This window comes from Pararhizobium qamdonense (assembly GCF_029277445.1).
GTDB lineage: Bacteria > Pseudomonadota > Alphaproteobacteria > Rhizobiales > Rhizobiaceae > Pararhizobium > Pararhizobium qamdonense.
In genome coordinates this window covers 4,202,815-4,259,306 of the sequence record NZ_CP119566.1, presented here as the reverse complement: position 1 = coordinate 4,259,306, position 56,492 = coordinate 4,202,815, and the positions used below count along the sequence as shown (strand labels likewise).

Genomic DNA, 56,492 nt, shown 5'->3' with positions numbered 1-56,492 from the left:
CGGTTTCTGGCGGCTTGTGTCCATCGCCCTCGTGCTTTGCGCAGGCATTGCCGCTTATTTTTATTCCGGAGCGGGCGGGAAGGGTGGCCTCAGCCAGCCGCATATTGCCCGCGTCGATATTTCCGGCATCATCCAGGATGATCGCGAACTGCTGGACCGGCTGAACACCATCGCCGAAACCGATGCGGTCAAGGCGCTGGTCGTTACCATCTCCTCGCCGGGTGGCACCACATATGGCGGCGAAGTGCTGTTCAAGGCCATCCGCAAGGTCGCGGCAAAGAAGCCGGTCGTCTCCGATGTTCGCACATTAGCGGCCTCCGCCGGCTATATGATTGCCCTTGCCGGCGACCGCATCGTGGCGGGCGACAGCTCGATCACCGGCTCCATCGGGGTGATCTTCCAATATCCGCAGTTCAAGAACCTGATGGACAAGATCGGCGTCTCGCTGGAGGAAATCAAATCCGCGCCGCTGAAGGCCGAGCCGTCGCCGTTCCATCCGCCCAGCGACGATGCCAAGGCCGTGATCCAGGCCATGATCGACGACAGCTTCAACTGGTTCGTCGATCTCGTCGCCGATCGCCGCCAGATGCCGCGTGAAGAGGCACTCAAGCTTGCCGATGGGCGCATCTTTACCGGCCGCCAGGCGCTGAAACTCAAGCTGATTGACGAACTCGGCGGCGATGACGAGATCCGCGCCTTCCTCGACAGCCGCAAGGTTGGCAAGGAACTCGACGTCATCAACTGGAAAGCCCCCAGTTCGTCCCTGCCGTTCGGGCTCGGATCGGCGGCCGCCGCCGTGGCCAAATCATTGGGATATGACGCTTTTCCGTCTTTCGGCGCGCTCGAAAAATTGGGTCGCGAGAAGTTGTTTCTTGACGGTCTTGTTTCCGTTTGGCAGGTTGGCGGCGACTGAAAAGACGCGATGGCCTTTTGTATGCCGTTTTTGGAGGATTGAAAACGGCATGCACCTTTGCACAAGAGGTGGACAAGGCCGTCTTATGGGCTTAACGCTTTAAGATCACATGCAAATTCACAACAGGGGGCGACAGTGATCAAGTCAGAACTGGTGCAGATTGTTGCGGCACGCAACCCGCATCTCTATCACCGTGACGTCGAAAATATCGTCAATGCGGTTCTCGATGAGATCACAGATGCGCTGGCGGGAGGAAATCGGGTCGAATTGCGCGGTTTCGGCGCGTTTTCGGTGAAAAACCGGCCGTCGCGGTCCGGCCGCAACCCGCGCACCGGCGACAGCGTGTTCGTCGAGGAAAAATGGGTCCCTTTCTTCAAAACCGGCAAGGAATTGCGCGAGCGCCTTAATCCTGGCGCCGACGACGAAGATGATGAGTGAGACGTCCGCCCGGTGAAAACGCCGGGCAGACTGCTTGACGGAGACAGGCAATGATGATGAAGAAGCTGTTGAATATCGTGGTGCTGGTTCCGGTCGCCATCATTCTGATCGTGCTGTCGGTCGCCAACCGGCAGACGGTGACGCTGGCGCTCAATCCGTTCAACCCCACCGACAGCGTGCTGTCAGCCTCCGCTCCCTTCTTCGTCTTCCTGTTTCTCGCCGTCATCTTCGGCATGATCGTCGGTTCGCTGACCACATGGTTCACGCAGGGGAAATATCGCAAGCGGGCGCGCAACGAGGCGCATGAAGCCGTCAAATGGCATGCGGAGGCCGAAAAGCACCGCACCCGCGCCGAAACCATCGCCTCGCAGACGCTGCTTCCGGCCTCGTCCAAGTAAGTCCAACAGGGCAAGTAAGGTTTGAGCGGGATTGCCGGTCAGGCGTCCCGCATCGCCTTGGCGCGCGCCGCATCGCCAAAATCCGCAAAGAACTTTGCCGCATGCTTGCTGGCGCTCGAGCCGACAAGGCGCGATCCGAGTTTTGCGAGCTTGCCGCCGATTTCCGCACTGGCCTCGTAGGCAAGGATTGTGTCTTCGCCGTCGGGCGTAAGCGTCACATCCGCGCGGCCTTTCGCCAGCCCGGCAATGCCGCCGGTACTTTCCCCACTCAGGGTGTAGCTATGCGGCGCATCCACATTCGAGAGCGTCATAGAACCGGAAAAGGTCATCGGGATCGGCCCGATCCGCACCTTGAGCGTGGCCGTGAAATCCGTTGCCGAGTGGCGTTCGATGGCCGTGCAGCCGGGGATGCATCCTTTGAGCACGTCGGGATCGTTGAGCGCTGCCCAGACGAGGTCGCGGGGTGCGGCGATGCGTTCTTCCCCCTTCATTTCCATTGGCATTGTCTCCCTGCGGCCGTGTCACGATTGTATCTCAGATAGGAAACAGCTTTGCCAACAGAAAGAGCGGTGCTATTTGCAGCCTTTGAACCATGACAGCTGACGGACGAAACGGCGTGAAAGATAAAGATAGACGGCCAAAAGGCAAAGCCGCACCGGCAACGTCGTCGCGCGGCGTGCAGGGCCGCGCCGTGCAGGCGCCGGTGAGCCGGACGCAGCAACCGAAATATCAGCAGACACCAAGGCCCGCTGATGCCCGCCCGGCGTCCAAGGCTGCGCCGGAAAAGGTGCCGTCAAAGCCGGCGGTATCCGAGCCCGCGCCCCGAGCCGAGGTGAGGGTCCGCACCGGCGCCAAGCCGGACGAGCGCATTCCGATCATCCTGGAAACCAAGGGCGCGCGCGATTATCACCTGATTGATAGCGGCGACGGCCTGAAGCTGGAGCAATATGGGCCTTACCGGATCGTGCGCCCCGAAGCGCAGGCGCTCTGGCCAAGGACGCTGCCCGCGCATGTCTGGGACAATGCCGATTCGATCTTTACCGGCGATACCGATGAGGACGGCATGGGGCGCTGGCGCTTTCCGCGCCAGGCGCTTGGCGAGACATGGCCGATGCAGATCCTCGATGCCGAATTCTACGGCCGCTTCACCGCCTTTCGCCATGTCGGCGTCTTCCCCGAACAGCTGGCGCACTGGAGCTGGATGAAGGAGCAGACCGAGAAAGCGGGCCGTCCGCTGAAGGTGCTGAACCTGTTCGGCTATACCGGTGTCGCCTCGCTGATCGCTGCAAAGGCCGGTGCCGAAGTCACCCATGTCGATGCCTCCAAGAAGGCGATCGGCTGGGCGCGCGAAAACCAGGCGCTGGGCCGGGCCGACCATTTGCCAATCCGCTGGATCTGCGAGGATGCGATGAAATTCATCCAGCGCGAGGAGCGCCGTGGCAGCCGCTACGACATCATCCTCACCGACCCGCCGAAATTTGGCCGCGGACCCAATGGCGAGGTTTGGCAGCTCTTCGATCACCTCGCGTTGATGCTGGACATTTGCCGCGAAATCCTGTCGCCGGATGCCAAGGGTCTGGTGCTGACGGCCTATTCGATCCGCGCCAGCTTCTATTCCATCCACGAGCTGATGCGTGAGACAATGCGCGGGCGTGGCGGTGCGGTGGAATCCGGCGAGCTGATCCTGCGCGAAGGCGGCCTTGACGGCAACGAGCCGGGCCGCGCGCTGTCCACCTCTCTCTTTAGCCGCTGGGTGCCGAAATGAACGACTATAATCAGGGACCCCGCCGCGTCGGCCAGGTGAAGGAAGTCACCAGCCTTGCCAATCCGATCATCAAGGATATCAAGGCGCTGGCCAACAAGAAGGAGCGCGATGAAACCCGCTCATTCATCGCCGAGGGCCTGAAACTGGTCATCGATGCGCTGGATCTCGGCTGGACCATCAAGACGCTGGTCTATGCAAAAGCGGCCAAGGGCAAGACGCAGGTCGAACAGGTGGCGCTGAAGACGGTCGCAACCGGCGGGCTCGTGCTTGAGGTCAGCGAGAAGGTGCTATCCGCGATCACCCGCCGCGACAATCCGCAGATGGTCGTCGGCGTCTTCGAGCAGCGTTACGCCAATCTGCGTGACGTCAAACCGATCCTCGGCGAAACCTATGTGGCGCTCGACCGTGTCCGCGATCCCGGCAATCTCGGAACCATCATCCGCACGGCCGATGCCGCAGGCGCGTCCGGCGTCATCCTTGTGGGCGAGACCACGGATCCGTTTTCGCTGGAAACCGTACGCGCCACCATGGGCTCGGTCTTCGCCATGCCGCTGATGCGCGCCACCGTCGCCGAATTCGTCAAATGGCAGAAGGCGGCAAACGTTCAGCTTGCCGCCACGCATCTGGCCGGTGCCGTCGATTACCGCACCATCGACTACCGCAAGAAGCCGGTCGTGCTTCTGATGGGCAATGAACAGGCCGGCCTGCCGGAAGAGCTTGCCCGCGAAGCCACGGCACTTGCCCGCATTCCACAGCAGGGCCGGGCCGATTCCCTCAACCTGGCGATCGCCACCGGCATCATGCTGTTTGAGGCACGCCGCCATCTGCTGACGCTGGACGATAGAACCTGATGCAAAAATCCGCTCTTTTCTCGCGCCCGGTTCCGGTCGCAATCCTGATCGTTGTCGCCGTCCTGCTTGATCAGGCGATCAAGGCGGCCGTCGAGCTCTGGTTGCCCTATGGCGAAAGCGTTCCGGTTCTGCCGTTCCTGGCGCTGCACCGTGTCTATAATTACGGCGTCGCGTTCTCGCTTTTTTCAGGCGTGGAACGATGGGCGATCATCGGCCTGCGCATCGTCGTCGTGGCTTTTGTCATCTGGCTGTGGCGCAAGACACCGGCGGATCGTTTCCTGACGCATCTCGGCTATGCGCTGATCATCGCCGGCGCCATCGGCAATGTGATCGACGGGCTGGTGTTTGGCTATGTCATCGACTACGTGCTGTTTCACCTGCCGACATGGTCCTTTGCCGTCTTCAATCTCGCCGACAGCTTCATCACGATCGGGGCCGGCGCGATCATTTTGGATGAAATCCTGCATATGAAAAAGCAGGATCGCTAAAATCTTAGAGACCGGCTGAAGCCTATCAAAACGCTTGTCATGCTAGGCCAAGCGTCATGAGCGACCTGCCAAACCTGAGAAAACGGATTGCCACCGAGTTCAGCGCGCCGAAGCGGACGCTGGCAAGCCGGCGTGCGTCCGAAATGCCCCTGGCCGATGATCCGCATTCGCTGGAGCCGGAAGAGGGGTTCAGCGCGCCAAAAGAGCGTCATGCGGCTTTGAAACCGGCTTTGGCCGGTGCCGGGCTTCTGGGGTCCGCCGCCATTCTGGGCACCGGCATCGATGCCGGGTTCTATCTGCTTTCGGCGGGGCTCGCCGTGGCCGGTGTCAGCGGTGCTGCCCTGCTTCTCAAGGACTGGTACCGGGCGAGCACGCTACCTGCGGCGAGGGGACGGCTGCGGGAAGAAAAGGCCAGCGATAGCCGCTGGGAGCGCAGCGAGACGTCGCAGCTTCTTTCCACCATTCATGACGCGCTGGGCGATATCGCCATCATCCGCGAGCCGGGCGGCAAGATCGTCCAGGCCAATTCGGTGTTTTGCCGGATGACCGGGTGGCTGAAGCCGGAGGGACGTACGTGCGAAGCGCTGGGGATCGAGTTCGAGCCGGCATCGGCCCCCCATCGCTACCGCGTCCGCATCGCGACCGATGCAGGAACGAAAATATTCGACTGGCATGACGTGATCGCCCGCGAGCCGGCAAGCGGTACCTTCATGCTGCACAGCATTGCCCGCGATGTCACCGAGGAAAGCCGGATTGCCCGCGAAAGCGAGGAAGCCCGCCGCCGCGCCGAACATGCCAGCCAGGCGAAATCGCGGCTGCTGGCCACCGTCAGCCACGAAATCCGCACGCCGCTCTCCGGCATTCTCGGCATGAGCCATCTGATCAGCCAGACGCGGCTGACGAGCGAGCAAAAGAACTATCTGGCCGGCATGCGCCAGTCGGGCCATGCGCTGGTGCAACTGGTCGATGACCTCCTGGATTTCTCCTCGATCGAGGCCGGCCGGTTCCAGCTGCGCCCGGCGCCGGAACCGTTGCGCGAAACCATCGAAAGCGTCGTCGAGATGCTGTCGCACCGGGCGCATGAAAAGGGCATCGAGATCGGCGCCACGATCGCTGCCGATGTGCCGGGCCTGATGGATTTTGACGCCGCCCGCCTGCGCCAGGTGCTGTTCAACGTCGTCGGCAACGCGGTCAAGTTCACCCATACCGGCGGCGTTCTCGTCGGCGCCGCGCGGGAGGGCGAGACGATCGTCATCAGCGTCGATGATAGCGGCCCCGGCATGAACGCGCGCGAGCAGGCGCGGGTGTTCGATGAATTCGAGCAAGCGGGCACCCATGCCCAGCGCGCCGGTGGCGCAGGCCTCGGCCTTGCCATTTCCAGGCGGATCATGGAGGAGCACGGCGGCTCCCTGACCCTGTCCAGCATTCCCGGCACCGGCAGTACGTTCCAGATCCGCTTTCCGGCCCTCGGTTGCGATCTGTCCACCGCTTCGCTGGCCAGAAAAGACGTTTTGGGCATGTCGCGCGTGCTGGTCATGGCACCGGCCGGTCCGGCGTCCGCTGCGCTGTCTGCGACGATCCGGACGCTCGGGGGCTCCTGCGAGCGCGCCGAGACATTGGAGGGCGCACAGGCGGCGGCCGTAAAGGCGCTGTCGATGGGCTTGCCGCTGACCGACATTATCGTCGATCACCGCCATGCCGCGCAGTTCCGCCGGCTGCTGGCGCATATTCCGAGCCTGGAGCAGCAACAGCTCCGCAAGACCTATCTGATCAATCCTGAAGCCCGAAACGGCCGGCAGATCAACCAGATGGACGGTTACGATGCCTGGCTGATCAGGCCGCTGCGGGAAAAGTCTTTGGTCGAGGTTCTGCGCGGCCGCATGAAAGGAATGGAAGTGCGAGACGCCTTCAACGACAACCGCCCGATGCTGCGCGAGGTTCCGGCGCTGCGCGACAGGCCGGCCGAAGGCGGTGTGCTTCTGGCTGAGGATGATCCGGTCAATGCCTTCATGGTGCGCTCGGTTCTGGAGCGGGCCGGCCACACTGTCCGGGTTGTCGATGATTTCGGCGCACTTGCCGTCACCTTGTTCGACGCGCCGGCTGGCGCCCGCATCACCCCAGAATTGATCATCAGCGATCTGAACATGCCGGGTGGCGACGGTCTGTCGATGCTGGAGCGCCTGCGCCAGCATGAGCGCCAGGAAGGCGTAAAGCCCGTTCCGGTGATCATTTTGACATCCGATACGCAGCCCGATATGCGCCGGAAACTCCTGAGTGCTGGAGCAAGCGCCGTCCTGTCCAAACCCGCCGATCCGAAGGCGCTGACCGCCGAGATTGACCGGCTGCTTTCCCCGTGATTTTGACGGTTTTCTTGGGTGCCCGATGTCACTATCCTGTCGCAGAAACATGGTTTAAGCCGGACAGGATCAAAGCGACTAGGATGACGTACGATGACAATCGAAACTCTGGATCTGGTTGTGGTGGCTGAGCAGCCGCAAACCCGTGTCCGGGGCGTCAATGCTCCGGCGCATGACATACTTGGCCGTATCGGCAACCTGGAGACACGGCTTGCCCGCAACGCATCCGAGATCGATGCCGCGCAGGCTGTTCGCTACCGGGTGTTTGTCGAGGAAATGAAGGCGCAGATTCCGCAAGAGGCCGACCGCCGCAAGCGCGATGCCGATGCCTGGGATCTGGTCTGCGATCACCTTCTCGTGCTCGACACCGCGATCGAGGGTGACCCGGAAGACCAGATTGTTGGAACCTACCGACTTCTGCGCCAGGATGTAGCGGCCCGCACCGGCGGCTTTTATTCGGCTTCGGAGTTTTCGGTCGGCGCGCTGTTGGAGCGTCATCCAGACAAGAAGTTTATGGAGCTTGGCCGTTCCTGCGTTCTGCCGGAATATCGCACCAAGCGCACCGTCGAGCTTCTATGGCAGGGAAACTGGGCCTATGCGTTGAAATATGGCGTCGATGCCATGTTCGGCTGCGGCTCGTTTCCGGGCGTCATTCCTGAAGAGCACGCATTGGCTTTGTCCTTCCTGCATCACAACATGGTCGTGCGCGGCGAGTGGGACGTGTCCGCCCGTCCGGAACTGTTCCGCACCATGGACCTGATGCCGGTCGAAGCGATCAACATGCGCAAGGCGCTGGCCGCCCTGCCGCCGCTGATCAAGGGCTATATGCGGCTCGGCGCCATGGTTGGAAACGGTGCCGTGGTCGATCACGCGTTCCGCACCACCGACGTGCTGATCGTTTTGCCGATCACCAATATTTCCGGCCGCTACCTGAATTATTACGGCGCCGATGCCGGCCGTTTCGCGAGCTGACGGCTCGGGATCCAAAGATTACAGTAAGTTAACTTGACATAATTTAGCAAATATTAATACACGTTGCATGTTGATGGTGGCTTGTTGATGCGGTGTCAAATGCAGCGTGCCGGGTATTGAACTTGGGTATTTTTCATCAAGTCTGATATTGCGAGAAAAAAAGAACCCGCCTTGGATTTTGTCCAGGCGGGTTCTTTCATGTCAGAGACTTGGCTTAGCTATTGGCGTTATGCGCAGCAAGGGCAGCCATGTTGACGATGTCGGAATCCTTGGCCGACATCGAGACGATCTGGACCGACTTGTCGAGGCCGACGAGCAACGGGCCGATCACGGTCGATCCACCCAGCTCCTGCAGCATCTTGGTCGAGATCGATGCCGAATGGAAAGCCGGCATGACCAGAACATTGGCCGGGCCCGACAGGCGGCAGAACGGATATTGCTCCATCACCTTGGCATTCAGCGCCACATCGGCTGCCATTTCACCGTCATATTCGAAATCGACCCGGCGCTTGTCGAGCAGCTTGACCGCTTCACGCACCCGCTCGGAGCGTTCGCCGGACGGGTGGCCGAAGGTCGAATAGGCGAGGAGCGCCACGCGCGGCACGTAGCCGAGACGTTGTGCAAGACCCGCAGCCTCCTCGGCAATATCGGCCAGTTCGTCCGCAGACGGCATATCATGAACGGCGGTATCGGCAACCAGCACCGTGCGGCCTCGGCAGAGCGCCAGCGATACGCCGATGACCCGGTGACCGGGCTTCGGATCGATACAGCGGCGCACGTCCTCAAGGGCCGTGGAATAGTTGCGGGTAATGCCCGTCACCATGCCATCGGCGTCACCCAGCGCCACCATGCAGGCGGCGAAATGGTTGCGGTCGTTGTTGATCAGGCGCTGGGCGTCGCGAAACAGGTAGCCCTGCCGCTGCAGCCGCGCGTAGAGATAGTCCGTGTAGGCGCCGGTACGCTTGGAAATGCGGGCATTGACGAGCTGGATGCCCGGCCGGTCGAGATCGATGCCTTCGCGCTCCGCCGTTTCGCGCATCCGGTCTTCGCGGCCAAGCAGCATAGCGGTGCCGAGTTCCTGGTTGGCATAGGCGAGAGCCGAGCGCATCATCTGCACCTCTTCGCCTTCGGCAAAGACGATTCGCTTGGGCTGGCGGCGAACGCGCTCGTATATCCGCTGCAGCGTCGAGGCGATCGGGTCACGGCGGGCAGACAGCTGCCGTCCATAGGCGGCAAGATCGGGGATCTGCTTGCGGGCAACGCCACTTTCCATCGCTGCCTTGGCAACCGCAACCGGAATGGCCGAGATCAGGCGCGGATCGAACGGCACCGGAATGATATATTGCGGCCCGAAGCGCGGCCGGTTTCCCTGGTAGGCGGCGGCGACGTCATCCGGCACGTCTTCCTTGGCAAGGCTTGCCAGCGCCTGCGCGGCGGCGATCTTCATCGCCTCGTTGATTGTCGAGGCATGCACGTCGAGCGCGCCACGGAAGATATAGGGGAAGCCGAGGACATTGTTGACCTGGTTGGGATAGTCAGAGCGTCCGGTCGCCATGATCGCATCGTCGCGGATGCGCGCGACCTCTTCAGGGGTGATTTCCGGATCCGGATTGGCCATCGCAAAGATGATCGGCCGGTCCGCCATCGAGCGGATCATTTCTTCCGACAATGCGCCCTTCTGCGAAAGACCGAACACCACATCGGCGCCGTCCATGGCTTCCGTCAGTGTGCGGCGGTCGGTTTTCACCGCATGCGCCGATTTCCACTGGTTCATGCCCTCGGTGCGGCCCTGGTAGATCACGCCCTTGGTGTCGCACAAAATGATGTTGGCGGGATTGAACCCCATCGACTTGATCAGCTCGATACAGGCAATCGCTGCCGCACCCGCGCCATTGCAGACAAGCTTGGTCGTCTTGAAGTCGCGGCCGGTCAGCGTCAGCGCGTTGATCAGGCCGGCAGCGGCGATGATCGCGGTACCATGCTGGTCGTCGTGAAAGACCGGGATATCCATCACTTCGCGCAGCTTCTGCTCGATGATGAAACATTCCGGCGCCTTGATGTCCTCCAGGTTGATGCCGCCGAAGGAGGGGCCGAGGAAGCGCACGCAATTGATGAACTCGTCGACATTTTCCGTATCGACTTCAAGGTCGATCGAATCGACATCGGCAAACCGCTTGAAGAGCACCGCCTTGCCCTCCATTACCGGCTTGGAGGCAAGCGCGCCGAGATTGCCAAGGCCGAGAATGGCCGTGCCGTTGGAAATGACGGCGACCATGTTGCCGCGGGTCGTATAGTCATAGGCCTTGGAGGGGTCGGCGGCGATGGCCTTGACCGGCACGGCCACGCCCGGCGAATAGGCAAGCGACAGGTCGCGCTGCGTCGCCATCGCCTTGGTCGGCGATATCTCCAGTTTTCCGGGCCGGCCCTGCGAGTGGAAATCGAGGGCTTCCTGGTCCGTTACGCTGGTTGCGCTGCGACTGCTCTTCTCATTTTCAGCCATGGGTTCTCCAACCTGTTGTGGGCGACGGCTCTCCACAGCCGCTTTGGTGTTGTCTTCTATAAACGCGCGTGGATAGTGTGGCACCACTTTTTTAGGACCACCATGACTTTTGTTCCCGAGCCGATCACCCGCAGTCCCGAGGTTCTCACCGCCGTTCAACTGGCGACGGAGGAGAGCCGCGCCACGGCCACTCCGATGATGGAACAGTTCATCGAGATCAAGGCGAACAACCCGGATTCGCTGCTGTTCTACCGCATGGGCGATTTCTACGAGCTGTTCTTCCAGGACGCGGTCGAAGCCTCGCGGGCGCTTGGCATCACGCTGACCCGGCGCGGCCAGCATCTCGGCCAGGACATCCCGATGTGCGGCGTGCCGGTTCATGCCGCCGATGATTATCTGCAAAAGCTGATCGGTCTCGGCTTCCGTGTCGCCGTCTGCGAACAGGTCGAGGATCCGGCGGAAGCCAAGAAGCGCGGCGGAAAATCGGTCGTCAAACGCGATGTCGTGCGCCTCGTCACCCCCGGCACGATCACCGAAGACAAGCTGCTGTCGCCATCGGAATCGAACTATCTGATGGCGCTTGCCCGCATTCGCGGCGGCAATGAACCGGCCATCGCGCTGGCCTGGATCGATATTTCCACCGGCGTCTTCCGGCTGGCCGAAACCACCGAGACGCGGCTTCTGGCCGATATCCTGCGCATCGAGCCGCGCGAGCTGATCCTAGCCGACACGGTCTTTCACGATCCGGAAATGCGCCCGGTCATCGATATTCTCGGCCGCGTCGCGGTTCCGCAGCCGGCCGTCCTGTTCGACAGCGCCACGGCGGAAAACCGCGTCACCCGCTATTACGGCGTGAAAACGCTCGATGGCTTCGGCAGCTTCTCGCGCGCCGAACTGGCCGCCGCATCGGCTGCGATCTCCTATGTCGAAAAGACCCAGTTTGCCGAACGGCCGCCGCTCGGTGCGCCGGAACGCGAGAGTGCTGCCTCCACCCTGTTCATCGACCCGGCCACGCGCACCAATCTCGAACTGGTCAAAACCCAGTCCGGCGACCGCAACGGAACGCTGCTGAAGGCGCTGGATCGCACCGTGACCGGCGGCGGCGCCCGGTTGCTCGCCGAGCGTCTGATGTCGCCGCTGACCGATCCCGAACGGATCAACGCCCGGCTCGATTCCATCTCGGCGCTTGCCGATCAGCCGTCCTTCTGCAGCGACCTGCGTGCCGCGTTGAAACACGTGCCGGACATGCCGCGCGCTCTGTCGCGCCTGTCGCTCGGCCGTGGCGGTCCGCGCGATCTCGGCAGCATTTTGGCCGGCTGCCAGTCTTCAGTCGAGGTTGCCGGCCTGCTGGGCCGTGGCGATCGGTCGGCGGAATTGGATGCCGCGTGTCAAGCGGTCAAGGCGCTGCCGCAGGATATGGTCGCAGAACTGGCGGCCATTCTCGGCGACGAACTGCCTTTGCTGAAGCGCGACGGCGGCTTCCTGCGCGATGGCGCGAGCCCCGAACTCGACGAGATGCGGGCGTTGCGCGACCAGTCCCGCCGGGTGATCGCTGGCCTGCAGCTCGATTATGCCGAGGAAACCGGCATCAAATCGCTGAAGATCAAATATAACAATGTGCTCGGTTATTTCATCGAGGTGACGCAGGGCAATGCCGGGCCGATGACCGACAGCCCGGAAGCCAAGGCCCGCTATATCCATCGCCAGACGATGGCGAATGCGATGCGCTTCACCACGACGGAACTCTCGGACCTCGAAACCAAGATTGCCAATGCGGCCGACCGGGCGCTGACCATCGAGCTAGAAGCCTTTGACAGGCTGTCGGCCATGGTGGTTGCGCAAGCGGAAGCGATCAAGGCGGCAGCGCTTGCGCTGGCGGTGGTGGATGTGTCCGCCGGGCTCGCGACGCTGGCCGAGGAGCAGGCCTATTGCCGCCCGCTGGTCGATACCTCGAAAATGTTTGCCATCGACGGCGGCCGTCATCCGGTCGTCGAGCAGGCGCTGCGCCGTCAGTCCGGCGCCGCCTTCGTTGCCAATGCCTGCGATCTGTCGCCGCATGACGGCGAGGGAGATGGGGCGATCTGGCTGCTCACGGGTCCCAATATGGGTGGTAAATCGACCTTCCTGCGCCAGAACGCGCTGATTGCCATCATGGCGCAGATGGGCGCCTTCGTGCCCGCGACATCGGCCCATATCGGTATTGTCGATCGGCTGTTTTCCCGCGTCGGCGCGTCCGACGATCTTGCCCGGGGCCGCTCCACCTTCATGGTCGAAATGGTCGAAACGGCAGCGATCCTCAACCAGGCGACGGATCGCTCGCTCGTCATCCTCGACGAAATCGGCCGCGGTACCGCGACGTTCGACGGCCTGTCGATCGCCTGGGCGTCCGTCGAGCATCTGCACGAGGGCAACCGCTGCCGGGGCCTGTTCGCCACGCATTTCCATGAACTGACGGTTCTGTCCGAAAAGCTCGAGCGCCTGTCGAATGCGACGATGCGCGTCAAGGAATGGGATGGCGACGTGATTTTCCTGCACGAGGTCGGTCCTGGCGCTGCCGACCGTTCCTATGGCATCCAGGTTGCCCGCCTTGCGGGGCTGCCGGCCTCCGTCGTTGCCCGCGCCAAGGACGTGCTGGCAAAGCTGGAGGACGCCGACCGCAAGAACCCGGCCAGCCAACTGATCGACGACCTGCCCCTGTTCCAGGTGGCCATCCGCCGCGAGGAGCGCGTCAAGGCAGGTCCATCCAAGGTCGAAGAAGCTTTGAAAAGCCTCAATCCCGATGATATGACCCCACGGGAAGCCATGGATGCGCTTTATGCGCTGAAGAAACAACTTGGCAATTCTTGAGCTCTAGTCTCTTGTCGGCTCTCTGACAAAAGGTCTATAGCGCATGCACAAGCAGCGGCTCGCAGAGCCCGCCGGACAGGAAGACGGTCGGCCTTTGATGACCAAGCACGAAACGTCATTTCCCGATATCCTGAATGTCCCGGCACTCAGGGCCAAGTGCAGTTTCATCGCTTCGGCGCATGCGGAACATCGCGACATGATGCGCCAGGCGCTTCTGGCGGCGTTCAAGCAGGCCAATCTGGCCGGTCGCGAAAAGGCGCGCGAACTGTTGCTGGAAGACGGCAGCGGCTTGAAATGCGCCGAGCGGATTTCCTGGCTGCAGGACCAGCTGATTACAGTCCTCCACGATTTTGTCCTGAACGAGGTGTTCGACGCCGCCCACGCACAGCCCTCCACCCGCATCGCCGTCACCGCCGTCGGCGGCTATGGCCGTGGCACGCTGGCGCCGGGCTCCGATATCGATCTTCTCTTCCTGCTGCCGGTGAAGAAAGCCGTCTGGGCCGAGCCCGCCATCGAGTTCATGCTCTATATCCTGTGGGATCTCGGCTTCAAGGTCGGCCATGCCACGCGTACCATCGAGGAGTGCATCCGGCTGTCGCGCAGCGACATGACCATCCGCACGGCGATCCTCGAAACCCGCTATATCTGCGGCTCGAAGGAACTGACCGAGGAGCTGGAAATCCGCTTCGACAGCGAAATCGTCAAGAATACCGGCCCCGACTTCATCGCCGCCAAGCTCGCCGAGCGCGACGAGCGGCACCGCAAGGCGGGCGACACCCGCTACCTGGTCGAGCCGAACGTCAAGGAAGGCAAGGGCGGCCTGCGCGACATCCACACGCTGTTCTGGATCGCCAAATATTTCTACCGGGTGAAGGATTCCGCCGATCTCATCAAGCTCGGCGTTCTCTCGCGCCAGGAATACCAGCTCTTCCAAAAAGCCGACGATTTTCTCTGGGCGGTGCGCTGCCACATGCATTTTCTAACGGGAAAGGCGGAAGAGCGGCTGTCCTTCGATATCCAGCGCGAGATTGCCGAAAGCCTCGGCTATCACGATCACCCCGGCATGACCGCCGTCGAACGCTTCATGAAGCACTATTTCCTGGTGGCGAAGAATGTCGGCGATCTCACCCGCATTTTCTGCGCAGCGCTGGAAGACCAGCAGGCCAAGCAGCTTCCCGGCTTCACCGCAGCGCTCAGCCGCTTCACCCACCGCGTGCGCAAGATCGCCGGCACGCTGGAATTCGTCGATGACGGCGGCCGTATCGCGCTGGCCAGCCCCGATATCTTCAAGCGCGACCCGGTCAACCTGATCCGCATCTTCCATGTCGCCGATATCAACGGGCTGGAGTTTCATCCGGCGGCCTTGAAACAGGTGACGCGTTCGCTCGCCCTGATCACGCCCGCCGTGCGCGACAATGAGGAGGCGAACCGCCTGTTCATGTCGATGCTGACGTCGAAGCGCAATCCGGAACTCATCCTGCGCCGGATGAACGAGGCCGGCGTGCTCGGCCGCTTCATTCCCGAATTCGGCAAGATCGTCTCGCTGATGCAGTTCAACATGTATCATCACTATACGGTGGACGAGCATCTGCTCCGCGCCGTCGATGTGCTGTCGCGTATCGATCAGGGCCGCGACGAGGAACTGCATCCGCTTGCCGTCAAGCTGATGCCGGGTGTCGAGGACCGCACCGCCCTGTTCGTCGCCGTTCTCCTGCACGACGTCGCCAAGGGCCGCCCGGAGGATCATTCGACCGCCGGTGCCAAGGTCGCCCGCAAGCTCTGCCCGCGCTTCGGCATGACGCCTAAGCAGACCGAAACGGTGGCGTGGCTGATCGAAGAGCATCTGACCATGTCGATGGTGGCGCAGACGCGCGACCTCAACGACCGCAAGACGATCATCGATTTCACCGAAAAGGTACAGTCGCTCGACCGCCTGAAAATGCTTCTGATCCTGACGATCGCCGATATCCGTGCCGTCGGACCCGGTGTGTGGAACGGCTGGAAGGGCCAGCTGCTGCGCACGCTTTATTATGAGACCGAATTGCTGCTGTCGGGCGGCTTTTCTGATCTGCCGCGCAAGGAACGTGCGGCGCATGCCGCCGACGTGCTGTTCGATGCGCTGTCCGACTGGAGCCAGAAGGACCGCAAGACCTATACCAAGCTGCACTACCAGCCGTATCTTCTTTCCGTGCCGCTCGAAGACCAGCTGCGCCACGCCCGCTTCATTCGCGAGGCCGACAAGGCCGGCCGGGCTCTGGCGACGATGGTGCGGACGCACCAGTTCCATGCCATCACCGAGATCACGATCCTGTCGCCGGACCATCCGCGGCTGCTGGCTGTCATCGCCGGCGCCTGTGCTGCGGCCGGTGCCAATATCGTCGACGCGCAGATTTTTACAACGTCCGACGGCCGGGCTCTGGATACGATCCTGATCACCCGCGAATTTCCGGTCGATGACGACGAGATGCGCCGGGCAGCGAGCATCGGCAAGATGATCGAGGACGTGCTGTCGGGCAAGAAGCGCCTGCCGGAAGTGATCGCCAGCCGCACGAAACACCGCAAGCGCAACAAGGCCTTCACCGTGCCGCCGGCCGTCACCATCAGCAACAGCCTGTCCAACAAGTTCACCGTCATCGAGGTGGAATGCCTCGACCGCACCGGCCTGCTTTCGGAAATCACCGCCGTGCTCTCCGACCTGTCGCTCGACATCGCCTCCGCGCATATCACCACATTCGGCGAAAAAGTCATCGATACGTTCTATGTCACCGACCTCGTGGGCCAGAAGATCACCAATGAAGGCCGCCAGAGCAATATCATAGCGCGGCTCAAAGCCGTGATGTCGGACGAGGCGGACGAGATGCGCGACCGCATGCCATCCGGCATGATCGCGCCGCAACATACCCGCTCCGTCACCGGTGCGAAAAAAGCCAAGGCGGAATCATGAGCCTCGTCAAGAAATTCATGACCGTCGGTGGCGCCACGCTCGGCAGCCGCATTTTCGGGTTTGCCCGCGAAATGCTGATGGCGGCCGCACTTGGAACCGGTCCGATGGCCGATGTGTTCTATGCGGCGTTCCGGTTTCCCAACCTGTTTCGCCGCCTGTTTGCCGAAGGCGCTTTCAACGCAGCCTTCGTGCCGCTTTTTTCCAAGGAGATCGAGGCCAACGGTACGGATGGCGCCAAGCGTTTCTCCGAAGAAGTGTTCGGCGTGCTGTTCACGGTGCTGCTGCTGATCACCATCGCGATGGAACTGTCGATGCCACTTCTGGTGCGCTTCGTGATCGCGCCCGGCTTTGCCGATGACGCTGAGAAATCAGCGCTCACCGTGCGCATGGCCATGGTGATGTTCCCCTACCTTATGTGCATGTCGCTGACGGCGATGATGAGCGGCATGCTCAATTCTCTGCATCACTTCTTCGCTGCCGCCGTCGCCCCGATTTTTCTCAACGTGGTGATGATCGGCGCGCTCGCCTACGCGCTCTATACCGGCGCCGATCCGTTGACCACCGCCTGGTATCTGTCCTGGGGCGTGCTGGTTGCCGGCATCCTGCAGCTTGGTGTCGTCTATCTCGGCGTGCGTCATGCAGGCATGAGCATCGGCCTCAAATTTCCGCGTTTAACCCCCAACGTCAAACGCCTGCTGATACTCGCAGTCCCCGCCGCGATTACCGGCGGCATCACCCAGATCAACCAGCTGATCGGCCAGGCGATCGCCTCGGCCCAGGATGGCGCGATTGCGGCCTTGCAATATGCCGACCGGATCTATCAGCTCCCGCTTGGGGTCGTCGGCGTCGCTGTCGGCGTCGTCCTGCTGCCGGAATTGTCGCGCGCGCTGAAGGGCGGCCATTTGCGCGAGGCGGGAAGCCTGCAGAACCGGTCGATCGAGTTCGTGCTGTTCCTGACCATTCCGGCGGCCTTTGCGCTCTGGATCCTCTCCGACGAGATCATCCGGGTTCTGTTCGAACGTGGCGCTTTCCATGCCGGCAATACCGCCGTCGTCGGCTCGATCCTTGCCATTTACGGCATCGGCCTGCCGGCTTTCGTTCTGATCAAGGCGCTGCAGCCCGGTTTCTACGCGCGCGAGGATACGAAGACGCCGATGCGGTTTTCCGCCATTTCGGTCGCTGCCAACTGCGCCCTCGCCATCACGCTGTTTCCGCGTCTCGGCGCGCCGGGCATTGCTGTTGCCGAGGCCACGGCCGGGTGGATCAGCACTGTCCTGCTCTTCGTCACGCTTCTGCGCCGCGGTCATCTTGTCTGGGAATGGGCTCTGGTGCGCCGGGCCGCATTGCTGGTCGTTGCCGCCTCGATCATGGGCGGCGTGCTCTATTATCTGCGCGGCGTCTTTGCCGCGTCGCTCGCCTCAGGATCGCCGTTCTGGACGAAGCTGGGCGCGCTTGGCATTCTCATCGGCGTCTCGATCGTCGTCTATTTCACGGTCGCCTTCCTGATCGGCGGGGCGGATCTGTCGATGATCCGGCGCAATATCAAGCGCAAGGGTGCCGCAAGCGTCCCGCCGCCAGAAGATATCTAGACGTCAGGCCCGTTTTCCCGAGCGGCGCTTGGCGCTGAGGAAATGTCCCTTCGATCTGCCGCAATGGGTCCAGTGGCGGCGCGCGCCGGTATCGACATGAACAATGCCGTTGCAATAGCGGCCGATACCGCCAATGCCCGGTGCGGTCTTTGCCGCAGCAAGGATCTTGCTTTCCGGAACGCCGGGCACGCGGATATCGGCGGCCTGGCAAAACCGGTGCATCGAACCGGAACGGTGCGCCTGAGGCCGGTGGCCCGAGGTTACCAGCGGCCGGGTCCCGGTTTTTGCGGCAATATGCGCCAAAATGCCCTCAAGGCGCGGTGAAAAGCAGCCGGTTCTAACCGATACGGTCTGCACGGCATAGGCTGTCGTTCTCTGGTGGACGGGAAGCTTCACTTTGCGCGGACGGTCGTCCTGGGCTTCGGCGATGGCAAAACTGGAGATGGCGAGCAGGCACGCAAGTGCGAGCGAGAATAGGTTACGCATGACAATCCCTTTGGCATGGCCCCGTTTGATGTCCTGAGTGGATCGGGGCGCATGCAAATGTCGGTTCGCCGCGCCATTGCTGCGCGCAGTCACAGCCGGGTGAACTCGGCTGGGAACCTTGTTGTGGTGACGGATTGGCAAATTCATCCGAAATGAAGCAATTTTATGAAATTTTCTTCTGATAGCTCCAAAGAGCTATGCCGTATTTCCGCCTTACCTATTAATTTTCAGGGAATATTAGAGTAAAAAATTCCAATTTGGATCTTTGGATTCAATGTCTTGGCGGTTGCTTGCCTTCCGATCGGCAAGTTTAGCCACCGGGCTGGGCCGCATGCCTCTTGATCGCCGCTGCGCCTATGTGCATAAGCCCGCCAACAGCAACAGAGGCCGGGCCCTCCACAAGCCCGAATGAGGACACGATGTCAGACTTCAAGCCGCTCGTTTTTTCCGGCGTCCAGCCGACAGGCAATCTCCATCTCGGCAATTATCTCGGCGCGATCCGCAAGTTCGTGGCGCTGCAGGAAAACAATGACTGCATCTATTGCGTCGTCGATCTGCATGCGATCACCGCGCAATTGGTGCATGAGGACATGCCCGGCCAGATCCGCTCGATCGCCGCCGCCTTCATCGCGTCGGGGATCGACCCAACGAAGCATATCGTCTTCAACCAGTCCGCCGTGCCGCAGCATGCCGAGCTGGCCTGGATCTTCAATTGCGTCGCCCGCATCGGCTGGATGGAACGCATGACCCAGTTCAAGGACAAGTCCGGCGGCAAGAATGCCGAGCAGATGTCGCTTGGGCTGCTTGCCTATCCGAGCCTGATGGCTGCCGATATCCTCGTCTACCGCGCCACCCATGTGCCCGTCGGCGACGACCAGAAGCAGCATCTGGAACTGGCCCGTGATATCGCCCAGAAATTCAATATCGACTTCGGCGATCATATCCGCCGGACGGATTACGGCATCGATATCAAGGTCGGCGAAGAGCCGGTACATGCCTATTTCCCGATGGTCGAGCCGCTGATCGGCGGCCCGGCGCCGCGCGTCATGTCGCTGCGCGATGGCACCAAGAAAATGTCGAAATCGGATGCCTCCGATCTCTCGCGCATCAACCTGATGGACGATGCCGAGACGATCTCCAAGAAGATCCGCAAGGCAAAGACCGATCCGGATGCGCTACCCAGCGAAGCCGATGGCCTGAAGGGCCGCCCCGAAGCCGACAATCTCGTCGGCATCTACGCTGCCCTGTCGGACAAGACCAAAGCCGAGGTTCTCGCAGAGTTCGGCGGCCAGCAGTTCTCGGTCTTCAAGCCGGCGCTTATCGATCTCGCGGTCACCGTTCTCGCTCCGATCTCGGGCGAAATGCGCCGCCTGATGGACGACACCACCCATATTGACGGCATCCTGCGCGATGGCGGCGAGCGGGCGCGGGCGCGCGCGGAAGTGACGATGAAACAGGTCCGGGAGATCGTCGGCTTTCTGCAATAATTCGCCGCAAAAGAAACCTTGCAGCCAAAAATATCGGGTGTAAGAGTCGCGGCATGGTTTCAACACGACTCTCAAGACTGGAAGGTCACCGCCGCAAATTCATGGCGGTGATCGACGATACCCCGGAATGCGGACGCGCTGTCCACTATGCCGGCATGCGCGCGAAAAACTCCAATGGCGGCCTCGTGCTGCTCTACGTCATCGCTGATGCCGATTTCCAGCAATGGCTGGGTGTCGAGGGCATCATGCGGGCGGAGGCCCGTGCCGAGGCCGAGGCGACGCTGGCCAAGATCGCCCAGACGGTGCGCGAAACGATCGGCATCGAGCCGGAAATGGTGATCCGCGAAGGTGGCGCGACCGATCAGATCTACGGCCTGATCGAGGAAGACCGCGACATCGCCATCCTGGTTCTGGCCGCAGGTTCGGCCAAGGACGGTCCGGGACCGCTGGTCTCTTCAATTGCCGGCAAGACCGCCGCATTTCCAATTCCTGTCACGGTCATTCCTGATCTTTTGACAGACGAGGAAATCGACGCACTGAGCTGAACCGTGCCATCGAGTGCAGGATCAATGGAATTGATCCTGGAGTGGCGCAAACGCTGGTCCATGCATCTTGATGCGGCCGGTCAAAACGCCTATATTCTTTTGAATAATTCTAAACAGGCTGGTTGAACACGATCCCGGCCGACGCGGAGCAAAGACATGTTCATCCAGACCGAAGCCACGCCGAACCCCGCCACGTTGAAATTCCTGCCGGGCAAGGTGGTGATGGAAAATGGCACGGCGGAATTCCGCGACGAGGAAGAGGCCGCAGCCGGATCGGCGCTCGCCGCACGCCTGTTCATGATCCCTGGCGTCACCGGCGTCTATTTCGGCTATGATTTCATCACGGTCACCAAGGAAGCGCAGGAATGGCAGCACCTGAAACCCGCTATCCTCGGCTCGATCATGGAGCATTTCATGTCCGGCCAGCCGGTCATGGCGGTTCATACCCGCGCTGAAGAAAGCGACCAGGACGGCGAGTTCTTCGAGGAAGGCGACGAGACGATCGTTGCGACCATCAAGGAATTGCTGGAAACCCGCGTTCGTCCGGCTGTGGCCCAGGATGGCGGCGATATCACCTTCAAGGGTTTCCGCGATGGCACGGTCTTCCTCAACATGAAGGGCGCCTGCGCCGGCTGCCCGTCCTCGACGGCGACGCTGAAGCATGGCGTGCAGAACCTGCTGCATCATTTCATCCCTGAAGTGCAGGCGGTCGAAGCTGTCTAAGCGAGCGTTTTCAGTGCCGCGACTGACCTTAAAAGTTGAACGATCATGATCGTCCTGGCCATTGATACGGCCGGGACGGGCTGTTTTGCTGCTGTCTATGACGATAGCACCGACACGGTTCTGGCTTCTGCCGGTGCCGATATAGGCCGTGGCCATGCCGAACTGCTGATGGGCTTCATCGATAAGGCGCTGGCGGAAAGCGGCAAGGTGCTGGCGGATATCGGCCGCATCGCCGTCACTGTTGGTCCGGGGTCCTTTACCGGCATCCGTGTCGGCGTCGCTGCAGCGCGCGGGTTTGCGCTGGCGCTTGGAGTACCCGCCGCGGGCGTCACGACGCTTTCAGCCATTGCCGAAGCGGCCCGCGCGGCAAATCCCGGACGCGCCATCTTGGCGACGATCGACGCCAAGCGCGAGGAACTCTATTGCCAGAGTTTTGAAGCGGATGGCACGGCGCGCAGCGAACCGCTGATGCTGGAAATTCCAGAAGCACAAAGGTTGTTTGCCGATTTCGATGGCGTCATCTTTGGCACCGCCGCCAAGCATCTGACGGACCAGCCGCCGGAAAATATCGCACAAACGGACCTCACCGATATCCGCCTCGTCGCGCGCCTCGGTGCTGCAGCCGATCCGTCGAAGGGCAAGCCCAGCCCGCTCTATCTGCGCGGCCCGGACGTCAAGTCGCAGGCGGGTTTTGCGGTGGCGCGAGCCTAAGATGCCGCTCACCGACTTTTTCGCCCGCAAGCCTGAATTCGAAATCTTCGCCCTGGAAACGGCGGATCTGCCACAGGCCGCCGCCATCCACAAATCGCGCTTCACCCATGCCTGGAGCGATGGCGAGCTTCATTCGCTGCTGATCCAGAACACTGTTTTCGGCTTCATCGCCCGCCAGAACAACGCCTATACGCGGCCGTTCATTACCCAGCCGCTTGTTGGTGGTTTCGTCCTGTCGCGGGTTGCCGCCGGTGAGGCGGAAATCCTGACGATCGGCGTCGATCCCCGGTTTTCGCGGCTCGGTCTCGGCTGGCGGCTGATGCGGGCGGCATTGCGCGAAGCGCGCGATCAGGCGGCCGAGGCGGTTTTCCTTGAGGTTGACGAGACCAATGCCGCAGCCGTCGCTCTTTACCGCAAACTCGGCTTTGCCAAAGTCGGTGAAAGACGTGCCTATTATCAGGGAGTGAACGGCGTCAAAACCGGCGCCCTTGTCATGCGCCTCGATCTTGGTTAGAGCCGCTAGAACCGGCTGATGTGAAGCGGACCTTTTAAGAGAGACGTGCTTGCGCTGCAATCCCGACACACCCTGCAGAGATCCAGATAGCCGCTGCGCCTCGCTGCGGGCGGTGATGCGAGATGCCGGATTGGGAAACCCGTGATCAATTGGCTGCGCGTCGCGCTCTGCATGACAATTCTCGTTGTTGCGACCCTTGTCATGGCCCCGGTGCAGATCCTCTTTCTCTGGCTGGATGTGCCGCAGCGCCGCACGCTGCCGCGGCTGTGGCACCGCATGGCCTGCCGTCTCGTCGGCATCCGGGTGCGGGTGCATGGCACGCCGGACCCGCAGCGGCCGCTGATGCTGGTGTCGAACCATGCCAGCTGGAAGGATATCCTCGTTCTCGGCTCGATCGCCGATGTGGTGTTCGTCGCCAAGTCCGACGTCAAGGCCTGGCCGGTCTTCGGGGTGCTGGCGCGGCTGCAGGCAACCATCTTCATCGAGCGCGAGCAAAAGCGCACCACCGGCAATCAGGTCAACGAGATCGGCAAGCGCCTGGCCGATGGTGAAATCGTCGTGCTGTTTCCTGAAGGCACGACATCGGACGGCAACCGGCTTCTGGAGATCAAGACCTCGCTGTTTGGTGCCGCCGCCGCCGCCGTGCCGCTGTCGCCGACCGGCGCGGTCCACGTCCAGCCCGTCGCCATCGCCTATACCGGTATCCACGGCATGCCGATGGGCAGATATCACCGGCCGGTCGCTGCCTGGCCCGGCGACATTCCGCTCGGGCCGCATCTGCTCGGCATCCTGCATGAGGGCGCCGTCGATGTGGATGTCATCTATGGCGAACAGATCACCTATACGGCACAGAGCAACCGCAAGGTCGTCAGCCGCCAGGTGGAAAAAAGCATCCGCGAAATGCTGGCCCTGAAGCTGCGTGGCCGCTGAACGGTCAAGAGATCGAGTGCAGCCCCGCCGCATCGAATTCGAACGGTCTCTTGGGGCTTCAATTTTAGGCCCTGATGCTCTATGGAACCGGGCATGACACAGGAAATCGCCGTTTTATCCGCAAAGCCTGACATGGCTCTCGAAAGCCCGCCGGTCCGCAAGGTCTTCGTGAAGACCTACGGCTGTCAGATGAACGTCTATGATTCCGACCGGATGACGGATGCGCTGGCGAAAGACGGCTACGTCTCGACCGACGTCATGGAAGATGCCGATCTCGTCCTGTTGAATACCTGTCATATCCGCGAGAAAGCCGCCGAGAAAGTTTACTCGGCGCTCGGGCGGCTGCGGGACCTGAAGAAGAAAAAGGCCGGCGAAGGCCGCGAGATGATGATCGGCGTGGCCGGCTGCGTTGCGCAGGCCGAGGGCGACGAAATCCTGCGCCGCGCGCCTGCCGTCGATCTCGTCATCGGACCGCAGACCTATCACCGGCTTCCCGAAGCCTTGAAGCGCGTCCAGCGCGGCGAGCGGGTGCTGGAAACCGATTATGCCATCGAAGACAAGTTCGAGCACCTGCCGGCGCCCGACAAGGCAAAGACGAAGGCAAGGGGCGTCACCGCCTTTCTCACGGTCCAGGAAGGCTGCGACAAGTTCTGCACCTTCTGCGTCGTCCCGTATACGCGCGGCTCGGAAGTCTCCCGGCCGGTCGCGCAGATCGTTGCCGAAGCGCAGAAGCTGGTGGATGCCGGCGTGCGCGAAATCACCCTGCTCGGCCAGAACGTCAATGCCTGGCATGGCGCCGGCGCCGGCGGCGAGAAGTGGGGGCTCGGCGAGCTTCTGCACCGCTTGACGCGGATCGAGGGCCTCGCCCGTCTGCGCTATACGACCAGCCATCCGCGCGACATGGATGACAGCCTGATCGAGGCCCATCGCGATCTGAAGCAGCTGATGCCCTATCTGCATCTGCCGATCCAATCCGGCTCCAACCGTATCCTCAAGGCGATGAACCGGCGCCATACAACGGCGGAATACATCGCGCTGATCGCCCGCATCAAGGCGGCAAGACCCGATCTGGCGCTGTCGGGCGATTTTATCGTCGGGTTCCCCGGCGAGACCGACGAGGATTTCGAGGACACGCTGCGCCTCGTCGAAACCGTTGGTTATGCACAGGCATTTTCGTTCAAATATTCGACCCGCCCAGGCACTCCCGGCGCCGATCTCGGCGATCAGGTGCCGGAGGACGTCAAGGCCAAGCGATTGGAAAGATTGCAGGCTTTGTTGCTGAAACAGCAAAACGAATTTGCACAACAGTGTATCGGCAAGACTATCGACCTGCTTTTAGAGAAGCCCGGCCGGATGCCCGGACAGTTGATCGGACGTTCACCCTGGCTGCAATCGGTGAATGTTGATGCAAACGCATCGCAAATCGGTGACATTGTTTCTGTACGAATCACTGGTGCGGGGCCTAACAGTCTGTTTGCCGAAGTGGTAAGCTGAGGGACCGCTAACTCAAGGAGCCTGACCGCTTGAACGGACACGAATTGGTTTCATCCTCGCCGCGCCAGTCGAAAACATCCGCGACAGACGTCAATCACTTCGTGCTCACATTTGAGAACAACCGGTTCGCCAGCGAGCTGTTTGGCCAGTTTGACCAAAATCTCAAATTGATCGAACAGCGCCTGCATATCGATGCACGGCCGCGCGGAAATTCCGTTTCGATCTCGGGTGAGGTGGTCGCCACCAATCAGGCACGCCGGGCGCTCGATTATCTCTACGGCCGCCTGCAGAACGGCAGCACCGTCGAATCCTCCGATGTCGAAGGCGCCATCCGCATGGCGGTTGCCGCCGATGACCAGCTACAGTTGCCGACCATGGAAAAGAAAGCCAAGCTGAACCTCGCGCAGATTTCAACGCGCAAGAAGACCGTTGCGGCCCGCACGCCGACGCAGGATGCCTATATGCGCGCGCTGGAGCGGTCCGAACTGGTGTTCGGCGTCGGTCCCGCCGGTACCGGCAAGACCTATCTGGCGGTCGCGCACGCAGCACAACTCCTGGAACGCGGCGCCGTCGATCGCATCGTGCTGTCGCGTCCGGCCGTGGAAGCGGGTGAACGCCTCGGCTTCCTGCCGGGTGACATGAAGGACAAGGTCGATCCGTATCTGCGTCCGCTCTACGATGCGCTCTATGACATGATGCCGGGCGACAAGGTTGAACGGGCAATCACCGCCGGCGTCATCGAAATCGCTCCTCTCGCCTTCATGCGTGGGCGCACGCTTGCCAATGCCGCCGTCATCCTCGACGAGGCGCAGAACACCACGGCGATGCAGATGAAGATGTTCCTGACGCGTCTCGGCGAAAACGGCCGGATGATCGTCACGGGCGATCCAAGCCAGGTCGACCTGCCGCGCGGCGTCAAGTCCGGTTTGGTCGAAGCCCTGCAGATCCTGAAAGGTGTCGAAGGCGTTTCGGTCGTCCGCTTCAAGGACGTCGACGTCGTCCGCCATCCGATGGTTGCCCGGATCGTGCGCGCCTATGAGGCCACGACGGCCGTGCATGATGAAAGCGAGCAGAGCGACCGCTGAGGCGGACGCAGCAATTCATGACGAGCCTTGATATCCAGATCAGCGTCGAGGAAGGTTCATGGCCTTCCGAGACGGACCTTTTATCGCTGAGCGAGCGCGTGCTTGGCGCAAGCGCCGATGTTCTCAAGCGCGCGGAAAAGCAGCCTTTTCCAAAAATGCCGCCGGAAGTCTCGCTGGTTTTCACCGACGATGCGTCGATCAGAGAGATCAACGCGGAATGGCGCAGCCAGGACAAGCCGACAAACGTGCTGTCATTCCCGGCCTTTCCGGTGACCCCCGGCAAGATGCCGGGGCCGATGCTCGGCGATATCATCCTTGCTTATGAGACGCTGGTGCGCGAGGCTGACGATCTCGGTAAGCCGTTCGATGAGCATCTCACCCATCTTCTGGTGCATGGATTTCTGCATCTTTTCGGCTATGATCACCTCATTGAGAGTGATGCGGAAAGAATGGAGAGCCTTGAGACTCGCATTTTGGCCGGTCTTGGTTTATCTGATCCCTATGGGGATAGTGATCCCGTTTGATAGTTTGGAACAATGAGCGATTTTAGAGCGCAGCCGGCCCCGGTTGTAAGAGACGAGGCGGAAGCCTCCAGTCAGGATGAAGCGGGCAGTAGTAGCACCGCCCCGAAACCTGAGAACGGCAAGTCGGGCTCCTCCTTCTGGAGCCGTGCAGCCCGGATCTGGCGTGCGGGCAATGCCTCCAGCCTTCGTGAAGATCTTGCCGATGCGCTGATGACAGGTGGCGCCGATGGCGATACGGCCTTTTCGCCGGCCGAACGCGCCATGCTCAACAATATCCTGCGTTTCCGCGAAGTCCGCGTCGAGGACGTCATGGTTCCGCGTGCCGATATCGAGGCCGTGGATCTCAGCATCACCATTGCCGAACTGATGGTGATTTTCGAGGAATCCGGCCGCTCGCGCATGCCGGTCTATAGCGAAAGCCTCGATGATCCCCGCGGCATGGTCCATATCCGCGACCTGCTGTCCTATGTGACCAAGCAGGCCCGCAACAAGCGGCGCAATGGCAGCCGTTCGACCGCAACTGCGACGGCGATCACGGCGGAAAAGCCGGAGAAGCCGGTGCGCCAGCCCAAGCCCGGTTTCGATCTCGGCCGTATCGATCTGTCCAAGACGGTTGAAGAGGCCGGCATCATCCGGCAGGTCCTGTTCGTGCCGCCATCCATGCATGCCTCTGACCTGATGCAGCGCATGCAGGCCGCCCGTATTCAGATGGCCCTGGTGATCGACGAATATGGCGGGACCGATGGCCTCGCCTCGCTGGAAGATATCGTTGAAATGGTCGTCGGCGATATCGAAGACGAGCATGACGATGAAGAAGTGATGTTCGCCAAAACCTCGGATGACGTATTTGTCGCCGATGCCCGCGTCGAACTGGAAGAGATTGCCGCTGCGATCGGGCCGGATTTCGATGTGCGCGAGCAGCTTGAGGATGTCGATACGCTGGGTGGCCTGGTCTTTGCTGCGCTCGGCCGTATTCCCGCCCGTGGCGAGGTGGTTCAGGCCATTCCCGGCTTTGAATTCCAGGTGCTGGATGCCGATCCGCGCCGCGTGAAGCGCGTGCGGATCGTGCGCAAGCGCCCGCCGGCCCGCCGCCGTCCAGTAAAGGGCGAAGAGGATCTGCCATTCGAGGCAACGCCAATCGCCCAGCCGGAGACCTCGCTGCGCGAAACGGGATAGAGCCTCGTGCGATCAATGAGGCGCATTCTGTTGCCTCAAATCGGCCGCCCACTGCGTCGGATGGCTTGTCCGATGGGGCGGCATCGCCCTGCGCCATCCTTCTGGTGGATCGGCCGATTTGAGGCAACAGAATGCGCCTCATTGATCGCACGAGGCTCTAACCCCACGCCAGAACCGCCGAAACGGCGTTTCCGGGCACGACAAGCCGCCACTTTTTTGGAACACTGCCCCCGGTTGATTCGGGGTGAACGGTTGCTGCGCGATTCGATCGGCCGCGCGGATAACCCGTGTGGCGGCTTGCGCCGATTGGGGGATGTGAATGGAGTGGCTTGCGGGCAGGATCATGCTGTTGTCGGGCGCCCGCCGGGCGCTTGTCGCTTTTGTTGCCGGTCTGATCGCCGTTTTCGCTTTGCCTCCGTTTGGCGTTTTTGCCGCGCCGTTTCTCTCTTTTCCCATTCTCGTCTGGCTGATCGACGGCGCCTCGGGCAATCCCGACCACGGGTTCGTCCGGCGCAGTTTTCCGGCATTCTGGATCGGCTGGTGTTTCGGCTTCGGCTATTTTCTGGGCGGCCTCTGGTGGCTGGGTAATGCGCTTCTCGTCGAAGCCGATGAATTTGCCTGGGCCGTGCCGCTGGCGGTGATCGGGGTGCCGGCGTTTCTGGCCTTCTTCTATGCGTTCGCTACGGCCATTGCCCGCATCCTTTGGACTGACGGTATGGGCCGGATCGCAGCGCTCGCCTTTGCGTTCGGCGTGTTTGAATGGCTGCGCAGCTTCGTTTTGACCGGTTTTCCCTGGAATGCCATCGGTTATGCCGCCATGCCGATTCCGCTGATGATGCAGTCGGCGTCCGTGATCGGCCTTGCCGGCGTCAATATGCTGGCTGTCTTCGTCTTCGCAGCGCCGGCACTCATCGGCACGCGCAAAGGGCTGAGCCTTGGGTTGGGCCTTGCCGTAGTTCTGGTCGCCGCCCATTTCGGCTACGGCTATTACCGGCTGGAACAGCCACTGCCGCCACCGGCCGATCCCGCCCTGACGATCCGGCTTGTTCAGCCCTTGATCGATCAATCGCAGAAAATCGACGACGCCGAGCGCATGGCGATCTTTGAAGAGCATCTGGCGCTGACGCAGGCGCCATCCGCCGATGGCGGCAAGCGTCCGGATATCGTCGTCTGGCCGGAAACCGCCGTGCCGTTCATCCTGACCGAAAATCCGGATGCGCTGCTGCGAATTTCCGATGTGCTGCAGGATGGCCAGCTTTTGATTACCGGCGCAGTACGGGCCGAAGCCAGCGGTGCCGGCCAGCCGCCGCGCTATTACAATTCGATTTACGTCATCGACGATCGCGGCCAGATCGTCGGCGCGGCCGATAAGGTCCATCTGGTCCCCTTTGGTGAATATCTGCCGCTGGAAAGCCTTCTGTCGGCGGCGGGCCTCGACACGGTCGCCATGCCCGGCGGTTTTTCGGCTGCGGCAACGCGGACGCTGTTGACGTTGCCAGGTGGCCGGACGTTTTATCCACTGATCTGCTATGAGGCTATTTTTCCTCAGGAAATCGGCCGCGAGGCATCTCAGGCCGATGCCTTGCTCAATCTCACCAACGACGCATGGTTCGGCAATACGCCCGGCCCCTATCAGCATTTTCAACAGGCGCGGGTTCGCTCCGTGGAAACGGGTCTGCCGCTCATCCGCGATGCCAATACCGGGATATCCGCCGTCATCAATGGCAGGGGAGAGATCGTCACCGGGTTCCCCTTCGGAACCAAGGGCTTCGTGGACACACTTTTGCCGGGAAAGTTTGATTTGCTAATGAGCCACGAGCAGCAGGAAAGGAACGCAATCCTGATTGGGTGCCTCCTGCTCGGTTTAGCACTTATTTCCCGTGCAAGTTTTATTCTGCGAGAGAATTGACCAAAAACCCCTAAAATTGCATAGTGGCACTCACCATCGATCTTCACCTATGTTCGGGGGGTTTCCGCCCCGGCTACACATCGTGACGTGTAGTCTGCTCTCGGCAAGTGTCCAGGTTATGGGAGCAACTGAAACTTCGCTTATTAGGAAACCGTTATGATAGAGAACAAGAAGAAGCCGAACCCTATCGACATTCATGTCGGTAGCCGGATCCGCCTTCGCCGTACCATGCTGGGCATGAGCCAGGAGAAACTCGGAGAGAGCCTCGGGATCACCTTCCAGCAGATTCAAAAATATGAAAAAGGCACGAACCGTGTCGGCGCCAGCCGCCTTCAGAACATTTCAAGCATCTTGAATGTTCCGGTCTCTTTCTTTTTCGAAGATGCACCGGGCGATTCGTCAACCGGTCCGTCTGGCATGGCCGAAGCCTCAAGCTCCAACTACGTGGTCGATTTCCTGTCGTCCTCGGAAGGGCTTCAGCTGAACCGCGCCTTCGTCAAGATCGGCGATCCCAAGGTACGCCGCAAGCTGGTGGACCTCGTCAAGGCACTGGCAGCGGAAGCAGAAGCCGAATAATAGGCTGCTGCAATCCATAGATGAAAAAAAGCGGCCGGACAGTGCCGCTTTTTTTGTGCCCGGATTCCAGGGGCCACCTTGACCTCACGCTCTTCAAATTGCTGAAATGCGGCTTTTAAGCATCAAAAGCCCGGAAAACTGTTCCTCCATTACCCATATAAAGATATATTTATGTCCTTGTGTGCTTGTCATTTCCTGGCAAAATCACTAACACGGTTGAAGCAGTTTTTTCTTTGAGGGGACTTCCCGCATGCGCGCTAACTACCTGTTTACGAGTGAATCCGTGGCAGAAGGTCATCCGGACAAAGTCTGTGACCGGATTTCCGATGAAATTGTTGACCTTGTGTATCGTGAAGCCGCCAAGACCGGGGTTGACCCCTGGGGAGTTCGCATCGCCTGCGAGACGTTGGCAACCACCAACCGCGTGGTGATCGCCGGCGAAGTGCGGGTGCCGGACACGCTTTTGAAGAAGGACAAGGACGGCAACGTCCTGAAAGATGCCGCCGGACATCCGGTTATCAACCCGGCCAAGTTCAAGGCTGCCGCCCGCAAGGCCATCCGCGAAATTGGTTACGAGCAGGCAGGCTTCCACTGGAAGACCGCCAAGATCGACGTGCTGTTGCATCCGCAGTCGGCCGATATCGCCCAGGGCGTCGATAATGCCGCCGACAAGCAGGGCGACGAAGGCGCTGGCGACCAGGGCATCATGTTCGGTTACGCCTGCAAGGAAACCGCAGAATTGATGCCGGCGCCGATCTATTATTCGCACCGCATTCTCGATCTGCTTGCCACGGCCCGCAAGAAGGGCGGCGGCGACGCCGGCCGCCTGGGTCCTGACGCCAAGAGCCAGGTCACGGTCCGTTATATCGACGGCAAGCCGGCGGAAGTAACCTCGATCGTCCTGTCGACCCAGCATCTCGATGAAAGCTGGGATTCGGCCAAGGTTCGCAGCGTCGTCGAGCCCTATATCCGCGAAGCGCTGCATGACATCGCCATTGCCGATGACTGCAACTGGTACATCAACCCGACCGGCAAGTTCGTGATCGGCGGGCCGGATGGTGATGCGGGCCTGACCGGCCGCAAGATCATTGTCGATACCTATGGTGGCGCAGCCCCGCATGGCGGCGGCGCATTCTCCGGCAAGGACACGACCAAGGTCGACCGTTCCGCAGCCTATGCGGCGCGATACCTTGCCAAGAACGTCGTTGCCGCCGGTCTGGCAGACCGCTGCACGATCCAGATCGCCTATGCGATCGGCGTCGCACAGCCTTTGTCGATCTATGTCGATCTGCATGGCACCGGTAAAGTGACGGAAGACCAGGTCGAAGCTGCGATCCGCAAGACGATGGATTTGTCCCCGTCGGGCATCCGCCGTCATCTGGACCTCAACAAGCCGATCTATGCCAAGACCTCGGCCTATGGTCATTTCGGCCGCAAGGCCGGCCGCGACGGCTCCTTCTCCTGGGAAAAGCTTGATCTCGTCAAGCCGCTCAAGGATGCGTTGAAGGACGAAGCCCTGAAGGCCGCCTGATCCGGCTCTTTACGGACCTGCCGATAAAACTGTAAAGCGGATGTTTCCTGACGGAGACGTCCGCTTTTATCGTGAAAGACATTGCCATGACTGACCAGCATCGCAGCCGTTCGACCGAAGCTTTCTTCGGCCGCCGCAAGGGCAAGCCTTTGCGCGCGCTGCAGGCGACGCATCTCGAAACCGTGCTTCCCTTGCTGAGGCTTGATCTGGCATCGCCGGCACCGGACGACGTGAAGACGCTGTTTCGCAATCCGGTGGGCCGCGTGCGGCTGGAAATCGGCTTTGGCGGCGGCGAGCACCTGATCCACCGCGCGGCCGAAGACGCAGAGACCGGTTTTATCGGCGTCGAGCCCTTCGTCAATTCGATGGCAAAGCTGGTGGGATATATCGAGGAGCGCGGTGTCGAAAACATCCGCCTGCATGATGACGACGCGACGCAGGTTCTGGACTGGCTGCCGGAAAACGCGATCGACCAGATCGATCTTCTCTATCCCGATCCCTGGCCGAAGCGGAAGCACTGGAAACGCCGCTTCGTCTCCCCGGTCAATCTCGACCGGTTCGCGCGCGTGCTGAAACCCGGCGGCATCTTCTGCTTCGCCTCCGATATCGATAGCTATGTCAACTGGACGCTGTCGCATTGCCACGACCACCCGGCATTCGACTGGACGGCCGAAAATGCCAGTGACTGGCTGACGCCCTATGCCGGCTGGCCGAGCACGCGCTATGAGGCCAAGGCACGCCGGGAAGGCCGCAAGTCCGCCTATCTGACATTCCGGCGGCTCTAACACTCAACGGTCAAATGTCCGCATTTGCGGGATGAGCCGAAGGCTCGACTGCGATCGCGATTTTTCCACGAAGGCCGTTGTTGGGGGCCTCCAGCCGGGCATGGGCGAGGGGAATGTCGGCAAGCGGGTAGACGGCGCCCACATGGGGCCGCAACTGCCCGCGCTCTACCAGTGCGCTCAGTTCGTCCAGCTTGCCCCGGTTTTGCCGTGTGAAAACGAAGTGGTAACTCGCGTTCTTGCCCCAGGCCTGAACGACGTTCTGTGGCTCTGTAATGTCCACGATCGTGACAACGCGGCCGAGTTGTGCGAGCGCATCCGGGCTGCGCGCCAATGTGTTGCCACCAATGGTGTCGAACACGACATCGACGCCACGGCCCCCCGTTTCCCGCATGATAACATCGACATAATCTTCGTTCCTGTAGTCGATGACAACGTCCGCGCCCATGCTGCGTACGAACGCGAAGTTATCCTCGCGTGCGGTCGTGAACACGTTCGCACCGATGGCTTTGGCGAGCTGGATCGCCACATGGCCGACCCCTCCCGCACCGCCATGGATCAGGATGCTTTCCCCAACTCTGAGAGCTGCACGGACGACCAGGGCCTCCCACGCGGTACCGCCAACCAGGCTCAGGCTTGCCGCCTCGAGATGGCTGAGCGAACTGGGTTTTGTTCCGATAATGTTTTCGTTCGCAACGTGGTATTCGGCATAGCTTCCCGGCCCGTCGAATATTTGCGGCGTGTACCAGACTTCGTCTCCTGGAGAAAACATCGTCACGCCGGGGCCGACTGCTTCCACCACTCCGGATACGTCATGACCGGTAATGGCCGGCAATGGCACCAGGTCGCGATAGTCACCGCGCCGGACCTGGTAATCCAAGGGATTGATCGACGTCGCATGGACGCGCACCAGGACCTGTCCCGCATGCGGAACAGGCGTCGGCACGTCGCGAAGTTTGAACGCTTCCGGGCCGCCAAAAGAGTGAAGCATCATCGCTTTCATTGCAAATCCTCGTTTCGTTAAAAAGAAATATCGCGAATTACCGATATTCTATGGTAAAAATTACAGGTCTTTGCCGATGATCCCGGCCAAAGCGCTGATGGTTGTTTCGTTGCGTTTATAGTAGGTCCACTGGCCGATGCGCCTGGCTTCCACCAGGCCTGCTCGTTGCAGCGTCGCAAGATAATCGGACACCGTCGATTGCGACAGTCCGACGCCCTCTTGAATGCTGCTGACGCAGACCCCGACCGTCAGAACGTCACCTTCATCCTGTGGAGGGAAGTTCTTCACGGGATCCTTCAAACCCTGCACGATTTCAAGTCGTGTGCGGTTTGACAGGGCTTTGAATATTTCGAGCAAATCCATGCGCTGATAATATCGAGATTTACCGATATGTCAATACGGTCAGGGGCGGTCATGTTTCGGCTTCGGGAATGGGACGCCGGAAGGCGACGAAGGGCCCATCAATCCGCAGGAGAGGCGGCGTCTATGACGTCTAAGGCGAAATCGTCGAAGCGCCGCGATGAGGAGACAGCGGCTCAGTTCAATCCTGAACGTCGATCAAAACTAAGCCGCAATGTCACTTGCCTGTGATTTAATGCAGGCTCACGGTGCGCAGGTCGTCTTCTGCGGCCTTGAAGAAGGTGCTGGAACGGTTGTCGGTCAGAAGGATCGGCGTGCCGTCGGCACCGAACAGTGCCCATAGGTCGAGGTCGGGATCCATATTGGGCGCTTCCGGAAAGACGCGGGACACTTCGTCCGAGCGCATCTTGCGAATATAGCCAACTTCGCCGGCGCCCAGATGCGCCAGGTCATTTTTCGACAGATGCGAGCTGACGTGTTTCAATCCCATGAGTCGTACTCCGTGGCTTTGCCGATTCCATCGCCGATAAGACAATTGAAACCCGCAACACATTGATTTTACTGTACGAAGTTCGGGGCCATTGGGAGCGGCCGGGTCCTTGGTGCAGCCGGCAGAGGCTGCCGGTTATCCTACTCTGCGACCAAAATATTAATTTTCTTTACCATACGGACAGGTTCTGGACGAATGAGATCGACAGAGAGCAGGCCGTTCTTCAACTGCGCCTTGGAAACCTGCATTCCCTCGGCAAGTACGAACATCCGCTGGAACTGGCGCGCCGCAATGCCCCTGTGCAGATAGTCGCGTTCCCCCGTTTCAGTCTGGCGCCCGCGAATGATCAGCTGGTTTTCCTCGGTCGTGACGTCGAGATCGTCTTCTGAAAAACCGGCAACGGCCAGCGTGATTCGCAGGCTGTCCGGCTCGCCGGATGTGTCGTCCCGGCGCACGCGCTCGATATTATAGGGAGGGTAGCCGTCATTGCCCTTGGCAATGCGCTCAAGGGTCTTTTCCATCGCGTCGAAACCGAGCAGCAGCGGGCTCGTAAAGGGCGTGATCCGGGTCATATCTAGTCCTTGCAGCTCAAGCGACTGTTTTGACGGACCTGCGAGGCAGCATCCGAGAGGCTTCAATATGGTAGCTGTGCGTAGCGAGTGCAAGGCGCTTGCACTGGACCAAGAGGCAAATCATAGTCCCGCTCGCTGATTTGGAGGAGACCCGCATGCCCGCGCCGAGAAAGATTATCATCGATACCGATCCGGGGCAGGACGATGCCGCCGCCATCATGCTGGCGCTCGGCAGCCCTGGCGAACTGGACGTGCTCGGGATCACCGCAGTTGCCGGCAATGTGCCGGTGGCGTTGACCTCCCGCAATATCCGGGTGATCTGCGAATTGTGCAACCGCCGCGACGTTAAGGTCTATGCCGGAGCCGACAGGCCGCTGGTACGCCAGTTGGTGACAGCCGAACATGTGCATGGCAAGACCGGCTTGGACGGCCCGGTGGTCGAGGAGCCGACCATGCCGATGCAAACACAGCACGCGGTCGATTTCATCATCGAGACCCTGCTTTCGGAAGAGGTTGGCACCGTCACGCTCTGTACCTTAGGTGCGCTCACCAATATCGCGCTGGCGCTCAACAAGGCGCCGCAGATTGCACCGCGCGTGCGCGAAATCGTCATGATGGGGGGCGGCTTCTTCGAGGGCGGCAACATTACGCCGGCAGCCGAATTCAATATCTACGTCGATCCGGACGCCGCCGACATCGTTTTCAAGTCGGGCATTCCGATCGTGATGATGCCGCTGGATGTCACGCACCGGGTTTTAACCCACAAGGCCCGCGTCGAAAAGATCAAGGCGATCGGCTCGCCGGCAGCGGTTGCGATGGCCGAGATGCTGGAATTCTTCGAGCGCTTCGATATCGAGAAATACGGTTCCGATGGCGGCCCGCTGCATGATCCGACCGTGATCGCCTATGTCCTGCGTCCCGACCTGTTCAAGGGCCGCGATTGCAACGTTGAGATCGAGACCAGGTCCGAACTCACCGTGGGCATGACCGTCGTCGATTGGTGGCAGGTGACTGGCCGCAAGCACAATGCCAAGGTCATGCGCGAGGTCGATGACCAGGGTTTCTTCGACCTTCTGACCGAGCGCATCGCCCGGCTGTAACCTCTTCAAACGAACCGGCCGCCACGTTTCAAAGTGGCGGCCGTTTCTCAGTTAGCGAATGTAAAGACGGAAAACTTCCGGAGAATAGTAGTAGCCGTCGCTATGGCGGCGGTAGCCGCGGCGATGTTCGCGGTAACCACGGTGCCCGTTCCAATAGCCCCGGCGTTCCTGGCGGCGCTCGGCGCGATCATGCCTGTTCTGGTGACGCTTCTTCCAGCGCGGCGCATCCGAATCGCGCTGGCGGTACTGCGCCAGTTCGACGCTGGACGACAGCTGAACGTCGTTTGCCCGGACCGGTGCTGCAGATGCCGGCATGAACGATGTCAGGCCGACCATGACGGCGATGGCAGCGGCGCCCAGTGTCTTGATTGTCGTGTTCATAGTTCCATCCTTTCGATGTGATGCCGGACCTTGCGCTTATCGCTATGAACGCAATGTGAACCGGTCGTTCATCTAAAATATTGGAAATACTAAAAAAAGCCGCAGAATGCCTGAACGAAAAACGGCGCCGCAAGGGCGCCGTTCCCGTAGGTTGTGTTATCAGTTCAGAACTCTTCCCAATTATCCTGGGAAAGCGCAGTGTTGCCGGAGACCTGCGGCACCGCCCTTGGCGCCGGCGCACTGTAGCGGGCCGGAGCGGATTTCGCAGGCGCACTGTAGGCAGGCGCGGATGACCGGACTGGTGCCCGCATCCGGTCGGCCGTGTTGCGCAGCATCTCGGTGGACGGCTGGCCGTGACGGGCGACATGGAAGCGGGAGACGAGCGTGCTCAGCGCGCGGGCTTCCTCGTTCAACGCCATGCTGGCGGCGGTTGTCTCTTCCACCATCGCAGCATTTTGCTGGGTCACCTGGTCCATCTGGTTGACCGCCGTGTTGATCTCTTTCAGGCCGACAGCCTGTTCCGAGGCCGAGCCGGAAATCTGGCGAATGAGCCCGTTGATCTGCACCACCTGGTCGGCGATCTTCTGCAGCGCGCCACCGGCACGGCCGACGAGATCGACACCATCGCGAACCTGGCCGGCCGAGGTGTTGATCAATTGCTTGATCTCCTTGGCGGCATTGGCCGAGCGCTGGGCAAGCTCGCGCACTTCCTGGGCAACCACGGCAAATCCCTTGCCGGCATCCCCGGCGCGGGCCGCTTCAACACCGGCATTGAGCGCCAGGAGGTTGGTCTGGAACGCGATCTCGTCGATAACGCCGATGATGCGGCTGACTTCGCCGGAGGACTGCTCGATGCCCTTCATCGCGGCGATCGCCTTCTGCACCACTTCGCCGGACTGTTCGGCGTCGCTGCTGGCGGTCTCGACGGATTTTGCCGCCACCTTGGCATTGTCGGCGCTGGCATTGACCTGCGAGGTCAGCTGATCGAGCGCCGCTGCCGTTTCTTCCAGGCTTGCGGCCTGCTGCTCGGTGCGGTGCGAAAGATCGTTGGCAGCGTTGCTGATTTCGCTGGTGCCGGTGCCGATGTTGACGACCGAGCTGTTGACCGTCTGGATCGTCTCTTCGAGGCTATCCATGGCGGAGTTGAAGTCGGTCTTCAGCTGGGCATATTCACCGGGGAAGTCGTCAGTGATGCGATAGGCAAGATCACCCGAGGAAAGCTGCGACAGGCCCTTGGCAAGCTTGGCAACAATCTCGCGCTGGGTGGCGCTAGACTGGGCGCGTTCGGCTTCGGACTGGCTGCGCTGCTGTTCGGACGACCGGCGCTCCTGCTGCGCCTCGGCTTCCAGACGCTTGGTATCGGCGAGCCTATGGCGGAAGCCTTCAAGCGCCTTGGCGACGGAACCGGTCTCATCGGTGCGGTCCTGGCCGGATACGGCATTGGTATAAACACCTTTGCTGAGGTTTTCCACATCGCTGACCAGACCTGCAAGCGGCTTCTGAACGAAGCTGCGGACCGCAAGGTAGAGGCCGAGAAGCACGGCGCCCAGCACGATCAGGCCACCGATGATCATCATATAGGTCTGATCGATGATGGGGGCGTTGATGGCGCTCTGCGGCACATCGACGAGCACGACCCAGGTCGTGTTCACGTCAGGCAGGCTGAAGGGGTAGACGACACGCTCGAAGGTTTCGTTGCCATCGTATGTCAGGTCATGGATCATGCCCGGCTTTGCAGTCGACAGCGCAGTCTTGACGATATCGGCGCCGATACCGTCATAATCCTTCATCAAGAGGTCCGGGATCGGTGCGACCAGCCATTTGCCGCTCTGCGAGAGAAGGGTCACGCGGCCGGTGCCGAAGGGGCGGACATCCTTCATCTTGTTGGCAAGCGAGGACAGCGAAACATCGACGCCGCTGACGCCGATCAGCTTGCCGTTGGAGATAACGGGATAGGCGATCGAGGACATCGAGTTGCTGTCGCCCGTCGTGGTCTCGGTGTAGGGCGGGGACATCGCGCCCTTCTGGCTCTTGGCAGCCAGCCCATACCAGTCGGCCGCATAGTCGGAATCGAAGGTCGAAAACGCGATGCCGGTCTTGCTCTTTGTCCAGTAGGGGTTCAGCGTTCCGTCCTTGCTGGCGCCGAAATCCTTCTGGCCGGCATAATCCTTGGACTTGCCATCGAAAGCATTGGGCTCTTCGGCAAACCAGCTGCCAAACGCGAATGTATTCTTTTCGACATTGGCTTTGAGCAGATCGACGACGGCCTTGCGGTCGAGATAGCCGCCTTCCTGGCCGCGTCCGATGATCCCGGCTGTAGAGCGGGCAGCGCCCGCCAGCTCGGCAATGTTGCTGGCAATGTCGGATGCAATGGATTTCGCTTCGGTCCGCGCCTGGTCGATGACCAGCGTCTCGACACGATCCTGCGTCTGGGAAATGAGCACGTAGTTGGAGGCGAGAAGGACGAGCGCGATAGTGCCGCCCGTGACCGCGATAAGCTTTGTGGCCAGCGATTTGGCCTGGAACTTGAACATGAATGTCCCCGCATTGTGAGAGGTCCGCGGATTTCAAGCCGCAGAATGACGCGATCTTTGGATGGGAGATGCCCCCTCATAGGGCGCCAGATGCCGACCGGCATCGTGAGGCCGCCCTTGATCCTTGGAAGGCGGCCTTTGCAGCTTTTTGATAGCGCGGAATTTATTAAAATTAGAACAACGTCAGAGACTGAAATCCCATAGTTTATAGGGGATTTTCTACTGCGTGGCGTGCGGGCGACGTTCGCTGTTCTGATTGCGCTGAGGCGCAGTTGCGCTCAGAACCGGTCAGATTTTTGCATCCACCTCGGCGGCCAGCGGAATGGCCGGCTGGGCGCCCGGATTGAGGCAGGCAAGAGAGCCTGCAACCGCCGCACGGCGCAGCGCCGCGTCGAAATCGAGCCCGGCATCGAGGCTTGCGGCAAGATAACCGCAGAAGGTATCGCCGGCGCCAACCGTATCGACCGGCTCGATCTTCAAACCCTTGGCGCGATGGATCGCGCCGTTGCGCACGGCTACAACGCCCTCGGCGCCCAACGTGACGATGACAGTCTGGCCTGTTTCCCGCGACAGCGCCTGCATGGCCTCCTCACGCTCGGCAGCCGACAGCCCTTCGCGCCCGGCCAGAAGCTCGAATTCCGTTTCATTGGCGACGACAATATCCGCCATCCGGCCAAGCCGTGCGGCATCCGCTGTCAACGGCGCAATGTTGATGATCGAGGTAATGCCCTTGCTCTTGGCCGCAACGAGCGCTTTTTCGACCGAAGCGGCCGGAATTTCGAGCTGCAGCATCAGCGTATCGCCAGCATCCATCGTCTCGACGGCGGATTGCGCATCGCCTGCGCCGACCGTGCCGTTGGCGCTCGCCACCACGACGATGACGTTTTCACCATCGCCACCGACGAGGATATGCGCGGTGCCGGTCGGTTCGCTCACTGTTTTCGTCAGCGACAGGTCGGTGCCCGCCTGCTTCAGCAGCGCAAGCGCTCCATCGGCAAAGCTGTCGGAGCCGACGGCTCCAGCCATGCGCACGGCCGCTCCGGCGCGGCGCGCCGCCAGTGCCTGATTGGCGCCCTTGCCGCCGGCAGCGGTGGAAAACCCGGTGCCGGTCACGGTTTCGCCGGGCTTGGGCAGGCGTGCGGTGGTGGCGATCAGGTCCATGTTGATGGAGCCGAAAACTGTGATCATGTAAGGTGTCTCCCGGGGCAGCCGATTTTTCCGGGACAGTGCCCGACCGGGTTAGTCCTCGTCAACCACCCGCAGCTTCAATTGCCCGATACGCGTATCGAAGGATTTCTGATCGGTCTTTCCGTCTTGAGCAGCGCCCGCCGTCTCGAGGTCCAGTGCCTCGATGCGCGTGCCGCGCTTCTTCAGCTTGTCCGAGGAGATCAGAATATCATCGACGTCCTTCTGGGTGGTGAGGAAATGGCCGTGCAGCTTGCGCACCCGGTCGTCGAGCCGGGTCAGGTCCTCCATCAGCCGGATCACTTCGCCCTGGATCAGATGCGCCTGCTCGCGCATCCGGGCGTCCCTCAGGATCGCCTGGATAACCTGGATGGACAGCATCAAAAGCGACGGCGAAACGATGACGATGCGCGACCGGTGCGCTTTCTGGACGATGCCCTCGAAATGCTCGTGGATTTCAGCAAAGATCGATTCGGAGGGAACGAAGAGAAAGGCGGTCTCCTGGGTTTCCCCGGCGATCAGGTATTTTCCAGAGATATCCCGGATATGCACCTCCATGTCGCGGCGAAACTGTTGCTGCGCCTGCCGGACCATGTCAGGATTTTCGGCGCTGCGAATGGCATTCCAGCCCTCCAGCGGAAATTTGGCGTCGATCACCAGGGCCGGCTGGCCGTTCGGCATGCGGATGGTGCAATCCGGCCGCGATCCGTTGGAAAGCGTCGCCTGAAAGGCATAGGCGCCCATCGGCAGGCCATCGGCAATGATCGTTTCCATGCGCGACTGGCCAAAGGCGCCGCGCGTCTGCTTGTTGGACAGAATGCTCTGCAGCCCGGCCATGTCCTTGGCCAAAGACTGGATATTGGTCTGCGCGGTATCGATCACCGCCAGCCGCTCCTGCAGCCGCCGCAGGTTTTCATGCGTCGCCTTCGTCTGCTCGGTAATCGAGGTGCCCAGCCGGTGCGTCATGCCGTCGATCCGCTGGCTGATCGACTGGTTGAGTTCGGACTGGCGCGCGCCAAACACATCGGCCATCGCAGCGATGCGGCCCTGCATCTCGGTCTGCGCAGCAAGCAGCGCCGTCATCCGCTGCTCGGCATCATCTGCCGATTGCCGGTCCCGCCGCCTGCGAAGAACCGCCGGAATGCCGGCAAACAGCACGATTGCGGCAGCGCCGAACAGGCACATGCCCGGCGTCACCGTGTAGGAGCCAAGGATGAAAAGCGGTTGATCGAGCGTCAGAATTGTCGGTTCCATCGCAAGAGAGTAAGGGGATTCGGGTTTGCTGACTAGATCAAAACAAGAACATTGGTAAACGCGCCAATACAAACTGCTGCATTGGCTGCAAAAATCTTGAAAACGAGAATTCCATCGGCGCAAAAGATCGGTTATGGGAGCCAGATGACCATCAAGCCGCTCATCATTCTTCCCGATCCCGTGCTGCGCCAGCTGTCCCAGCCGGTGGAAACGGTCAGTGCCGAGATCCGCCATCTGGCGGATGACATGCTGGATACGATGTATGACGCGCCGGGCATTGGCCTGGCCGCGATCCAGATCGGCATTCCGCGCCAGATGCTGGTGATCGATGTTGCCAAGGACGGCGAGGAAAAGCAGCCGCTGGTGTTCATCAATCCCAAAATCCTCACCACATCGGACGAGCGGTCCGTGTATGAGGAAGGCTGCCTGTCGATCCCGGATTATTATGCCGAGGTCGAACGTCCTGCGACGATTACGGTCGAATATATCGATCTCGACGGAAAGAAGCTGACAGCCAAGGCCGACGGCCTTTTGGCGACCTGCTTGCAGCACGAGATCGATCACTTGAACGGCGTGCTGTTCATCGACCACATTTCCAAGCTCAAGCGCGAAATGGTGATCCGCAAGTTCACCAAGGCCGCCAAGACCCGCGGCGCCAAGGCGATCTGACGCTTCCATTGAAAATATGGGCCGGAGAGACTATGATATCACTGATATCATAGTGGAGGTTGCGTATGGGTGATCTGCTGATCCGAAATATTTCCGATGCTTTGAAGCGCGATATCGCTGCTGCGGCTGACCGCACCGGGCGTAGTCTTTCCGATGAGGCGAAAGAGCTTTTACGCCGGGGCTTGATTGCCAAGAGCGATATCAAGCCTTTGGATGAGCAACCGGCCTATGATGTTCTGCGCGCCGCGTTTGGAGCGGATGAAGGCTTGGGTGACGATTTTTCTGCTGTTCTGGATGAAATCGAGGCGGAACGGAAGAGGGATTTTGGCCGTCCGGCCATGGAGTTCGAATGATCGTCCTCGACACCAATATCATTTCGGAGCTTGTAAAATCATCCCCGGATAAGAACGTTACAACATGGTTTCGCAGGCAAGCTGAATTGGACTTGTATCTCAACGCCATCGTCGTCATGGAGCAATCCTATGGCGCGGAACGGTTTTATCAGCGTACGGGTTCTGAAAGGTATATCCGCTCGCTTGAGAATTCGCTCGCGGTTCAGTTTCGGGGGCGGGTGCTCGAGTTCAACGAGGCAACGTCGATATTTGCCGGCAGGCTCAGTGCAAAGCGTGAAAGTGTCGGCCGGCCCATCTCCGTTCAAGACGCCATGATCGCCGCCATCTGCCTGTCGCATGATGCGACGCTGGCGACGCGCAATACAAAAGACTTCGAGGGGCTTGATTTGAAGCTCGTAAACCCGTTTGAAGGGGCCTGATCAGAACGGGGACCGCGCACCATGCCGCTTCGCATCATCTTCATGGGTACGCCGGAATTTTCGGTGCCGACATTGGCGGGCTTGGCTAGCGCCGGTCACAAGATCGTTGCCGTCTACACGCAGCCGCCGCGTCCCGGCGGCCGCCGTGGTCTCGATTTGCAGAAATCGCCGGTGCATCAGGCGGCCGAACTGCTGGGCATCGAGGTTCTGACGCCTGTAAATTTCAAGGATGCTGCGGATCGCCAGACTTTCCGGGATTTCGATGCCGATGTCGCCGTCGTCGTGGCCTATGGCCTGCTTTTGCCGGAACAGATTCTGAGCGGCACGCGGCTTGGCTGCTACAACGGCCATGCGTCGCTCCTGCCGCGCTGGCGTGGCGCAGCACCGATCCAGCGGGCGATCATGGCCGGTGACCATGAGACCGGCATGATGGTGATGAAGATGGACAAGGGGCTCGATACCGGCGACGTGGCGCTGACCAAGGTCGTCGCCATCGGTAGCGAGATGACGGCGGGCGAACTGCACGACAAGCTGATGCTGGCCGGTGCCGGGTTGATGAAGGACGCCATGGAGAGGCTCGATGGCGGCGACCTGCCGTTGACGCCACAGGCCGAACAGGGCGTTCTCTATGCGGCCAAGATCAGCAAGGCCGAGACGCGGATCGATTTCAGCAAGACGGCCACGGAAGTGCACAATCACATTCGCGGCCTGTCGCCTTTTCCGGGCGCCTGGTTCGAGCTTGAGACCGGTGGCAAGCTGGAGCGGATCAAGGTCCTCTCCTCAGTCGTCGAAACCGCCGGCGGCGAGACCGGAACGGCGCTGTTCGACGATCTGACGATTGCCTGCGGCGATGGCTCCGTGCGGCTGACCCGGCTGCAGAAGGCCGGCGGCAAGGTGCTGAATGCGGATGACTTCCGGCGCGGCACGCCCGTTCCTGCCGGTACAAGGCTGTCCTGATGCCGCGTTTTCGCATGACGATCGAATATGACGGCTCCAATTATGTCGGCTGGCAGCGGCAGGACAATGGTCCTTCCGTGCAGGGTGCGGTCGAAAAGGCCATTCTGGCGCTGACCCGCGAGCCCGCTTTGATCCGCGGCGCAGGGCGCACCGATTCCGGCGTGCATGCCCGTGGCCAGGTGGCGCATGTGGATCTTTCGCGCGACTGGAAGCCGGAGACGTTGCGCAATGCACTGAACGCCTATTTGGGCCAAGCCGGACAACAGGTGTCGATCATCGAGGCGGCGGATGTGCCGGATGATTTCGATGCCCGCTTTTCCGCGCTGCGGCGGCATTATCTCTATCGCATCATTTCGCGGCCATCGCCTTTGGCTTTAGAGGCCAAGCGCGCATGGTGGGTATCGAAAAAGCTCAATCACGAGGCCATGCACGCGGCCGCCCAGACCTTGGTCGGCTATCATGATTTCACCACGTTCCGCTCCACGCATTGCCAGGCCAACAGCCCGTGGCGGACGCTCGACCGGCTGGATGTGACACGCAATGAAGATGTCATCGAGATCCGGGCGACGGCGCAGAGTTTCCTGCACAACCAGATCCGCTCGTTTGCCGGTACGCTGAAAATGGTGGGTGACGGGCGCTGGACGCCGGAGGACGTGCGCGCAGCGCTGGAGGCGAGAGACCGCAAGGCCTGCGGCCCCGTCGCGCCGCCGGAGGGGCTTTATTTCATGCAGGTCGATTACTAGGGCCTCATCCGCGCCTCAAAGCGGCGCGGGATAGACCGGCATCAGGCCGAACAGCGGCGGCAGGGCTTCGCTCAACATCAGCGACGGCAGGATCAAAAGGGCCGAGATCGCCGAGGCGAGCAGAAGCTGGTTGTTGGTCACGGTTTTGACCAGCCGGAAAATCACCGTGAAATTGACGAGCAGCAGGATCAGGGACATGAGATAGGCCAGGCCCTGACCGCCCGGGATGACCAATCGGATCGCCAGCGGAACAGCCATGGCATAGACCGTGGGGACGGCGAGCCAGTTGGTGCTGATGATGATCGAGGCCAGCATGTCGCCATAGCCGAGCGGCTTTGCCAGCAGGGCGACCAGCACCAGTGGCACGATCCACATGGTCATATCGACGAGAAACAGTTTTAGGATGAAGCCGAGCCCGGTTTCGGTCCCTGTCGGCATCTGTTCCAGATAAAACAGCCGCCACGCCGCCCAGCCGACCGCCATGGCCGGCAGGCACCAGAGGAACGCGGCAAACGAGCGCCAGACGCCCGTTACCGTGATATCGAGCCAGTCAAAGCCGCTTCTGTCCCCCAGAATGAGCAGCCATACACCTTTCAGATAGGCTCCGATCTCCTCAATCTGCGGCATGGCCAAACCAGCGGCTGAGGAAGGTTTCGTAGATCTGCGTCAGGGTCTCGAGATCGGCGACGGCGACGCGTTCATCGACCATGTGCATGGTCTGGCCGACGAGGCCGAACTCCACGACCGGGCAATAATCCTTGATGAAGCGCGCATCCGACGTGCCGCCGGTGGTCGATAGTTTGGGTTCGCGGCCGGTCACAGCCGCGACGGCGCCGGAGAGCGAGGCGATCAGCGCATTGTTGCGGGTGAGGAAGACGTGGCTGGGGCGTTCGTTCCAGACGAGATCGTAGCGGACCGGCGGGCGGCCGGGGCGTAGCGGGCTTTCCGTTGCGGCACGGTCCAGCCGCGCAATGATCTCGGCCTTGAGGCTGTCGGCCTCCCAGGTGTCGTTGAAGCGGATGTTGAAGCTTGCCGAAGCCTTGGATGGGATGACATTGACAGCTGTGTTGGCCACATCGATCGTCGTTACTTCGAGATTGGACGGCTGGAAATTATCGGTGCCGTCGTCAAAGGGCGGGTCCATCAGGGCTTGCGTGAGGGAGAGAATACCGCGCACCGGGCTGTCGGCCAGATGCGGGTAGGCGGCATGGCCCTGGACGCCGTGCACGGTGATGGTTCCCGATAGCGAGCCGCGCCGGCCGATCTTGATCATATCGCCGAGGTGATCCGGATTGGTCGGCTCGCCCACCAGGCAGGCATCCCAGCGCTCGCCCTTGGCATCGGCCCATTCGAGCAGCTTGGTCGTACCGTTGATCGCCGGGCCCTCCTCGTCGCCGGTGATCAGGAACGAAATGGAACCATCAGGCGCGCCGTTTTTCTCGATATAGCGGGCAACGGCGGCGGCAAAGCAGGCAATGCCGCCCTTCATATCGACGGCGCCGCGGCCATACATGTCGCCATTGGCGATATCGGCGGAAAAAGGCCCATGCGTCCAGGCGCTCTCGTCGCCAACGGGAACGACATCGGTATGGCCGGCAAACATCAGGTGCGGGCCACCGGTGCCAAGCCGGGCATAGAGATTTTCGATATCCGGCGTGCCCTCCTCGGTCGCCGTCACCCGGTGGGTGACAAAGCCGAGCGGCTTCAGCATCGCTTCAAGGGCCGTCAGCGCGCCGCCTTCGGCAGGGGTCACGGACGGGCAGCGGATCAGGGCGGAAAGATTGGCGACGGGATCGATAGCGGTCATCAAGAAAGCCTGTTGTTTCGCGGGGCTTGGTTTAGCCGATCCCTGCCAGACTGTCACGCGGTTAGCCCGCCTTTCCTTCGCCTTGAGGGGGGGGCAACGCTCCTCTTCTCCCCAGCGGGGAGAAGGTGCCCGAAGGGCGGATGAGCGGGCGGTTCGGCATAGCAAAGCCTTATTTCCCGGTTTTTTTCTGACCTTCAGTATGTCAGTCTTTACTTTGCAATGTGGCTTCGCCCCCCTCATCCGGCCCTGCGGGCCACCTTCTCCCCGCCGGGAACCGTTGCAAAATTCTGTGGTTGTGATTCTCTGTTGTTACGAGCAGCGGAGATGGTGCGATGTCGGTTCGGAATGGTGGCCAGTTCAGTTTTGTGGATGCGCTGATGCCGCAAGGCAAGGGTGCCGGTCGTCTGGAGCGGCTGTCGTCGCTGGTGAAGTGGTATCGTTTCGAGAAGCATCTCAACCGTCTGCGTGACGACAAGAGCGCCGGCCGTCCGGCCTACAAGCCGATTGTGATGTTCAAGGCGCTTTTGCTGCAGTCGCTTTACGGATTGTCCGACATGGAACTTGAGGAAGCGCTGTGCGACCGGCTGTCGTTCAAGCGTTTCGTCGGCCTTGCGCTGGATGAGACGGTTCCCGATCATTCGACGCTTTGCCGCTTCCGCAACCTTTTGGTCAGCCAAGCGCTGCTCGACACGCTGTTTGCCGAACTCGACCGGCAACTGGATGCCGCCGGCCTGATCCTGCGGCGCGGCACGATGCTGGATGCGACCGTTATCGAAACGACGGCGGCAAGGCCGCCCGAAGGCCGCAATCGCGACTTCGATGCCGCGATCTCCGGCATGGACCGCGACGATCCTACCGGCCGGTTGAAGCGTGCGGCGCCGAGCGATCCGGATGCCCGCTTCACCCTGCGCAAGGGCAAGGCCGGTTCGGCCTATGGCTACAAGGCCCATGTCGGCGTCGATGAAGGTTCCGGCCTGATCCGCAGGATTGTCACCACGCCGGCCAATGTCAACGACACCATCGTCGCTGACCGCCTGATCATCGGCGACGAGGCCTGCGTGATGGCCGACAGCGCCTATCATACCCATACCCGCGAACAGACCTTGAAGGACAAGGGCATCAAGCCACGGCTGATGCGCCGGCCCAACCGTCACCATCGCGCTCTGCCGCCGCGGCTTGAACAGTTCAACCGGCTGATATCGCGGCGGCGGGCGGCCGTCGAGACGACGTTCGCCACGCTCAAGCATCGCATGGGTCTTGGCCTGATCCGCTATCGTGGCCTTGCCAAGGCGGAAGCGCAGGTGCTGATGGCCGCCATCGCCTTCAACATGCGCCGCTGGGTGACAATGGCCACCTGACCAAGGCCGCACCGCGCCCAGAAACTGAAAAAACCACCCCTAACCGGCCCAGAACCTGCTCAGGCGACCGAGCCAGGGCAAAAGAACTCGCTTATCCTGCGGCCACATCAGTCAATTCGACGATTATGCAACGGTCCCCGCCGGGGAGAAGAGGGAGATTGCCGGCCGCTTAGCGGTCTATGGCTACGTCCGGAAAAGTTCGCCTTTCTCAATGATGACTTGGTTGCGTTGTTATAAAGTGCCAGGTGGATGACGGAGCCATGTGATAGGCTTCTATTCACGCATTTGACTGCTCGAGGTGAAACGCGCGCGTGGTCATCCCTCAGATAGTCCCGCAAACCTGCGGGACCACATGATGCCAAAACGGAGTTCTATAAATTGAGTGTTGCCTTTGCCAAGGACGACAGTGCTGAGACGGCTGCGGAAACCCATCTGCCGGAGCGGCCGGTTTCGCAGCATCCGAACCGGGTGACGGAGGCCGGATTGAGGGCGCTGGAATTGCAGCTTCAACAGGCGCGCGCGGCCTGCGATGCTGCAAGCACGATCGAGGATATCAATGAGCGGCGGCGGCAGATGGCAAATCCGTTGCGCGATGCACGCTATTTTGCAGCAAGGGTTCACACGGCCGAGGTGGTGCCTGCACCTGTGTCGAATGCCAGCGTCTCCTTCGGCAGTACGGTGACCTTCAGCCGCATTGACGGACGCGTCCAGACGTACCGCATCGTCGGCGAGGACGAGGCGGATCCGAAGGCGGGATCGATTTCCTATGTTTCGCCGGTCGCCCGGCTCTTGACCGGCAAGGCCGTCGGCGATGTCGCCGGCAGCGGCGATCAGGAGCTTGAGATCATCGCCATCGCATAGAGAGAATGCCTCTTCGCCGCCCTTGGGTGCCGCGTTTGAAATGGGTTCTGACAGGCTGGAAAAGTCTGGTTCGAGTGCTAATTCTCGCCGCAATGGAGAGAGTGAAAGAGCGAAAGGATAATGCAATGGCAAAGAATACCATCTGCCTATGGTACGAGAAGGATGCTGAAGCCGCCGCCCATTTTTATGCCGAAACATTTCCCGACAGCAGCGTTGGAGCGGTCATCCGTGCACCGGGAGACTATCCGTCGGGTCAGCAGGGAGACGTGCTGGTCGTCGAATTCACCGTTCTCGGCGTTGCCTGTATCGGCCTCAACGGCGGCTCCGCGTTCAAGCACAACGAAGCCTTCTCGTTTCAGGTCGCAACGGAGGATCAGGAGGAGACGGATCGTTATTGGAACGCGATTGTCGGCCATGGTGGCCGCGAGAGCGAATGCGGCTGGTGCAAGGACAAGTGGGACATTTCCTGGCAGATCACGCCGCGCGTGCTGACCGACGCGATGGCGGCGGGGGGCGATCAGGCAAAGCGTGCCTTTAATGCGATGATGACGATGAAGAAGATCGATGTCGCCGCGATCGAGGCGGCCCGCCGCGGCTGAAGTTCCGCAGGCGCCGGGCCTGTTTTACCCAGCCGCAGGCGGACAGACGCAGGTCCGGCTGGCTTTTACCAGCCGCGCCAGCCTGCGGATGCGACGAGGTCATTGCGGATGAAGGCGATATCGTCGGTGGCGCCGGATGTGCCGGCGCCCGGCAGACGGGCACGGCGCAGCGATCTGAGGGCCGGAACACGGCGTGGGCTCTTTGCGGACAGATCGGGCTCGGAGAGGTTTTGCGCATCAAAATCCGCAGGATCGATCGAGATCACGCGGATGCCGCGTTCGGCAAAGTCGCGGGCAAGGCCGAGTGTCAGCATGTCTATGGCACTCCGGACGGTGGATTGCATCTCCGCATCCGGGGTTCTCACGTCCGGCGCGGTGACAGCCTGGGCGCTCATGTTGAGGATCAGGCCGCCCTTGCCGGCAAACTGGCGTGCTGCTTCCTGGCACATGAGAAACGTACCGAAGACATTGACGGCAAAGGTGCCGTTGGTGGCGGGTTCACCTTGGCTGGGCTCGACCCGCACCAGGCTTGCAGTGTTGACGATGATATCCGGCCTCCCAAAGATTTCCTTGGTCACCCGGAAGATGCGCTTCACATCCTGCGATTTGGAGACATCGCCTTCGACACCAACAGCCCGGCCGCCGAGCCCGACAATATCGGCGGCAAGGCGGGAGGCGGCATGCGTGTCCGTGGTATCGTTGACGATGACAGCTGCACCTTCAGTTGCAAGGCGGACGGCGATCCGGGCCGCCGGTCCATAGGCAGCGCCGGTGACGACGGCGGTTTTTCCGGTCAATCTGGTCATGGCAATTTCCTTGATTCTTCGGATCTGTTCATCCGATGAACCCAGCATGCCGCACAGCAAGGCGTAAGCGTTACAACGATACTCCGAGATTTCTATGCGATCCTGCAAATGTGACTGGAGGGCCATTCCCCGGCTCCGAATTCCGCTGTAGCGTTGGATCAGTTGAAAATCGGAAAGCCGTCCCGGTCCATGGACAATCAAACAGAACGTTTCGGTGAAATCGCTGCAATCATTTCGCGCCATACCTCGGGCTCGGGCATGTTTCCGACCGCGATCGAAAATCTGCGGCTCGGGCGCCAGACTGCGCCGACCAATCCCGTGCATCTCGCGCATCGCCCGGCCTTCGCTCTGATTGCCCAAGGCCAGAAAACCGTCACGCTTGGCCAGGATGTCTATCATTACGGGGCTGGCGATTGTGTTGTCGTGTCGTTCGATCTGCCGGTTGTCTCCAGGGTCAGTGTCGCCAGTCCGCAGGCGCCGCATCTGGGGCTGGGCATGGTGATCAATCCCGACCGGTTGCGCGAGGTTCTGCAACGCATCGCCGTTCCCCCGGTCGCGGCAACGGCCGATGGCATGCGCGGCCTTGCCGTGCACCGGGCCTCGCCCGCCCTGGTGGATGCGACGCTCAGATACCTCAGGCTCCTTGATACTCCAAGCGACATTGCAGGGGTGGCGCCTCTCGTCGAGCAGGAAATTCTCTATCGTCTCCTGACGGGGCCTTACGGACCACGGTTGATCCAGATTGCCACGGTAGACAGCCCCGGAAACCGCGTCGCCAAGGCGATTGCGTGGCTGCGCGAACACTATGTCCGGCCGCTGCGGATCGAGGATCTGGCCGAACATTGCGGCATGAGCGTTTCGTCGCTGCACCATCATTTCAAGTCGGTCGCGGCGATGACACCGATGCAGTATCAGAAGCAGCTGCGGCTCTATGAGGCGCGCCGCCTGATGCTGGTGGAAAACATGGATGCCGGAATGGCCGGGCATACGGTCGGCTACCAGAGCCCGTCGCAGTTCGGGCTGGAATATACCCGTTTTTACGGTCAGCCGCCGCTGCGCGATGTCGCGACGCTGCGAACCCAGGTTGCTGCCGAATAAGAAACCGTTTTGGACGCGGATAGCCGTCCGGAAGACAAGGGTGCAACGCCGGTTGCGCCCTTTCATCAGACCCGCGCTTGCAGCCGGGCATTCTCACTCTATCGCATCGCAGAAACCCTCAATCCAAGAATTATGGAGCTCACCATGCGTTACAATCAGTTTGGCAATACCGGCCTGTTCGTATCCGAACTATGCCTGGGGACGATGACCTTCGGCGCGGCCGGAGGCGGCATGTGGGGCGCGATCGCCGATGTCGACCAGGATGCGGCCGATCGCATCGTCGAGCGGTCCCTGGCGGCCGGCGTCAATTTCATCGATACGGCCGATGTCTATTCGGCCGGCGATTCGGAGCGTCTTTTGGGGCAGTCGCTGATCAATCTCGGCGTCGCCCGCAAGGATGTGGTCATCGCCACCAAGGTTTTCGGCCAGATGGGCGAGGGGCCGAACGATCGCGGCGCCTCGCGCGGCCATATCATGGACTCGGTCGAGGAAAGCTTAGACCGGTTGCAGATGGACCATATCGATCTCTATCAGATCCATGGCACCGATACGGTGACGCCGATCGACGAGACGTTGCGGGCGCTGGATGATCTGGTTTCGGGCGGGCTCGTTCGTTACGTCGGCATGTCCAACTGGCAGGCCTGGCGCATTGCCAAGGCGCTGGGTATTTCCGAGCGCAAGGGTTTCGCAAGGTTCGAGACGCTGCAGGCCTATTACTCGATCGCCGGCCGCGATCTGGAGCGCGACATCGTGCCGCTGCTGACAGAAGAGAAGATGGGGCTGATGGTCTGGTCGCCGCTTGCGGGCGGGCTCCTGTCGGGCAAGTACGGACCGGGCGCGCCCGGAAACGGCGAGGGCCGCCGGGCAAGTTTCGATTTTCCGCCGGTTGACAAGGACCGGGCCTGGGCCTGCGTTGCCGCGATGCGCGAGGTTGCGGCGAAACACGGCGCCAGTGTTGCCGAAGTGGCGCTCGCCTTTATTCTGGCCAAACCCTTTGTCACCAGCGTTATCATCGGCGCCAAGAGGGTGGAGCAATTGGAGGAAAACCTGAAGGCGGTTGAGCTTCGGCTCGATGCTGAAGATTTGGCCAAGCTTGACGATGTCAGCGCGCTGCCGCCGGAATATCCGGGCTGGATGCTGGAGCGGCAGGGCGCGGCCCGCCGCCCGAAACCGTTCGAACCCAAGGCTTGATATTGACGGGGCGGTAGCGAATGCCGCCCCTACCAATCTACGGGCTTGCATCTGGGGCGTATTCCGTCGAGAAAGAGGGTAAGTGCTTTACAACGCCTCTGATTGAAAGTTTCGCAGTGAACGACAATCCCGCCGCGGCGGTTGAAATTATCGCGCAGATCAGCGCCGTGCCGACCATTCTCGATGTGGTCTGCAAGACGACGGGCATGCGTTTTGCGGCAGTGGCGCGGGTGACTGCCGACCGCTGGATCGCCTGCGGCGTCAAGGACAATCTGGCTTTCGGGCTGGAGCCGGGCGGCGAGCTGAAGATCGAAACGACGATCTGCAACGAAATCCGCGATCACCGGGAGCCGGTGATCATCGACAATGTCGCCGAGGACGCGGCCTATTCCGGTCATCATACGCCAGCGATCTATGGCCTGCAGAGCTATATCTCTGTGCCGATCACGCTGGGCGACGGTTCGTTCTTCGGAACGCTCTGCGCCATCGATACGGTGCCGCGCAAGCTGAATACGCCTGAAATCGCCGGCATGTTCAAGCTGTTTGCCAATCTGATCGCCTTCCACCTCGATGCCCATGACCGGATCGACCAGGAGCGGCAGGGCAGCGAGCTGCGCGAGCAGTTCATCGCCGTGCTCGGCCACGACCTGCGCAATCCGCTCGCCTCTCTCGATGCCGGAACCCGCATGCTGCAGCGCACGGTGACGGACGATAAAGGAAAGGCCGTGCTTACGCTGATGCAAAGCAGCATTTCGCGCATGTCTGGCCTGATCGACAATGTGCTGGATTTTGCCCGTGGCCGGCTCGGTGGCGGCATTTCCATCGAGCAGGCCGACCGCGTACCGCTTCGCCCCGTTCTGGAGCAGGTGGTGGCCGAGCTCGCGCTTGCCAATCCGCGCCGCCGGATCGAGGCGGACCTGTCGGAAGCGATGGTCCGGTGCGACGAAGGCCGGATCGGCCAGCTGCTGTCGAACCTTCTGGCCAATGCCTTGACCCATGGCGACCCGGAGGCACCGATAAGGGTGCACTCTGCCGCATCCGGCGGATATTTCGAATTGACGGTGATCAATGCCGGCGAGCCTATCCCCGAGGCTGTCGTCAAGGACCTGTTCAAGCCGTTCGTACGCGCCTCGGCCAGGGCCAATCTGCAGGGGTTGGGCCTTGGGCTCTATATAGCCTCGGAAATCGCCAAGGCGCACAAGGGTAAGCTTCTGGTCACATCGACACCGGAAGAGACCCGTTTCACCTTCCAGATGCCGCAGCAATAATCACAATCACGTCGCTCGTTCCCTTGCGCCGATCAGCGTCCGTATTCGTTGTCGCCCTCAGTACCAGGCCATAGGCAGAGTGCCAGGAACAGGACGGGGCTTAATACGGGGATGAAGAGGCAGATGGCGAGGTGGCCGGGATAGCCGGTATCGTGCAGGCGCTTGATCGTCATCAGCGCGATCGATGCTGTCGAGACAAGCGCGGTAACCACCAGGATCAATGTCCAGAGCGCCAGCGCAATCTCATCGCCCTGATGGGCCAGCACCCGTGACAAGACGAAGCCGCTTGCTGCGGCCCAAAACAGCCAGCCGAGACAATAGGGCAGGCGGCTGACGCGGCCGGAGGGACTGAAGAACAGCCAGGACATGCTCTTCCGCCCCTCCCTTTGCATAGTGTTTAGTCCCGCAGCAGTTCGTTGATGCCGGTCTTCGAGCGGGTCTTTTCATCGACGCGCTTGACGATGACGGCGCAATAGAGGTTTGGCGCAGCCACGCCGTTCGGCATGATGGCGCCGGAGCCCATCGAGCCGGCCACGACAACGGAATAGGGCGGCACTTCGCCATAGGTGACTTCGCCGGTGGCGCGATCGACGATCTTGGTCGATTTTCCGATGAACACGCCCATGCCGAGAACCGAGCCCTCGCGCACGATGCAGCCTTCGACGACTTCCGAGCGGGCGCCGATGAAGCAATTGTCCTCGATGATCGTCGGCCCCGCCTGCATCGGCTCCAGCACACCGCCGATGCCGACGCCGCCGGACAGGTGCACATGCTTGCCGATCTGGGCGCAGGAACCGACCGTCGCCCAGGTGTCGACCATGGTGCCTTCGCCGACATAGGCGCCAAGATTGACGAAGGACGGCATCAGGATGGCATTGGGAGCGATATAGGCGGAGCGGCGCACGACAGCGTTCGGCACAGCGCGGAAGCCGGCGTCGCGGAACTGGTTTTCACCCCAGCCTTCGAACTTGGAGGGAACCTTGTCCCACCAGGTGGATTGACCGGATCCGCCCTTGACGACTTCCATGTCGTTCAGCCGGAACGACAGGAGGACGGCCTTTTTCAGCCATTGATTGACGGTCCAGTTGCCGTCTGCTCCGCGCTCGGCAACGCGCACCTTGCCGCCGTCAAGCAGGTCGAGGGCGGTGTTGACCGCATCGCGGATCTCGCCCTTGGTGTTGATGGTGACGCTGTCGCGGTTGTCGAAAGCGGTGTCGATGGTCTGCGACAGGGAGGCGAGATCATGGGTCGTCATCGGAATTCCTTAAACTTCGGCGGCTATCGTAACCTGCTCTAGAGCATGATCCCGAAAAATTGAAGTGGTTTTCGGTTGCAGTCCGCGCTGGATGAAGGTGTATGTGCCGGAATGGGCGCGGGTGATTTGATCCGTAGCGTCCGAGACGTTGGAAGGAGCATCCGGCAGCGATGATTTGCTGTCGGTTTGCGGCAGGAAAGTTTGACATGGCAAGAATGAAGAAGCGGAATTTGCGGCGCAAGGATGGGGCCTGGGACCCATTGGTCGATAGCCAGCAGACCCGCGAACGCGCGGCAGGCGTTCCCCAGACCCCGCAATCGATGTCCCCGTCCTACAGGCTGGCCTACACCGACGATGATTTTCTCGCCCGCGAGGAGCTGCGCCCCGTGCGGCTGCAGCTCGAGCTGTTGAAGCCAGAAATGATCATGGCCGAGCGTGGTATCAACTCGACGGTTGTGATGTTTGGCGGCGCCCGTATTCCAGAGCCCGGCGGCGACGCCTGGGCGGCAAAGAACGAGACGCAGCGCCGCAATCTGACGGCCGCCTCGGTCTATTACGAGGAGGCGCGCAAGTTTGCCCGTCTCTGCTCGCTGCATTCGGCCCAGTCCGGCTATAAGGAATATGTCGTGACCACCGGCGGCGGGCCGGGGGTGATGGAGGCGGGCAATCGCGGCGCCGACGATATTGGCGCGCCATCGATCGGATTGAACATCGTGCTTCCGCACGAGCAGGCCCCCAATCGCTTTGTGACGCCGGACCTGTCGTTCAACTTCCACTATTTCGCCATCCGCAAGATGCATTTTCTCGTGCGCGCCAAGGCCGTCACGGTTTTTCCGGGCGGCTTCGGCACGTTCGATGAATTGTTCGAGACCATCACCCTGATGCAGACCGGCCGCATGGCGCTGGTGCCTCTGATCCTGTTTGGTGAAAAATTCTGGCGCAGCGTCATCAATTTCGAGGCGTTGGCCGATTTCGGCACCATCTCGCCCGCTGATCTCGATCTTATCCAGTTCGTCGAAACCGCTGACGAAGCCTGGGAGATCATCTCGAAATTCTACGAGACGGTCGATCCGGCCACGGTTCCGGTGGCATCCGGGGCCCGGTAGGGACCGTCATCCTGTCTTCTGCGGTCCGCGCGTGAACCAAACGGCGCGGACTGCGTTCTTCCGTCAGTCATCGACACGGGAGACGATCATGAGTGACAGAAGCCTTTCCGACATAGCCACCAAAATGCGCGATATCGATATCGCAATGCTCTCCACCCATACCGACGGCGGTGCCATTGCCGGGCGGCCGATGAGCAACAATGGCGAAGTCGATTACGACGGCGATTCCTATTATTTCACCTGGGAAGAATCGCGCATGGTGGAGGATATCAAGCGCAATTCCAAAGTGGGCCTATCCTTCCAGGGCGAGAAAGCCTTCCTGGTTGCTGTCGAAGGCGAGGCCGACCTCATCAAGGACAAGGCGGCGTTTAGGGAACACTGGACGAAGGATCTGGACGACTGGTTCAAGGACGGCGTCGATACCGAGGGCCTCGTCCTGATCAAGGTCAGCGCCACCAGGGTGCATTATTGGGACGGCGAGGACGAAGGCGAAGTCAAGCTCGATTTCGCCAAGCAGCGCCACTAAGGTTTTCAGCCTTTCAAAAAATCGCGGCCACCGGCTTTGTGTCGCAGTGACAGCGCGTCGCG

55 protein-coding genes (1 of these 55 running past the window's edge) are annotated in these 56,492 nt (G+C 61.0%); 39 read left to right on the top strand and 16 right to left on the bottom strand.

All coding sequences use genetic code 11. The features are described from left to right. The 3 genes from sppA to PYR65_RS20770 form a co-directional block, all read left to right on the top strand. A protein-coding gene (gene sppA / locus PYR65_RS20780; RefSeq protein ID WP_276119343.1) for a signal peptide peptidase SppA crosses the window boundary here: on the top strand, positions 1–913 show its 3' portion. It extends 47 nt beyond the left edge of the window; 913 of the gene's 960 nt are visible here — the last part of the coding sequence; its start codon lies off the left edge, out of view; the stop codon is at positions 911–913. Between the two features lie 135 nt (positions 914–1,048). After that, positions 1,049–1,351 carry an integration host factor subunit beta gene (locus PYR65_RS20775; RefSeq protein WP_037104485.1) on the top strand — a complete coding sequence of 101 codons (303 nt, stop codon included), beginning with the start codon at positions 1,049–1,051 and terminating at the stop codon, positions 1,349–1,351. 53 nt (positions 1,352–1,404) lie between these two features. Then, positions 1,405–1,749, top strand: coding sequence for a DUF1049 domain-containing protein (locus tag PYR65_RS20770; protein ID WP_060638183.1), 345 nt, complete (start codon positions 1,405–1,407; stop codon positions 1,747–1,749). A gap of 38 nt (positions 1,750–1,787) precedes the next feature. On the opposite strand, the gene PYR65_RS20765 is transcribed toward PYR65_RS20770, so the two are convergent. Then, positions 1,788–2,246 (bottom strand): CoxG family protein, encoded by a 459-nt coding sequence (locus PYR65_RS20765; protein WP_276119342.1) that lies wholly within the window; start codon positions 2,244–2,246, stop codon positions 1,788–1,790. A gap of 290 nt (positions 2,247–2,536) precedes the next feature. On the opposite strand from PYR65_RS20765, the gene PYR65_RS20760 reads away from it, so the two are divergent. The 5 genes from PYR65_RS20760 (at position 2,537) to PYR65_RS20740 (ending at position 8,182) form a co-directional block, all read left to right on the top strand. Then, positions 2,537–3,514, top strand: a complete 978-nt coding sequence (locus tag PYR65_RS20760) for a class I SAM-dependent rRNA methyltransferase (RefSeq protein WP_276121122.1) — start codon at positions 2,537–2,539, stop codon at positions 3,512–3,514. Beyond that, the gene (locus PYR65_RS20755) at positions 3,511–4,365 is read left to right on the top strand and encodes a TrmH family RNA methyltransferase (protein WP_060638104.1); all 855 of its coding nucleotides are present in this window, start codon (positions 3,511–3,513) and stop codon (positions 4,363–4,365) included. Before PYR65_RS20760 ends, PYR65_RS20755 begins: the two co-directional genes overlap by 4 nt. Beyond that, on the top strand, positions 4,365–4,853 hold the full coding sequence (lspA, locus tag PYR65_RS20750) for a signal peptidase II (protein WP_407951258.1): 489 nt from the start codon (positions 4,365–4,367) through the stop codon (positions 4,851–4,853). The genes PYR65_RS20755 and lspA overlap by 1 nt, the downstream gene beginning before the upstream one ends. Before the next feature lie 56 nt (positions 4,854–4,909). Continuing rightward, positions 4,910–7,210, top strand: coding sequence for a PAS domain-containing hybrid sensor histidine kinase/response regulator (locus PYR65_RS20745; protein ID WP_276119341.1), 2,301 nt, complete (start codon positions 4,910–4,912; stop codon positions 7,208–7,210). A gap of 93 nt (positions 7,211–7,303) precedes the next feature. Beyond that, entirely contained in the window at positions 7,304–8,182 is an 879-nt protein-coding gene (locus tag PYR65_RS20740) for a GNAT family N-acetyltransferase (protein WP_060638107.1), read from the top strand. Positions 8,183–8,396: 214 nt separating this feature from the next. Here PYR65_RS20740 and PYR65_RS20735 read toward each other — a convergent pair whose 3' ends face one another. After that, positions 8,397–10,682: an NADP-dependent malic enzyme gene (locus PYR65_RS20735; RefSeq protein ID WP_276119340.1), complete on the bottom strand. Its 2,286-nt coding sequence runs from the start codon at positions 10,680–10,682 to the stop codon at positions 8,397–8,399. Between the two features lie 102 nt (positions 10,683–10,784). Between PYR65_RS20735 and mutS the strand changes: the two genes are divergently transcribed. From mutS to murJ, 3 genes are all read left to right on the top strand, one after another. Further along, positions 10,785–13,529, top strand: a complete 2,745-nt coding sequence (gene mutS / locus PYR65_RS20730) for a DNA mismatch repair protein MutS (protein WP_276119339.1) — start codon at positions 10,785–10,787, stop codon at positions 13,527–13,529. Between the two features lie 97 nt (positions 13,530–13,626). Beyond that, positions 13,627–16,473 (top strand): [protein-PII] uridylyltransferase, encoded by a 2,847-nt coding sequence (locus PYR65_RS20725; protein ID WP_276119338.1) that lies wholly within the window; start codon positions 13,627–13,629, stop codon positions 16,471–16,473. Beyond that, complete coding sequence (murJ, locus tag PYR65_RS20720; RefSeq protein WP_276119337.1) at positions 16,470–18,062, top strand: murein biosynthesis integral membrane protein MurJ; 1,593 nt, start codon at positions 16,470–16,472, stop codon at positions 18,060–18,062. Before PYR65_RS20725 ends, murJ begins: the two co-directional genes overlap by 4 nt. 3 nt (positions 18,063–18,065) lie before the next feature. Here murJ and PYR65_RS20715 read toward each other — a convergent pair whose 3' ends face one another. After that, the gene (locus PYR65_RS20715) at positions 18,066–18,548 is read right to left on the bottom strand and encodes a YcbK family protein (protein ID WP_060638112.1); all 483 of its coding nucleotides are present in this window, start codon (positions 18,546–18,548) and stop codon (positions 18,066–18,068) included. 419 nt (positions 18,549–18,967) lie between these two features. Between PYR65_RS20715 and trpS the strand changes: the two genes are divergently transcribed. The 14 genes from trpS (at position 18,968) to trmB (ending at position 32,538) form a co-directional block, all read left to right on the top strand. Further along, positions 18,968–20,035 carry a tryptophan--tRNA ligase gene (trpS, locus tag PYR65_RS20710; protein WP_060638113.1) on the top strand — a complete coding sequence of 356 codons (1,068 nt, stop codon included), beginning with the start codon at positions 18,968–18,970 and terminating at the stop codon, positions 20,033–20,035. Between the two features lie 53 nt (positions 20,036–20,088). Further along, positions 20,089–20,580 carry a universal stress protein gene (locus PYR65_RS20705; protein ID WP_060638114.1) on the top strand — a complete coding sequence of 164 codons (492 nt, stop codon included), beginning with the start codon at positions 20,089–20,091 and terminating at the stop codon, positions 20,578–20,580. Positions 20,581–20,736: 156 nt separating this feature from the next. After that, positions 20,737–21,303, top strand: a complete 567-nt coding sequence (locus PYR65_RS20700; RefSeq protein WP_276119336.1) for a NifU family protein — start codon at positions 20,737–20,739, stop codon at positions 21,301–21,303. Between the two features lie 45 nt (positions 21,304–21,348). Continuing rightward, complete coding sequence (gene tsaB, locus PYR65_RS20695; protein ID WP_276119335.1) at positions 21,349–22,014, top strand: tRNA (adenosine(37)-N6)-threonylcarbamoyltransferase complex dimerization subunit type 1 TsaB; 666 nt, start codon at positions 21,349–21,351, stop codon at positions 22,012–22,014. Between the two features lies 1 nt (position 22,015). Next, the gene (locus PYR65_RS20690) at positions 22,016–22,528 is read left to right on the top strand and encodes a GNAT family N-acetyltransferase (RefSeq protein WP_276119334.1); all 513 of its coding nucleotides are present in this window, start codon (positions 22,016–22,018) and stop codon (positions 22,526–22,528) included. A gap of 141 nt (positions 22,529–22,669) precedes the next feature. After that, entirely contained in the window at positions 22,670–23,458 is a 789-nt protein-coding gene (locus tag PYR65_RS20685; protein WP_276119333.1) for a lysophospholipid acyltransferase family protein, read from the top strand. A gap of 93 nt (positions 23,459–23,551) precedes the next feature. Beyond that, positions 23,552–24,952, top strand: a complete 1,401-nt coding sequence (miaB, locus tag PYR65_RS20680) for a tRNA (N6-isopentenyl adenosine(37)-C2)-methylthiotransferase MiaB (RefSeq protein WP_060638184.1) — start codon at positions 23,552–23,554, stop codon at positions 24,950–24,952. A 29-nt stretch (positions 24,953–24,981) separates the two neighbouring features. Then, a complete protein-coding gene (locus PYR65_RS20675; protein ID WP_060638119.1) occupies positions 24,982–26,037 on the top strand; it encodes a PhoH family protein in 1,056 nt (351 codons plus the stop codon). A gap of 17 nt (positions 26,038–26,054) precedes the next feature. After that, positions 26,055–26,561 (top strand): rRNA maturation RNase YbeY, encoded by a 507-nt coding sequence (gene ybeY, locus PYR65_RS20670; RefSeq protein WP_276119332.1) that lies wholly within the window; start codon positions 26,055–26,057, stop codon positions 26,559–26,561. A gap of 12 nt (positions 26,562–26,573) precedes the next feature. Further along, entirely contained in the window at positions 26,574–27,737 is a 1,164-nt protein-coding gene (locus PYR65_RS20665) for a transporter associated domain-containing protein (RefSeq protein ID WP_276119331.1), read from the top strand. A gap of 319 nt (positions 27,738–28,056) precedes the next feature. Next, a complete protein-coding gene (gene lnt / locus PYR65_RS20660; RefSeq protein WP_276119330.1) occupies positions 28,057–29,646 on the top strand; it encodes an apolipoprotein N-acyltransferase in 1,590 nt (529 codons plus the stop codon). 156 nt (positions 29,647–29,802) lie between these two features. Continuing rightward, a complete protein-coding gene (locus PYR65_RS20655) occupies positions 29,803–30,222 on the top strand; it encodes a helix-turn-helix domain-containing protein (RefSeq protein ID WP_060638122.1) in 420 nt (139 codons plus the stop codon). Positions 30,223–30,472: 250 nt separating this feature from the next. Beyond that, positions 30,473–31,753 (top strand): methionine adenosyltransferase, encoded by a 1,281-nt coding sequence (metK, locus tag PYR65_RS20650; RefSeq protein ID WP_060638123.1) that lies wholly within the window; start codon positions 30,473–30,475, stop codon positions 31,751–31,753. An 86-nt stretch (positions 31,754–31,839) separates the two neighbouring features. Then, complete coding sequence (trmB, locus tag PYR65_RS20645) at positions 31,840–32,538, top strand: tRNA (guanosine(46)-N7)-methyltransferase TrmB (protein ID WP_276119329.1); 699 nt, start codon at positions 31,840–31,842, stop codon at positions 32,536–32,538. A 10-nt stretch (positions 32,539–32,548) separates the two neighbouring features. Here trmB and PYR65_RS20640 read toward each other — a convergent pair whose 3' ends face one another. From PYR65_RS20640 to PYR65_RS20625, 4 genes are all read right to left on the bottom strand, one after another. After that, positions 32,549–33,538, bottom strand: coding sequence for a zinc-dependent alcohol dehydrogenase family protein (locus PYR65_RS20640; RefSeq protein ID WP_276119328.1), 990 nt, complete (start codon positions 33,536–33,538; stop codon positions 32,549–32,551). 60 nt (positions 33,539–33,598) lie between these two features. Beyond that, on the bottom strand, positions 33,599–33,901 hold the full coding sequence (locus tag PYR65_RS20635) for an ArsR/SmtB family transcription factor (protein WP_276119327.1): 303 nt from the start codon (positions 33,899–33,901) through the stop codon (positions 33,599–33,601). Positions 33,902–34,130: 229 nt separating this feature from the next. Further along, positions 34,131–34,388 carry a BQ00720 family protein gene (locus PYR65_RS20630; RefSeq protein ID WP_037104558.1) on the bottom strand — a complete coding sequence of 86 codons (258 nt, stop codon included), beginning with the start codon at positions 34,386–34,388 and terminating at the stop codon, positions 34,131–34,133. 140 nt (positions 34,389–34,528) lie between these two features. Further along, positions 34,529–34,960, bottom strand: a complete 432-nt coding sequence (locus tag PYR65_RS20625) for an Hsp20 family protein (RefSeq protein WP_276119326.1) — start codon at positions 34,958–34,960, stop codon at positions 34,529–34,531. A 155-nt stretch (positions 34,961–35,115) separates the two neighbouring features. On the opposite strand from PYR65_RS20625, the gene PYR65_RS20620 reads away from it, so the two are divergent. Continuing rightward, entirely contained in the window at positions 35,116–36,060 is a 945-nt protein-coding gene (locus PYR65_RS20620) for a nucleoside hydrolase (protein ID WP_276119325.1), read from the top strand. 51 nt (positions 36,061–36,111) lie between these two features. Here the strand turns inward: PYR65_RS20620 and PYR65_RS20615 are convergent, their stop codons facing one another. The 4 genes from PYR65_RS20615 to PYR65_RS20600 all read right to left on the bottom strand — a co-directional run bounded on the left by PYR65_RS20615 (position 36,112) and on the right by PYR65_RS20600 (position 41,414). After that, entirely contained in the window at positions 36,112–36,441 is a 330-nt protein-coding gene (locus PYR65_RS20615) for a hypothetical protein (protein WP_276119324.1), read from the bottom strand. A 164-nt stretch (positions 36,442–36,605) separates the two neighbouring features. Continuing rightward, positions 36,606–38,975, bottom strand: coding sequence for a methyl-accepting chemotaxis protein (locus PYR65_RS20610; protein ID WP_276119323.1), 2,370 nt, complete (start codon positions 38,973–38,975; stop codon positions 36,606–36,608). Positions 38,976–39,263: 288 nt separating this feature from the next. Continuing rightward, positions 39,264–40,163, bottom strand: coding sequence for a ribokinase (locus PYR65_RS20605; RefSeq protein ID WP_276119322.1), 900 nt, complete (start codon positions 40,161–40,163; stop codon positions 39,264–39,266). Positions 40,164–40,214: 51 nt separating this feature from the next. Continuing rightward, positions 40,215–41,414 (bottom strand): DNA recombination protein RmuC, encoded by a 1,200-nt coding sequence (locus PYR65_RS20600; protein ID WP_276119321.1) that lies wholly within the window; start codon positions 41,412–41,414, stop codon positions 40,215–40,217. 144 nt (positions 41,415–41,558) lie between these two features. Here PYR65_RS20600 and def point away from each other — a divergent pair, with 144 nt between their 5' ends. The 5 genes from def to truA all read left to right on the top strand — a co-directional run bounded on the left by def (position 41,559) and on the right by truA (position 44,555). Continuing rightward, positions 41,559–42,083 carry a peptide deformylase gene (gene def / locus PYR65_RS20595; RefSeq protein WP_276119320.1) on the top strand — a complete coding sequence of 175 codons (525 nt, stop codon included), beginning with the start codon at positions 41,559–41,561 and terminating at the stop codon, positions 42,081–42,083. A gap of 65 nt (positions 42,084–42,148) precedes the next feature. Next, on the top strand, positions 42,149–42,436 hold the full coding sequence (locus PYR65_RS20590; RefSeq protein WP_276119319.1) for a FitA-like ribbon-helix-helix domain-containing protein: 288 nt from the start codon (positions 42,149–42,151) through the stop codon (positions 42,434–42,436). Then, positions 42,433–42,855 (top strand): type II toxin-antitoxin system VapC family toxin, encoded by a 423-nt coding sequence (locus tag PYR65_RS20585; protein ID WP_276119318.1) that lies wholly within the window; start codon positions 42,433–42,435, stop codon positions 42,853–42,855. Before PYR65_RS20590 ends, PYR65_RS20585 begins: the two co-directional genes overlap by 4 nt. 21 nt (positions 42,856–42,876) lie before the next feature. Beyond that, positions 42,877–43,812, top strand: coding sequence for a methionyl-tRNA formyltransferase (gene fmt / locus PYR65_RS20580; protein ID WP_276119317.1), 936 nt, complete (start codon positions 42,877–42,879; stop codon positions 43,810–43,812). After that, entirely contained in the window at positions 43,812–44,555 is a 744-nt protein-coding gene (gene truA, locus PYR65_RS20575) for a tRNA pseudouridine(38-40) synthase TruA (protein WP_276119316.1), read from the top strand. The genes fmt and truA overlap by 1 nt, the downstream gene beginning before the upstream one ends. A 15-nt stretch (positions 44,556–44,570) precedes the next feature. On the opposite strand, the gene PYR65_RS20570 is transcribed toward truA, so the two are convergent. Then, positions 44,571–45,182 carry a hypothetical protein gene (locus tag PYR65_RS20570; RefSeq protein ID WP_276119315.1) on the bottom strand — a complete coding sequence of 204 codons (612 nt, stop codon included), beginning with the start codon at positions 45,180–45,182 and terminating at the stop codon, positions 44,571–44,573. After that, the gene (dapE, locus tag PYR65_RS20565; RefSeq protein ID WP_276119314.1) at positions 45,169–46,362 is read right to left on the bottom strand and encodes a succinyl-diaminopimelate desuccinylase; all 1,194 of its coding nucleotides are present in this window, start codon (positions 46,360–46,362) and stop codon (positions 45,169–45,171) included. The genes PYR65_RS20570 and dapE overlap by 14 nt, the downstream gene beginning before the upstream one ends. Before the next feature lie 332 nt (positions 46,363–46,694). Here dapE and PYR65_RS20560 point away from each other — a divergent pair, with 332 nt between their 5' ends. The 3 genes from PYR65_RS20560 to PYR65_RS20550 all read left to right on the top strand — a co-directional run bounded on the left by PYR65_RS20560 (position 46,695) and on the right by PYR65_RS20550 (position 49,180). Continuing rightward, positions 46,695–47,720, top strand: a complete 1,026-nt coding sequence (locus PYR65_RS20560) for an IS5 family transposase (RefSeq protein WP_276118622.1) — start codon at positions 46,695–46,697, stop codon at positions 47,718–47,720. A gap of 378 nt (positions 47,721–48,098) precedes the next feature. Beyond that, the gene (gene greA / locus PYR65_RS20555; RefSeq protein WP_276119313.1) at positions 48,099–48,581 is read left to right on the top strand and encodes a transcription elongation factor GreA; all 483 of its coding nucleotides are present in this window, start codon (positions 48,099–48,101) and stop codon (positions 48,579–48,581) included. 125 nt (positions 48,582–48,706) lie between these two features. Continuing rightward, the gene (locus PYR65_RS20550) at positions 48,707–49,180 is read left to right on the top strand and encodes a VOC family protein (protein WP_276119312.1); all 474 of its coding nucleotides are present in this window, start codon (positions 48,707–48,709) and stop codon (positions 49,178–49,180) included. 65 nt (positions 49,181–49,245) lie between these two features. On the opposite strand, the gene PYR65_RS20545 is transcribed toward PYR65_RS20550, so the two are convergent. Next, on the bottom strand, positions 49,246–49,986 hold the full coding sequence (locus PYR65_RS20545) for an SDR family NAD(P)-dependent oxidoreductase (protein ID WP_276119311.1): 741 nt from the start codon (positions 49,984–49,986) through the stop codon (positions 49,246–49,248). A gap of 189 nt (positions 49,987–50,175) precedes the next feature. On the opposite strand from PYR65_RS20545, the gene PYR65_RS20540 reads away from it, so the two are divergent. The 3 genes from PYR65_RS20540 to PYR65_RS20530 all read left to right on the top strand — a co-directional run bounded on the left by PYR65_RS20540 (position 50,176) and on the right by PYR65_RS20530 (position 53,543). Continuing rightward, positions 50,176–51,084 carry an AraC family transcriptional regulator gene (locus PYR65_RS20540; protein WP_060637667.1) on the top strand — a complete coding sequence of 303 codons (909 nt, stop codon included), beginning with the start codon at positions 50,176–50,178 and terminating at the stop codon, positions 51,082–51,084. Between the two features lie 144 nt (positions 51,085–51,228). Further along, positions 51,229–52,275 (top strand): aldo/keto reductase, encoded by a 1,047-nt coding sequence (locus PYR65_RS20535; RefSeq protein WP_276119310.1) that lies wholly within the window; start codon positions 51,229–51,231, stop codon positions 52,273–52,275. A gap of 116 nt (positions 52,276–52,391) precedes the next feature. Then, the gene (locus PYR65_RS20530) at positions 52,392–53,543 is read left to right on the top strand and encodes a GAF domain-containing sensor histidine kinase (protein ID WP_276119309.1); all 1,152 of its coding nucleotides are present in this window, start codon (positions 52,392–52,394) and stop codon (positions 53,541–53,543) included. A 32-nt stretch (positions 53,544–53,575) separates the two neighbouring features. Here PYR65_RS20530 and PYR65_RS20525 read toward each other — a convergent pair whose 3' ends face one another. Next, on the bottom strand, positions 53,576–53,935 hold the full coding sequence (locus PYR65_RS20525; RefSeq protein ID WP_276119308.1) for a DUF805 domain-containing protein: 360 nt from the start codon (positions 53,933–53,935) through the stop codon (positions 53,576–53,578). A gap of 5 nt (positions 53,936–53,940) precedes the next feature. Beyond that, positions 53,941–54,798, bottom strand: coding sequence for a 2,3,4,5-tetrahydropyridine-2,6-dicarboxylate N-succinyltransferase (gene dapD / locus PYR65_RS20520; RefSeq protein WP_276119307.1), 858 nt, complete (start codon positions 54,796–54,798; stop codon positions 53,941–53,943). A gap of 206 nt (positions 54,799–55,004) precedes the next feature. On the opposite strand from dapD, the gene PYR65_RS20515 reads away from it, so the two are divergent. Further along, positions 55,005–55,904, top strand: a complete 900-nt coding sequence (locus PYR65_RS20515) for an LOG family protein (RefSeq protein ID WP_276119306.1) — start codon at positions 55,005–55,007, stop codon at positions 55,902–55,904. 88 nt (positions 55,905–55,992) lie between these two features. Continuing rightward, complete coding sequence (locus tag PYR65_RS20510) at positions 55,993–56,430, top strand: pyridoxamine 5'-phosphate oxidase family protein (protein WP_276119305.1); 438 nt, start codon at positions 55,993–55,995, stop codon at positions 56,428–56,430. Positions 56,431–56,492: the final 62 nt, after the last annotated feature.

Bases quoted from the DNA above. Each gene is read 5' to 3' on its own strand.
- PYR65_RS20770 (WP_060638183.1), top strand. From the start codon at position 1,405: ATGATGAAGAAGCTGTTGAATATCGTGGTGCTGGTTCCGGTCGCCATC.
- PYR65_RS20765 (WP_276119342.1), bottom strand. From the start codon at position 2,246: ATGGAAATGAAGGGGGAAGAACGCATCGCCGCACCCCGCGACCTCGTC.
- PYR65_RS20755 (WP_060638104.1), top strand. From the start codon at position 3,511: ATGAACGACTATAATCAGGGACCCCGCCGCGTCGGCCAGGTGAAGGAA.
- lspA (WP_407951258.1), top strand. From the start codon at position 4,365: ATGCAAAAATCCGCTCTTTTCTCGCGCCCGGTTCCGGTCGCAATCCTG.
- PYR65_RS20745 (WP_276119341.1), top strand. From the start codon at position 4,910: ATGAGCGACCTGCCAAACCTGAGAAAACGGATTGCCACCGAGTTCAGC.
- PYR65_RS20740 (WP_060638107.1), top strand. From the start codon at position 7,304: ATGACAATCGAAACTCTGGATCTGGTTGTGGTGGCTGAGCAGCCGCAA.
- PYR65_RS20735 (WP_276119340.1), bottom strand. From the start codon at position 10,682: ATGGCTGAAAATGAGAAGAGCAGTCGCAGCGCAACCAGCGTAACGGAC.
- mutS (WP_276119339.1), top strand. From the start codon at position 10,785: ATGACTTTTGTTCCCGAGCCGATCACCCGCAGTCCCGAGGTTCTCACC.
- PYR65_RS20725 (WP_276119338.1), top strand. From the start codon at position 13,627: ATGACCAAGCACGAAACGTCATTTCCCGATATCCTGAATGTCCCGGCA.
- murJ (WP_276119337.1), top strand. From the start codon at position 16,470: ATGAGCCTCGTCAAGAAATTCATGACCGTCGGTGGCGCCACGCTCGGC.
- PYR65_RS20715 (WP_060638112.1), bottom strand. From the start codon at position 18,548: ATGCGTAACCTATTCTCGCTCGCACTTGCGTGCCTGCTCGCCATCTCC.
- trpS (WP_060638113.1), top strand. From the start codon at position 18,968: ATGTCAGACTTCAAGCCGCTCGTTTTTTCCGGCGTCCAGCCGACAGGC.
- PYR65_RS20705 (WP_060638114.1), top strand. From the start codon at position 20,089: ATGGTTTCAACACGACTCTCAAGACTGGAAGGTCACCGCCGCAAATTC.
- PYR65_RS20700 (WP_276119336.1), top strand. From the start codon at position 20,737: ATGTTCATCCAGACCGAAGCCACGCCGAACCCCGCCACGTTGAAATTC.
- tsaB (WP_276119335.1), top strand. From the start codon at position 21,349: ATGATCGTCCTGGCCATTGATACGGCCGGGACGGGCTGTTTTGCTGCT.
- PYR65_RS20690 (WP_276119334.1), top strand. From the start codon at position 22,016: ATGCCGCTCACCGACTTTTTCGCCCGCAAGCCTGAATTCGAAATCTTC.
- miaB (WP_060638184.1), top strand. From the start codon at position 23,552: ATGACACAGGAAATCGCCGTTTTATCCGCAAAGCCTGACATGGCTCTC.
- ybeY (WP_276119332.1), top strand. From the start codon at position 26,055: ATGACGAGCCTTGATATCCAGATCAGCGTCGAGGAAGGTTCATGGCCT.
- PYR65_RS20665 (WP_276119331.1), top strand. From the start codon at position 26,574: ATGAGCGATTTTAGAGCGCAGCCGGCCCCGGTTGTAAGAGACGAGGCG.
- lnt (WP_276119330.1), top strand. From the start codon at position 28,057: ATGGAGTGGCTTGCGGGCAGGATCATGCTGTTGTCGGGCGCCCGCCGG.
- PYR65_RS20655 (WP_060638122.1), top strand. From the start codon at position 29,803: ATGATAGAGAACAAGAAGAAGCCGAACCCTATCGACATTCATGTCGGT.
- metK (WP_060638123.1), top strand. From the start codon at position 30,473: ATGCGCGCTAACTACCTGTTTACGAGTGAATCCGTGGCAGAAGGTCAT.
- trmB (WP_276119329.1), top strand. From the start codon at position 31,840: ATGACTGACCAGCATCGCAGCCGTTCGACCGAAGCTTTCTTCGGCCGC.
- PYR65_RS20640 (WP_276119328.1), bottom strand. From the start codon at position 33,538: ATGAAAGCGATGATGCTTCACTCTTTTGGCGGCCCGGAAGCGTTCAAA.
- PYR65_RS20635 (WP_276119327.1), bottom strand. From the start codon at position 33,901: ATGGATTTGCTCGAAATATTCAAAGCCCTGTCAAACCGCACACGACTT.
- PYR65_RS20630 (WP_037104558.1), bottom strand. From the start codon at position 34,388: ATGGGATTGAAACACGTCAGCTCGCATCTGTCGAAAAATGACCTGGCG.
- PYR65_RS20625 (WP_276119326.1), bottom strand. From the start codon at position 34,960: ATGACCCGGATCACGCCCTTTACGAGCCCGCTGCTGCTCGGTTTCGAC.
- PYR65_RS20620 (WP_276119325.1), top strand. From the start codon at position 35,116: ATGCCCGCGCCGAGAAAGATTATCATCGATACCGATCCGGGGCAGGAC.
- PYR65_RS20615 (WP_276119324.1), bottom strand. From the start codon at position 36,441: ATGAACACGACAATCAAGACACTGGGCGCCGCTGCCATCGCCGTCATG.
- PYR65_RS20610 (WP_276119323.1), bottom strand. From the start codon at position 38,975: ATGTTCAAGTTCCAGGCCAAATCGCTGGCCACAAAGCTTATCGCGGTC.
- PYR65_RS20605 (WP_276119322.1), bottom strand. From the start codon at position 40,163: ATGATCACAGTTTTCGGCTCCATCAACATGGACCTGATCGCCACCACC.
- PYR65_RS20600 (WP_276119321.1), bottom strand. From the start codon at position 41,414: ATGGAACCGACAATTCTGACGCTCGATCAACCGCTTTTCATCCTTGGC.
- def (WP_276119320.1), top strand. From the start codon at position 41,559: ATGACCATCAAGCCGCTCATCATTCTTCCCGATCCCGTGCTGCGCCAG.
- PYR65_RS20590 (WP_276119319.1), top strand. From the start codon at position 42,149: ATGGGTGATCTGCTGATCCGAAATATTTCCGATGCTTTGAAGCGCGAT.
- PYR65_RS20585 (WP_276119318.1), top strand. From the start codon at position 42,433: ATGATCGTCCTCGACACCAATATCATTTCGGAGCTTGTAAAATCATCC.
- fmt (WP_276119317.1), top strand. From the start codon at position 42,877: ATGCCGCTTCGCATCATCTTCATGGGTACGCCGGAATTTTCGGTGCCG.
- truA (WP_276119316.1), top strand. From the start codon at position 43,812: ATGCCGCGTTTTCGCATGACGATCGAATATGACGGCTCCAATTATGTC.
- PYR65_RS20570 (WP_276119315.1), bottom strand. From the start codon at position 45,182: ATGCCGCAGATTGAGGAGATCGGAGCCTATCTGAAAGGTGTATGGCTG.
- dapE (WP_276119314.1), bottom strand. From the start codon at position 46,362: ATGACCGCTATCGATCCCGTCGCCAATCTTTCCGCCCTGATCCGCTGC.
- PYR65_RS20560 (WP_276118622.1), top strand. From the start codon at position 46,695: ATGTCGGTTCGGAATGGTGGCCAGTTCAGTTTTGTGGATGCGCTGATG.
- PYR65_RS20550 (WP_276119312.1), top strand. From the start codon at position 48,707: ATGGCAAAGAATACCATCTGCCTATGGTACGAGAAGGATGCTGAAGCC.
- PYR65_RS20545 (WP_276119311.1), bottom strand. From the start codon at position 49,986: ATGACCAGATTGACCGGAAAAACCGCCGTCGTCACCGGCGCTGCCTAT.
- PYR65_RS20540 (WP_060637667.1), top strand. From the start codon at position 50,176: ATGGACAATCAAACAGAACGTTTCGGTGAAATCGCTGCAATCATTTCG.
- PYR65_RS20535 (WP_276119310.1), top strand. From the start codon at position 51,229: ATGCGTTACAATCAGTTTGGCAATACCGGCCTGTTCGTATCCGAACTA.
- PYR65_RS20525 (WP_276119308.1), bottom strand. From the start codon at position 53,935: ATGCAAAGGGAGGGGCGGAAGAGCATGTCCTGGCTGTTCTTCAGTCCC.
- dapD (WP_276119307.1), bottom strand. From the start codon at position 54,798: ATGACGACCCATGATCTCGCCTCCCTGTCGCAGACCATCGACACCGCT.
- PYR65_RS20515 (WP_276119306.1), top strand. From the start codon at position 55,005: ATGGCAAGAATGAAGAAGCGGAATTTGCGGCGCAAGGATGGGGCCTGG.
- PYR65_RS20510 (WP_276119305.1), top strand. From the start codon at position 55,993: ATGAGTGACAGAAGCCTTTCCGACATAGCCACCAAAATGCGCGATATC.